This window comes from Microbacterium sp. TWP3-1-2b2, assembly GCF_049896145.1.
In the GTDB taxonomy this organism is placed as follows: domain Bacteria; phylum Actinomycetota; class Actinomycetes; order Actinomycetales; family Microbacteriaceae; genus Microbacterium.
Window position 1 is genome coordinate 1,960,077 of record NZ_JAFCTS010000001.1, and the last position, 53,565, is coordinate 2,013,641.

General features: G+C 66.3%; 59 protein-coding genes, 1 tRNA gene and 1 pseudogene (2 of these 61 running past the window's edge). 24 read left to right on the forward strand and 37 right to left on the reverse strand.

The genetic code is table 11. The annotated features are described in order from the left end of the window. The 3 genes in view from ACP7AR_RS09645 to ACP7AR_RS09655 are tightly spaced (at most 2 nt apart) and all read right to left on the reverse strand, a layout consistent with a single transcriptional unit that may run on beyond the window. On the reverse strand, positions 1–119 hold the beginning of the coding sequence (locus ACP7AR_RS09645; RefSeq protein ID WP_426185128.1) for an ABC transporter ATP-binding protein. Its footprint begins 673 nt before the window's first position; only the first 119 of its 792 coding nucleotides appear in the window; its start codon is at positions 117–119; its stop codon lies off the left edge, out of view. Beyond that, positions 116–487, reverse strand: coding sequence for a DUF1048 domain-containing protein (locus ACP7AR_RS09650; protein WP_426185130.1), 372 nt, complete (start codon positions 485–487; stop codon positions 116–118). The genes ACP7AR_RS09645 and ACP7AR_RS09650 overlap by 4 nt, the downstream gene beginning before the upstream one ends. Positions 488–489: 2 nt before the next feature. After that, positions 490–849 carry a PadR family transcriptional regulator gene (locus tag ACP7AR_RS09655; protein ID WP_426185132.1) on the reverse strand — a complete coding sequence of 120 codons (360 nt, stop codon included), beginning with the start codon at positions 847–849 and terminating at the stop codon, positions 490–492. 121 nt (positions 850–970) lie between these two features. Between ACP7AR_RS09655 and ACP7AR_RS09660 the strand changes: the two genes are divergently transcribed. The 3 genes from ACP7AR_RS09660 (at position 971) to ACP7AR_RS09670 (ending at position 4,027) form a co-directional block, all read left to right on the forward strand. After that, positions 971–1,870 carry a TrmH family RNA methyltransferase gene (locus tag ACP7AR_RS09660; RefSeq protein ID WP_426185134.1) on the forward strand — a complete coding sequence of 300 codons (900 nt, stop codon included), beginning with the start codon at positions 971–973 and terminating at the stop codon, positions 1,868–1,870. 153 nt (positions 1,871–2,023) lie between these two features. Further along, a complete protein-coding gene (locus ACP7AR_RS09665) occupies positions 2,024–2,839 on the forward strand; it encodes a phospholipase (RefSeq protein ID WP_426185136.1) in 816 nt (271 codons plus the stop codon). Positions 2,840–2,923: 84 nt separating this feature from the next. Continuing rightward, entirely contained in the window at positions 2,924–4,027 is a 1,104-nt protein-coding gene (locus ACP7AR_RS09670; RefSeq protein ID WP_426185138.1) for a glycosyltransferase, read from the forward strand. Here ACP7AR_RS09670 and ACP7AR_RS09675 read toward each other — a convergent pair. The 6 genes from ACP7AR_RS09675 to ACP7AR_RS09700 form a co-directional block, all read right to left on the reverse strand. Beyond that, positions 3,957–5,033: a DNA polymerase IV gene (locus ACP7AR_RS09675; RefSeq protein WP_426185139.1), complete on the reverse strand. Its 1,077-nt coding sequence runs from the start codon at positions 5,031–5,033 to the stop codon at positions 3,957–3,959. The two genes, ACP7AR_RS09670 and ACP7AR_RS09675, sit on opposite strands and share 71 nt — an antisense overlap. 31 nt (positions 5,034–5,064) lie before the next feature. Further along, entirely contained in the window at positions 5,065–5,745 is a 681-nt protein-coding gene (locus ACP7AR_RS09680) for an alpha/beta fold hydrolase (RefSeq protein ID WP_426185141.1), read from the reverse strand. Between the two features lie 100 nt (positions 5,746–5,845). Next, positions 5,846–6,466: a dihydrofolate reductase family protein gene (locus ACP7AR_RS09685; protein WP_426185143.1), complete on the reverse strand. Its 621-nt coding sequence runs from the start codon at positions 6,464–6,466 to the stop codon at positions 5,846–5,848. Continuing rightward, positions 6,466–6,969: an SRPBCC family protein gene (locus ACP7AR_RS09690; RefSeq protein WP_426185145.1), complete on the reverse strand. Its 504-nt coding sequence runs from the start codon at positions 6,967–6,969 to the stop codon at positions 6,466–6,468. The genes ACP7AR_RS09685 and ACP7AR_RS09690 overlap by 1 nt, the downstream gene beginning before the upstream one ends. A 3-nt stretch (positions 6,970–6,972) precedes the next feature. Continuing rightward, positions 6,973–7,314, reverse strand: a complete 342-nt coding sequence (locus ACP7AR_RS09695; RefSeq protein WP_426185147.1) for an ArsR/SmtB family transcription factor — start codon at positions 7,312–7,314, stop codon at positions 6,973–6,975. A gap of 94 nt (positions 7,315–7,408) precedes the next feature. Then, positions 7,409–7,837 carry a DUF4383 domain-containing protein gene (locus ACP7AR_RS09700; RefSeq protein ID WP_426185149.1) on the reverse strand — a complete coding sequence of 143 codons (429 nt, stop codon included), beginning with the start codon at positions 7,835–7,837 and terminating at the stop codon, positions 7,409–7,411. Positions 7,838–8,046: 209 nt separating this feature from the next. Between ACP7AR_RS09700 and ACP7AR_RS09705 the strand changes: the two genes are divergently transcribed. The 4 genes from ACP7AR_RS09705 (at position 8,047) to ACP7AR_RS09720 (ending at position 10,200) form a co-directional block, all read left to right on the forward strand. Beyond that, complete coding sequence (locus tag ACP7AR_RS09705; protein WP_426185150.1) at positions 8,047–8,847, forward strand: alpha/beta hydrolase family esterase; 801 nt, start codon at positions 8,047–8,049, stop codon at positions 8,845–8,847. A 75-nt stretch (positions 8,848–8,922) separates the two neighbouring features. Continuing rightward, on the forward strand, positions 8,923–9,294 hold the full coding sequence (locus ACP7AR_RS09710) for an ArsR/SmtB family transcription factor (protein ID WP_426185152.1): 372 nt from the start codon (positions 8,923–8,925) through the stop codon (positions 9,292–9,294). Beyond that, positions 9,291–9,758, forward strand: a complete 468-nt coding sequence (locus ACP7AR_RS09715; protein WP_426185154.1) for an SRPBCC family protein — start codon at positions 9,291–9,293, stop codon at positions 9,756–9,758. The genes ACP7AR_RS09710 and ACP7AR_RS09715 overlap by 4 nt, the downstream gene beginning before the upstream one ends. 4 nt (positions 9,759–9,762) lie before the next feature. Continuing rightward, positions 9,763–10,200 carry a VOC family protein gene (locus ACP7AR_RS09720; protein WP_426185156.1) on the forward strand — a complete coding sequence of 146 codons (438 nt, stop codon included), beginning with the start codon at positions 9,763–9,765 and terminating at the stop codon, positions 10,198–10,200. An 11-nt stretch (positions 10,201–10,211) separates the two neighbouring features. Here the strand turns inward: ACP7AR_RS09720 and ACP7AR_RS09725 are convergent, their stop codons facing one another. The 3 genes from ACP7AR_RS09725 to ACP7AR_RS09735 are packed head-to-tail and all read right to left on the reverse strand — an operon-like array spanning position 10,212 to position 12,731. After that, complete coding sequence (locus tag ACP7AR_RS09725) at positions 10,212–10,661, reverse strand: DUF6069 family protein (RefSeq protein ID WP_426185158.1); 450 nt, start codon at positions 10,659–10,661, stop codon at positions 10,212–10,214. A gap of 49 nt (positions 10,662–10,710) precedes the next feature. Beyond that, entirely contained in the window at positions 10,711–12,012 is a 1,302-nt protein-coding gene (locus tag ACP7AR_RS09730; protein ID WP_426185160.1) for an ABC transporter permease, read from the reverse strand. After that, complete coding sequence (locus ACP7AR_RS09735) at positions 12,009–12,731, reverse strand: ABC transporter ATP-binding protein (protein WP_426185162.1); 723 nt, start codon at positions 12,729–12,731, stop codon at positions 12,009–12,011. Before ACP7AR_RS09735 ends, ACP7AR_RS09730 begins: the two co-directional genes overlap by 4 nt. A 153-nt stretch (positions 12,732–12,884) precedes the next feature. Here ACP7AR_RS09735 and ACP7AR_RS09740 point away from each other — a divergent pair, with 153 nt between their 5' ends. Then, the gene (locus ACP7AR_RS09740) at positions 12,885–14,069 is read left to right on the forward strand and encodes a sensor histidine kinase (RefSeq protein WP_426185164.1); all 1,185 of its coding nucleotides are present in this window, start codon (positions 12,885–12,887) and stop codon (positions 14,067–14,069) included. Beyond that, positions 14,066–14,740: a response regulator gene (locus ACP7AR_RS09745; protein WP_426185166.1), complete on the forward strand. Its 675-nt coding sequence runs from the start codon at positions 14,066–14,068 to the stop codon at positions 14,738–14,740. The genes ACP7AR_RS09740 and ACP7AR_RS09745 overlap by 4 nt, the downstream gene beginning before the upstream one ends. A gap of 10 nt (positions 14,741–14,750) precedes the next feature. Here ACP7AR_RS09745 and ACP7AR_RS09750 read toward each other — a convergent pair whose 3' ends face one another. The 4 genes from ACP7AR_RS09750 to ACP7AR_RS09765 all read right to left on the reverse strand — a co-directional run bounded on the left by ACP7AR_RS09750 (position 14,751) and on the right by ACP7AR_RS09765 (position 19,762). Next, the gene (locus ACP7AR_RS09750) at positions 14,751–15,683 is read right to left on the reverse strand and encodes a carbohydrate ABC transporter permease (protein ID WP_426185168.1); all 933 of its coding nucleotides are present in this window, start codon (positions 15,681–15,683) and stop codon (positions 14,751–14,753) included. After that, entirely contained in the window at positions 15,680–16,702 is a 1,023-nt protein-coding gene (locus tag ACP7AR_RS09755) for a carbohydrate ABC transporter permease (RefSeq protein ID WP_426185170.1), read from the reverse strand. The genes ACP7AR_RS09750 and ACP7AR_RS09755 overlap by 4 nt, the downstream gene beginning before the upstream one ends. Positions 16,703–16,799: 97 nt before the next feature. Beyond that, positions 16,800–18,092: an ABC transporter substrate-binding protein gene (locus ACP7AR_RS09760; RefSeq protein ID WP_426185172.1), complete on the reverse strand. Its 1,293-nt coding sequence runs from the start codon at positions 18,090–18,092 to the stop codon at positions 16,800–16,802. A 32-nt stretch (positions 18,093–18,124) separates the two neighbouring features. Next, entirely contained in the window at positions 18,125–19,762 is a 1,638-nt protein-coding gene (locus ACP7AR_RS09765) for a GH39 family glycosyl hydrolase (protein ID WP_426185174.1), read from the reverse strand. 164 nt (positions 19,763–19,926) lie between these two features. Here ACP7AR_RS09765 and ACP7AR_RS09770 point away from each other — a divergent pair, with 164 nt between their 5' ends. Further along, the gene (locus ACP7AR_RS09770; RefSeq protein ID WP_426185176.1) at positions 19,927–20,967 is read left to right on the forward strand and encodes a LacI family DNA-binding transcriptional regulator; all 1,041 of its coding nucleotides are present in this window, start codon (positions 19,927–19,929) and stop codon (positions 20,965–20,967) included. A 1-nt stretch (position 20,968) separates the two neighbouring features. Here the strand turns inward: ACP7AR_RS09770 and ACP7AR_RS09775 are convergent, their stop codons facing one another. Beyond that, positions 20,969–21,691, reverse strand: coding sequence for a hypothetical protein (locus ACP7AR_RS09775; RefSeq protein WP_426185178.1), 723 nt, complete (start codon positions 21,689–21,691; stop codon positions 20,969–20,971). After that, a complete protein-coding gene (locus ACP7AR_RS09780) occupies positions 21,625–21,903 on the reverse strand; it encodes a MerR family transcriptional regulator (RefSeq protein ID WP_426185180.1) in 279 nt (92 codons plus the stop codon). The genes ACP7AR_RS09775 and ACP7AR_RS09780 overlap by 67 nt, the downstream gene beginning before the upstream one ends. Between ACP7AR_RS09780 and ACP7AR_RS09785 the strand changes: the two genes are divergently transcribed. Continuing rightward, a complete protein-coding gene (locus ACP7AR_RS09785) occupies positions 21,871–22,224 on the forward strand; it encodes an HNH endonuclease (RefSeq protein ID WP_426185182.1) in 354 nt (117 codons plus the stop codon). The two genes, ACP7AR_RS09780 and ACP7AR_RS09785, sit on opposite strands and share 33 nt — an antisense overlap. A 61-nt stretch (positions 22,225–22,285) precedes the next feature. Here ACP7AR_RS09785 and ACP7AR_RS09790 read toward each other — a convergent pair whose 3' ends face one another. Continuing rightward, entirely contained in the window at positions 22,286–23,038 is a 753-nt protein-coding gene (locus ACP7AR_RS09790; protein WP_426185184.1) for an SDR family NAD(P)-dependent oxidoreductase, read from the reverse strand. 119 nt (positions 23,039–23,157) lie between these two features. Between ACP7AR_RS09790 and ACP7AR_RS09795 the strand changes: the two genes are divergently transcribed. The 4 genes from ACP7AR_RS09795 to ACP7AR_RS09810 all read left to right on the forward strand — a co-directional run bounded on the left by ACP7AR_RS09795 (position 23,158) and on the right by ACP7AR_RS09810 (position 27,862). After that, the gene (locus ACP7AR_RS09795; protein WP_426185186.1) at positions 23,158–24,132 is read left to right on the forward strand and encodes an AraC family transcriptional regulator; all 975 of its coding nucleotides are present in this window, start codon (positions 23,158–23,160) and stop codon (positions 24,130–24,132) included. 246 nt (positions 24,133–24,378) lie between these two features. Next, on the forward strand, positions 24,379–25,707 hold the full coding sequence (locus tag ACP7AR_RS09800) for a DUF1254 domain-containing protein (protein WP_426185188.1): 1,329 nt from the start codon (positions 24,379–24,381) through the stop codon (positions 25,705–25,707). Between the two features lie 209 nt (positions 25,708–25,916). After that, the gene (locus ACP7AR_RS09805) at positions 25,917–26,891 is read left to right on the forward strand and encodes a GNAT family N-acetyltransferase (protein WP_426185190.1); all 975 of its coding nucleotides are present in this window, start codon (positions 25,917–25,919) and stop codon (positions 26,889–26,891) included. A 380-nt stretch (positions 26,892–27,271) separates the two neighbouring features. Continuing rightward, positions 27,272–27,862 (forward strand): phosphotransferase family protein, encoded by a 591-nt coding sequence (locus ACP7AR_RS09810; protein WP_426185192.1) that lies wholly within the window; start codon positions 27,272–27,274, stop codon positions 27,860–27,862. On the opposite strand, the gene ACP7AR_RS09815 is transcribed toward ACP7AR_RS09810, so the two are convergent. After that, a complete protein-coding gene (locus ACP7AR_RS09815) occupies positions 27,764–28,264 on the reverse strand; it encodes an NUDIX domain-containing protein (RefSeq protein ID WP_426185194.1) in 501 nt (166 codons plus the stop codon). The genes ACP7AR_RS09810 and ACP7AR_RS09815 overlap by 99 nt on opposite strands. Before the next feature lie 336 nt (positions 28,265–28,600). On the opposite strand from ACP7AR_RS09815, the gene ACP7AR_RS09820 reads away from it, so the two are divergent. After that, positions 28,601–29,053 (forward strand): HIT family protein, encoded by a 453-nt coding sequence (locus tag ACP7AR_RS09820; protein ID WP_426185196.1) that lies wholly within the window; start codon positions 28,601–28,603, stop codon positions 29,051–29,053. A 229-nt stretch (positions 29,054–29,282) separates the two neighbouring features. Here ACP7AR_RS09820 and ACP7AR_RS09825 read toward each other — a convergent pair whose 3' ends face one another. Continuing rightward, the gene (locus ACP7AR_RS09825; RefSeq protein WP_426185198.1) at positions 29,283–29,969 is read right to left on the reverse strand and encodes a hypothetical protein; all 687 of its coding nucleotides are present in this window, start codon (positions 29,967–29,969) and stop codon (positions 29,283–29,285) included. 432 nt (positions 29,970–30,401) lie between these two features. After that, positions 30,402–31,286, reverse strand: a complete 885-nt coding sequence (locus ACP7AR_RS09830; RefSeq protein ID WP_426185200.1) for a phosphotransferase — start codon at positions 31,284–31,286, stop codon at positions 30,402–30,404. Positions 31,287–31,500: 214 nt separating this feature from the next. Between ACP7AR_RS09830 and ACP7AR_RS09835 the strand changes: the two genes are divergently transcribed. Both ACP7AR_RS09835 and ACP7AR_RS09840 read left to right on the forward strand, forming a co-directional pair. Then, positions 31,501–31,929 (forward strand): MarR family winged helix-turn-helix transcriptional regulator, encoded by a 429-nt coding sequence (locus ACP7AR_RS09835; protein ID WP_426185202.1) that lies wholly within the window; start codon positions 31,501–31,503, stop codon positions 31,927–31,929. 92 nt (positions 31,930–32,021) lie between these two features. Then, positions 32,022–33,629: an SPFH domain-containing protein gene (locus ACP7AR_RS09840; protein WP_426185204.1), complete on the forward strand. Its 1,608-nt coding sequence runs from the start codon at positions 32,022–32,024 to the stop codon at positions 33,627–33,629. A gap of 86 nt (positions 33,630–33,715) precedes the next feature. Here ACP7AR_RS09840 and ACP7AR_RS09845 read toward each other — a convergent pair whose 3' ends face one another. Genes ACP7AR_RS09845 through ACP7AR_RS09855 form a run of 3 tightly spaced genes read right to left on the reverse strand, consistent with a single transcriptional unit; the run spans position 33,716 to position 35,850 of the window. Further along, on the reverse strand, positions 33,716–34,450 hold the full coding sequence (locus ACP7AR_RS09845; RefSeq protein ID WP_426185206.1) for an ABC transporter permease: 735 nt from the start codon (positions 34,448–34,450) through the stop codon (positions 33,716–33,718). Continuing rightward, positions 34,447–35,211: an ABC transporter ATP-binding protein gene (locus ACP7AR_RS09850; protein WP_426185208.1), complete on the reverse strand. Its 765-nt coding sequence runs from the start codon at positions 35,209–35,211 to the stop codon at positions 34,447–34,449. The genes ACP7AR_RS09845 and ACP7AR_RS09850 overlap by 4 nt, the downstream gene beginning before the upstream one ends. A 51-nt stretch (positions 35,212–35,262) precedes the next feature. Then, entirely contained in the window at positions 35,263–35,850 is a 588-nt protein-coding gene (locus tag ACP7AR_RS09855; RefSeq protein ID WP_426185210.1) for a TetR family transcriptional regulator, read from the reverse strand. Positions 35,851–35,901: 51 nt separating this feature from the next. On the opposite strand from ACP7AR_RS09855, the gene hrpB reads away from it, so the two are divergent. Further along, positions 35,902–38,460 carry an ATP-dependent helicase HrpB gene (gene hrpB / locus ACP7AR_RS09860; RefSeq protein WP_426185214.1) on the forward strand — a complete coding sequence of 853 codons (2,559 nt, stop codon included), beginning with the start codon at positions 35,902–35,904 and terminating at the stop codon, positions 38,458–38,460. A 4-nt stretch (positions 38,461–38,464) separates the two neighbouring features. On the opposite strand, the gene ACP7AR_RS09865 is transcribed toward hrpB, so the two are convergent. Further along, positions 38,465–39,952 carry an L-serine ammonia-lyase, iron-sulfur-dependent, subunit alpha gene (locus ACP7AR_RS09865; RefSeq protein WP_426185216.1) on the reverse strand — a complete coding sequence of 496 codons (1,488 nt, stop codon included), beginning with the start codon at positions 39,950–39,952 and terminating at the stop codon, positions 38,465–38,467. Between the two features lie 58 nt (positions 39,953–40,010). On the opposite strand from ACP7AR_RS09865, the gene ACP7AR_RS09870 reads away from it, so the two are divergent. The 3 genes and pseudogenes from ACP7AR_RS09870 (at position 40,011) to ACP7AR_RS09880 (ending at position 43,954) form a co-directional block, all read left to right on the forward strand. Next, positions 40,011–40,760: a GntR family transcriptional regulator gene (locus ACP7AR_RS09870; protein ID WP_426185218.1), complete on the forward strand. Its 750-nt coding sequence runs from the start codon at positions 40,011–40,013 to the stop codon at positions 40,758–40,760. A gap of 1,233 nt (positions 40,761–41,993) precedes the next feature. Beyond that, positions 41,994–42,812 (forward strand): annotated as a pseudogene (locus ACP7AR_RS09875) (DUF4073 domain-containing protein); the annotation flags it as partial. A 428-nt stretch (positions 42,813–43,240) separates the two neighbouring features. Further along, on the forward strand, positions 43,241–43,954 hold the full coding sequence (locus ACP7AR_RS09880; protein ID WP_426185220.1) for an HAD family hydrolase: 714 nt from the start codon (positions 43,241–43,243) through the stop codon (positions 43,952–43,954). Here the strand turns inward: ACP7AR_RS09880 and ACP7AR_RS09885 are convergent. Further along, positions 43,920–43,992 (reverse strand) — tRNA-Arg (locus ACP7AR_RS09885). The genes ACP7AR_RS09880 and ACP7AR_RS09885 overlap by 35 nt on opposite strands. 75 nt (positions 43,993–44,067) lie before the next feature. Further along, positions 44,068–44,631 carry an asparagine synthase gene (locus tag ACP7AR_RS09890; protein WP_426185222.1) on the reverse strand — a complete coding sequence of 188 codons (564 nt, stop codon included), beginning with the start codon at positions 44,629–44,631 and terminating at the stop codon, positions 44,068–44,070. A 125-nt stretch (positions 44,632–44,756) separates the two neighbouring features. Between ACP7AR_RS09890 and ACP7AR_RS09895 the strand changes: the two genes are divergently transcribed. Then, positions 44,757–45,593 carry an SDR family NAD(P)-dependent oxidoreductase gene (locus tag ACP7AR_RS09895; protein ID WP_426185224.1) on the forward strand — a complete coding sequence of 279 codons (837 nt, stop codon included), beginning with the start codon at positions 44,757–44,759 and terminating at the stop codon, positions 45,591–45,593. 36 nt (positions 45,594–45,629) lie between these two features. On the opposite strand, the gene ACP7AR_RS09900 is transcribed toward ACP7AR_RS09895, so the two are convergent. The 7 genes from ACP7AR_RS09900 to ACP7AR_RS09930 all read right to left on the reverse strand — a co-directional run bounded on the left by ACP7AR_RS09900 (position 45,630) and on the right by ACP7AR_RS09930 (position 50,379). Then, complete coding sequence (locus tag ACP7AR_RS09900; RefSeq protein WP_426185226.1) at positions 45,630–46,286, reverse strand: GntR family transcriptional regulator; 657 nt, start codon at positions 46,284–46,286, stop codon at positions 45,630–45,632. Between the two features lie 73 nt (positions 46,287–46,359). After that, a complete protein-coding gene (locus tag ACP7AR_RS09905) occupies positions 46,360–47,001 on the reverse strand; it encodes an NADPH-dependent F420 reductase (protein WP_426185228.1) in 642 nt (213 codons plus the stop codon). Between the two features lie 61 nt (positions 47,002–47,062). Continuing rightward, positions 47,063–47,932, reverse strand: a complete 870-nt coding sequence (locus ACP7AR_RS09910; protein WP_426185230.1) for a sulfurtransferase — start codon at positions 47,930–47,932, stop codon at positions 47,063–47,065. A gap of 109 nt (positions 47,933–48,041) precedes the next feature. Continuing rightward, positions 48,042–48,485 (reverse strand): Fe-S cluster assembly sulfur transfer protein SufU, encoded by a 444-nt coding sequence (sufU, locus tag ACP7AR_RS09915; RefSeq protein WP_426185232.1) that lies wholly within the window; start codon positions 48,483–48,485, stop codon positions 48,042–48,044. Next, positions 48,482–49,780: an aminotransferase class V-fold PLP-dependent enzyme gene (locus tag ACP7AR_RS09920; RefSeq protein ID WP_426185234.1), complete on the reverse strand. Its 1,299-nt coding sequence runs from the start codon at positions 49,778–49,780 to the stop codon at positions 48,482–48,484. Before ACP7AR_RS09920 ends, sufU begins: the two co-directional genes overlap by 4 nt. Before the next feature lie 42 nt (positions 49,781–49,822). Then, a complete protein-coding gene (locus ACP7AR_RS09925) occupies positions 49,823–49,996 on the reverse strand; it encodes a hypothetical protein (RefSeq protein ID WP_426185236.1) in 174 nt (57 codons plus the stop codon). Between the two features lie 50 nt (positions 49,997–50,046). Next, a complete protein-coding gene (locus tag ACP7AR_RS09930) occupies positions 50,047–50,379 on the reverse strand; it encodes a DUF6804 family protein (RefSeq protein WP_426185238.1) in 333 nt (110 codons plus the stop codon). A 126-nt stretch (positions 50,380–50,505) separates the two neighbouring features. On the opposite strand from ACP7AR_RS09930, the gene helR reads away from it, so the two are divergent. Then, positions 50,506–52,647: an RNA polymerase recycling motor ATPase HelR gene (gene helR / locus ACP7AR_RS09935; RefSeq protein ID WP_426185240.1), complete on the forward strand. Its 2,142-nt coding sequence runs from the start codon at positions 50,506–50,508 to the stop codon at positions 52,645–52,647. 5 nt (positions 52,648–52,652) lie between these two features. Here helR and ACP7AR_RS09940 read toward each other — a convergent pair whose 3' ends face one another. Both ACP7AR_RS09940 and ACP7AR_RS09945 read right to left on the reverse strand, forming a co-directional pair. Continuing rightward, positions 52,653–52,964: a hypothetical protein gene (locus ACP7AR_RS09940; protein WP_426185242.1), complete on the reverse strand. Its 312-nt coding sequence runs from the start codon at positions 52,962–52,964 to the stop codon at positions 52,653–52,655. Further along, positions 52,961–53,565: the 3' portion of an SDR family oxidoreductase gene (locus ACP7AR_RS09945; RefSeq protein ID WP_426185244.1), read on the reverse strand. It continues 274 nt past the right edge of the window; 605 of the gene's 879 nt are visible here — the last part of the coding sequence; its start codon lies beyond the right edge, outside the window; its stop codon occupies positions 52,961–52,963. The genes ACP7AR_RS09940 and ACP7AR_RS09945 overlap by 4 nt, the downstream gene beginning before the upstream one ends.

Genomic DNA, 53,565 nt, shown 5'->3' on the forward strand with positions numbered 1-53,565 from the left:
TTGGAGCCGAGGAGCGCGAAGATGCTCCCTGACCGGACATCGAAGTCGACCCCTCGCAGCACCTCGAGGTCCTTGAAGGACTTGTGGATGCCGCGCACCTGGATGGCTGCGGTGGTCATGAGCGGTTCTCCTTTCCGATGGCGCTGTCGATCGCCTTGGTGAGGCGGGCGCGCTCCTTGTCGATCCATTCCTTGCCCTGATAGGACTTGGCGAACGTCTCGGTGAAGTCCACCGGGTCGTCGCCGACGATGTCCTGCACGGGCGTGCCGTCGACGGCAGCCCGCTCCCACAGGTCGACGAGATCCGTGAACATCTGTGCCAGAGTGTCGCCGCTGGTGATGCCGCCGTAGTACATGAAGTACCGGTTCATCGCCGTGGCTGCGGTCCGATACGGCTCCGGAAGAGCCTCCATGCGGGCTTTGTCCTGCTTGTACTGCTTCTTCTGCTCGAGCGATCCGGTGACCACTTCGATCCACTTGCTTGCCATGTTCAGTTCCCTTCGGTGGTCGTGCTGTCGATGATGTTGTCGGTGTGCCTCAGGTGTTCGATGCGTTCGGCGAGGAAGCTCCATGTGCCCCAGAACTCGACGAGCTGTTCTCGCCCCTGCGGGTTGATGGAGTACACCTTGCGCGGCGGCCCCTTCTCGGACGGGACCTTCTCCACGTCCACGAGACCTCTCTGCTCGATCCTGACGAGCAGCGCATACACGGTGCCCTCAGCGATCTCGGCGAACCCTTCGTCGCGCAGCCGAGCCGTGATCTCGTACCCATATGCGGGCTGTGCGGACAGGATCGCGAGCACGATGCCCTCGAGCGTGCCCTTGAGCATCTCGGTCATCTGATTGCCCATCGGATCACTTCCTTCCTCTACTCAGTGATGTTGACTACCAGTAGACGGTAACACTAAGTACCAGTAGCTAGCAACAGTGAGTACTGAAATTCTTCTGAGGGTGCCAGGTACGCTCGAACCCATGCCGCAGGAACCTCGCCCGCACCGCACCCGACCGGCCTCAAGCACCAAGCCGGCCTCGAACGCCAAGGCGGTCTCCACCCGCAACGCGACGTTCCAGTACTGGGAGACGCTTCTCGGCAATCGCACCAAACGCAATCGCGCGGGCGAGATGGTCGTGCAGGGCGTGCGCCCGATCAACCTCGTCCTCGAATCAGACCTTGAGGTGCGGGCGGTGCTCATCACACACGCGCACGGCCGTTCCACGTGGGCATCCGAGACGATAGCGGCCGCGCAGGCGGCGGGTGCCGCATCATGGCTGGTCGCGCCCGAATTGATGGTCGAGCTGGGCGAGAAAGAGGAAGAGCCGCCCGAGCTGCTGCTGATCGTCGCCATCCCCGCCGACGACCTGTCCCGCCTTCCGGTCTCGTCCGATGCGCTCTTCGTCGCCCTGGACCGCCCCGCCTCCCCCGGCAACATCGGCTCGATCGTGCGGTCGGTCGACGCTCTCGGCGGCCACGGCATCATCGTGACCGGCCACGCCGCCGACCCATACGACCCGAGAGCCCTGCGTGCGTCGACGGGGTCGGCGATCATGACGCCGACCGTTCGGCTTCCCAGCATCCGTCCCGCTCTCGAGTGGATCGAGCAGCTGCGCGCCGACGGTGTCGACATCCAGATCGTCGGGACGGACGAAGACGGCACTCACGACGTGTGGGATGTCGATCTCACCAAGCCGACCCTGCTCGTGACCGGGAACGAGCATTCCGGCATGTCTGCGGCCTGGAAGGAAGCGTGCGACGTGCTGACGCGCATTCCGATGACCGGTCACGCCTCCTCACTCAACGCCGCGAATGCGACCGCGGCGATCCTCTACGAGGCGACCAGGCAACGGCGAACCGCGGGCCACTCAGGCGACTGACGAGAGCAAGGCTCACACCGCGCATCCAGGCGACGCGGAGGTTCTGCACAGAACGAATGATGCAGAATCGTTGCTTTGCGCGCCAGACCCGAGGTGCGCGTGCCGCCCCGAAGCGGCGCACTTACCCTAAGGCTAAGGATCGTTACGTTCGTCATGCTCAAGAACCAGTCGCACGCCCCTGTCCATCGACGCAGAATCGGCATCACGCTCGCCATCGGCGTTCTCGTCGCCTCCGCAATCGCGGTGGCCACACCCGCAGTCGCCGCGATGGCTGCCGAACAGTCCAGCCTCGACGCTGCGCCCTCGAGCGTCGAGACCGCTGCGGCGGCCGAGGCTGTCACCGCAGGTCGCACTGCGCTGACCGATGCCGCGACTGCCGTCGTCGCTGCGGAGAGCAGCGGACTCGATCTCGGCGATGCGAGCACGGCTGTCGACACGTCCGGCCTGTTGGACGCGATGGACGAACTCGATGACGTCGATTCCCTCACGGCATTGGAGCTGCCTGTCGTGCGCGTGCAGGCCACTGCTGAGATCACCGCGGTGACCACGCAGACGGCCGAACTGCACGCACGCCAGGACGCCGCCGCTGCGGAGAAGCAGGCCGCCGAGGCCGCCGCGGCCGCCGCCGAGGCCGAAGCTGCTGCCCTCGCGAACGCGAACACCCCTGATGGTGCGCGGGCAAGCGCTGCCGCCATCGCTGCGGAGCAGTACGGCTGGGGCGGCGGTGAGTTCGAATGCCTCAACTCGCTGTGGCAGAAGGAGTCGGGCTGGAACTACCAGGCGTACAACGCCGACGGCGGTGCCACCGGCATCCCGCAGGCGCTGCCCGGCAGCAAGATGGCGAGCGCCGGAGCGGACTGGGCGACCAATGCGACCACGCAGATCCGCTGGGGTCTGGACTACATCCAGCGGGCGTACGGCAGCCCGTGCTCCGCGTGGGGTCACTCGCAGTCGGTGAACTGGTACTGATCGACGGCGCACCTCGGCGTCAAGCCCCTGGCTCGCCGACGCACAAGAGGGCATGGTGAACTCACCCTCAGGATCGGAGCGCCCGTGTCACTCACCGTTCCCTCCCCTGCGGAGTCCGCAGCCGCTGTCGCACCGGATGTCGGCCGCTGGGATGCGCACGGAAGAATCATGCACGCGCGCCTTGATGCCGAGTACATCCTGCCTTTGCGCTGGACGGCAGACGACGCACTTGCGGATCTGACCGCATACTTCAGGTCGTTGAGCGAGTGGCTCGACATCACAGTCATCGACGGATCTGACGCGGCACTCTTCGCGGTGCACGCGCGTGCATGGGAGGGCCTGGTTCGCCACCGTCCGGTCACGGTGCTGCGCGGTTCGAACGGGAAGGTGAGAGGTGTGCTCTCGGGGATCGCGATCGCCAGGCACGAGGTGATCGTGATCGCCGATGACGACGTTCGCTATGAATACGACGCCCTCGTGTCCGTCGTCGACGATCTGAGGATTGCCGACCTGGTGAAGCCGCAGAACCGTTTCGATCCCCTCCCCTGGCACTGCGTATGGGACACCGCGCGGACCCTGCTCAACCGCGCAGTATCGTCCGATTACCCGGGCACCTATGGTGTGCGTCGCTCGAGGATCGTGGCGGCAGGAGGGTACGACGCCGATGTCCTCTTCGAGAACCTCGAGCTGGAGCGTACGGTTGTCGCGACCGGCGGCACAGTGAGTACTCGACGCGACATATTCGTCGCCAGACGTCCGCCATCGGTCAGGCACTTCCTCTCGCAGCGCGTGCGTCAGGCCTACGACAGCTTCGCTCAGCCGGGCAGGATGCTGATCGAAGCATCCATACTCCCGACCTTGATCGGCCTCCGGCGTCGACCGGGGGCCCTCGTCGCGCTGTTCGCAATGTTGATCGCCGTCGCAGAGCGCGGCAGAAGGATCGATGGTGGCCGAGCCGTCTTTCCGTTATCAACGGTGCTCTGGGTTCCGCTGTGGGTGATGGAGCGCGGCGTGGCGACCTGGATCGCTGTCGCCCTCCGTCTGCGGGGCGGCGTGCGATACGCCGGGGGCCGGATCACACGTGCGGCGAATTCGTCGCGGGCGCTACGTCGTCGGTTCAGATCCGCCCGCGCACCGGCGTCCGTTCGACCGTGTCGCCGGACTCGGGCATCGCCATCTCGGCTCTGACGCCCAGCAGTCGCACCTCGCGATCGGTGTCGAGCGTTGCGGCGAGGGCCGCGGCGGCCGATACGACCACTTCGCGGTCTGTCGTCGCATCCGTCAGCTTGCGTCCGAACGTCTTGGTCTCGAACGGTGCGTACCGTACTTTCAGATGCACGCGGATGACCGGTCGCCCTTCGGCCGCACAGTCATCGAACGCATGGCCGGCGAGTTCCCGCACGGCAGCTTCGACCTCGGCCGGTGTCGTGAGGTTCTGCTGGTAGGTCGTCTCGCGGCTGTGGCTGCGAGCCACCCATGGCGAGTCGTCCACGATGCTGGGCCCGATTCCGGAGCCGAGCCCGTGATACCAGACGCCCATCTTCGGGCCGAACTCCGCGATCAGCGCTTCATCATCGGCGTCGGCCAACTGACGCACGGTCGTGATCCCGTGCCCGGCGAGCCTTTTGTGCACCTTCGGCCCGACGCCCCACAGTTCGCGCGGGGACTTCTCACCCATCACCTCGAACCAGTTCGTCTCCGTGAGACGGAACATTCCTCGCGGCTTGCCGAACTCGGTCGCGATCTTGGCCCTGATCTTGTTGTCGCCGATGCCGACTGAGCAGTGCAGTCCCGTGGCTGCGAGCACGGCCTGCTGAGCTGTGCGCGCTATGGACTCCGGGTCGTCGGTCTCGACGCCGAGAAAGCACTCGTCCCATCCGATGACCTCGAGCACGACCCCCGGCAGTGCACGCAAGGTGGTCATCACGTCCTCAGATGCCTGCTCGTATGCGGCATGGTCGACCGCGAGGAAGACGGCATCCGGTGGCGCTTTGCGCGCTGCGATCTTCAACGGCATCCCCGATCCGATGCCGAACGCGCGCGCTTCATAGGATGCCGTGGACACCACGGCCCGTTCGGTCGGGTCACCCCGGCCGCCGACGATCACCGGAAGACCCGCGAGTTCGGGACGGCGCAGCACCTCCACCGCGGCGATGAATTGATCCATGTCGACGTGCAGCACCCATGCACTCATGACACGAGTCTGGCGCGCGCTGGTCCGGATGTCACCTACCAGGTGGAACCCCGGGGCGCTCACCGAACTCGCTGGCGAATCCGGTGAGCGCCGCAGCGACCGCGTCGGACTCGGACAGCGTCGCGTAATGGCCACCGGGTATTTCCACCGGAGTGATTCCCAGGCGCTCGCGGATCTGACGTCTCATGAACGGCGCAGGGAAGAACTGGTCATCCGCGCACACGATGGCTCGGGTGGGGACAGCGGGGTGATGCTCGGCGGGCCAGGGGCGTGACATCCAGGTGCCCTGTTGGTCACGCTCGCGTCGCCGCGCCTCGTCGGCGAGGGCCGCGGGCACACCGTTGAAGAAAGACACATCCGGGTCGTCATCGACTGATTCATGGTCATGTCCGGTATTGGCCCACCAGTCCATGAAGGTCTCCCCCGGCATCGGAATCATGCCGGCGAGATAGACGAGCCCATCTGCATCGATGTCCGCAGCGACCAACGGTGCAGTGAAACCGCCGAGCGAGTGACCGACGACGATGACGTGGTCGCGGTCGCCGACCGCGTCGAGCACGGTGCGCACGTAGTCCTCGAGGCCGGCGTCGGAGTCCTCGATGGGCAGATCGACGGCGATGACCTCGTGACCGGCGCGCTCGAGCAGCGGAGTGACGAGATGCCAGTCCCAGGCGGTCGACCCGCCGCCGTGGATCAGTGCGAAGGTTGCCATGGCCCCATCTTCAGGCATCGACGCGGTCAATGCCGAGGTCCGTGCGGCCCGGCGCGAATTCCTCGCGAAGCGCTCGCCATCAGAACACCCGTGACCACGCTCACCTTGGATGCACGGCGTAGTCGAGATGCGTCGCCATCGACGAAGACTCTGACCGAATCAGCTCAAGGGCCACCCGGCTGTCGTCCACGTCCTCGAACAGCCGGATCCCAGAGCCGAACAACACCGGCGATAGAGCGACATGGAATTCGTCGATGAGGCCGGCGTTGAGGTACTGCACGATCGCCTGCGCCCCGCCCGCGATGCGGACGTCTCGGTCACCCGCGGCCGCGCGTGCCTGATCCAGCGCGAGTTCGATTCCGTCGTTCACGAAGTTGAAGGTGGTCCCGCCCGATCGCTCCCACGGATCGCGCTTCTCATGCGTCAGAACGAAGACCGGCGTGTGGAATGGGGGCTCCTCCGGCCACATCTGTTCACCGGCATCGAACATGCGCTTGCCCATGACACTCGCACCGGTGCGCTCGAACGTCTCGCGCAGAATGTCGTTGTCGCGCCCTTCCTCGCCGCCTTCTCCGAGCTTGAGATTCTCGCGGAAGTGCCGTTGTCGGAAGGCCCACCGCTGCAGCTCCATCCACTGCTGCCCCATCAGCTCCTCTGAGGACTCCGGTGCGATGAACCCGTCGAGCGACATCGACACGCTGAAGAACACCTTGCCGGCCATCAGCGCTCGGCCCCGTTGCGCAGACTTTCCATGACGTAGTCGGCCAGGTTGCCCAGCGTCTGCTGCCCGCCCTGGATCGCGCCGAACTTCTCGACAGCCGCATCACGGAGCTCTTTGGTGGGGAACACCGTGACCATCTCGATCACTGTCGTCTCACCGTAGGACGCGAACGTGAGAACCGACTCGAACGCATCAGGATCGTCGCGGTACTCGCCGTGGAGCATAGCGATCCGCTCCGGCGAGACGATCTCGGTCCAGGTGATCCACTCCTGATAGACCGTTTCGTCCGGCCCCCTCATCACGAAGTCCCACGCTCCTCCGACCTGGAACTCGAAGGCGCGCGTGGTGGTGGTGAACCCATTCGGCCCCCACCACCGCGACAGGTGCCGCACCTCCGTGAACGCTTCGAAGACCAGCTCTCGCGGGGCGTCGATGCGGCGAGAGATCACGATCTCGCGGTCGGACCGGCCCGTCCGTGAGGTTCCAGGTGCCGTCGAAACCATCAGCTACTCCTTGTTCGTCTCTTGTTTGAGTTCTTGCATGTACACTTCGAGCCTGTCGAAGCTCTCGTTCCAGAACTGCTCGAAGCCACCGGCCCACTCGTGAACGTGCCGCAGTCCCCGAGCGTCAAGCGCGTACAGCCGCTGCTTGCCCACCCGATGGTCCTGCACCAACCCGACTTCGCGGAGCACCCGCAGGTGCTTCGACGCTCCGGGCTGCGACATGCCCAGTTCTTCGGCGACTTCTGTCACCGGTCGCTCACCCGCCCTCAGCAGCACGAGGATGTTCCTGCGCTGCGGCTCGGCGATGGCGTTGAAGACGTCGGAAGTCGTCGCTGCTCGTGCCATGACCGTTAACGTATACCCATATCGGCAAGTGTTCAAGTGGCCTATGTCAGCCGAGCGGCGCGATCACTGCGCCGTCCGTCCCGGCGAGACGGGTTCAGCGGCGGATGTCCGCGGTGCGCGGAAGCCTCGGTGCGCCGTTGACGAAGATTCCGAGAAGCAGCATGCCCAGCGCGAGAGCGAGGTGCAGCCAGTTGTCTGCATCGTTCACCGGCAGGACATTGAGCTGGTCGTTCGTCACCGCGAACAGCCCGTACAGCCACACGACGAAGTACACCAGGCCACCCCAGATCAGATACATGCGGGCCACCGCCGCACGAGCGACGACAAGAACACCGACCACGCCGAACGCGAGATGCACGAGATTGTGCAGCACCGAGACCTGGAAGACACCCAGCAGCTGCGCCTCCGAGTGAGCTCCGGCGCCCGCCAGATGCTCCGCCGAGTGAGTGAGGCCGGGGATGAACCCCGCGACGCCGACCAGCAGGAACACGATCCCGAAGACGAGCGCGATCTTCTGAACCACAGTTGCCGCGTATACCGTCGAATCCCCGGGTCGGGTTGCGTGCGGAGTATCCATCTTCGTCCTCTTTCCAGCGTGGGATGCTGACGCTAGCGCCCGGGAACGCGGGCCGAAGAGGGGATTGACGCGCCCAGGATCACGACAGTAGGAATTGCGATGCGCCACGATGTTCCAATGCAGCGGGAGCCGTCGGATCAGAGGAGGCTGGCATCATGACCAACCCACGCACAGCGTTCATCGACGTGGCCGGTCGACGACGCAGCTATCTCCACATCGCCCCCGCCTCACCTCGATCAGGCGCTCCCCTGCTGCTCGCCCTGCACGGCTCGTCCCAGCAGGGCCGGACGATGCGGAGCTTCAGCGGTCGCACGCTCGACGCCCTGGCCGAGCGCATCGGTGCCGACCTCGTGTATCTGAACGGCCATGGTCGGGCCTGGAACGACGCCAGACGGCAGAAACTCTCGCGCGCGCAGAAGGCCGACGTCGACGATGTCTCGTTCGTGAGCACTGTCATCGATCGCTTCGACCGCCCCACGATCGCGGTCGGTTACTCCAACGGAGGCCAGCTCCTGCACCGCATCCTGAGGGAGAAACCCGCACTGCTCGCCGGTGCGGTGATCATTGCCGCAGGGCTTCCCATCGACGACGATTTCACGCTCGTCGATGTCGACCCGGGCTCGACGCCGGTCCTGCTCCTGCACGGCACCGACGACCCGATCGTGCCGTACCACGGCGGCATGCCCCGGATGCTCGGCCGCGCCACTCGCGGAGCAGTGCAGTCCGCTTGGGCGACCGCTCGCAGTTACGCCCCGGCCGCAGAACCCGTGACCAGGCGCGAAGGAGATGTCGAGCGTGCCGACTGGGACGGCGTGCGCCTGATCACCCAACTCGGCACCGGCCACGTGATCCCGAATCGCACGACCTCTCCCGCCCGGCTCGTCGTCGGCCCTTCCCATCACGACATCGACCTGGGTGAAGAGATCGAGAGCTTCTTCACACTCGCGTCGCATTGACACCGCACTCGCCCTTGACGCCACAGGCAGTCGTGGCGTACAAATAAAGCGTTACCTTAATTAAGGAAAGTTCTAATGACAGTTGCCGACCCGCTGAGCCTCGTGTTCGCCGCGCTCGCGGACCCGACGAGGCGCGAGATCCTCTCCCGGCTTTCCCGGGGATCCGCGACAGTCGGTGAGGTCGCCGCCCCGTTCGCGATGAGCGCCCCCGCGATCTCACAGCATCTGAAGGTGCTCGAGCGTGCGGGACTCGTGACCCGCACGACGCACGCGCAGTGGCGCACGCTGTCGATGCAGACGGATGCCCTGGACGAGGCCTCGGCCTGGGTCGAGAAGCATCGCCGCGAGTGGAACATGCGCCTCGACGCTCTCGATACTCACCTCAAAGCCATGAAGTCCACATCGAAACGCACGACCGCACAGAAAGCCGAGGTAGCAGAATCATGAACATCACCGCAGGACTGGATGAGAGTCGTCAGTTCTCCATCACCCGTACCTTCGACGCTCCCCGCGAGCTCGTGTGGAAAGCGTGGACCGACGAAGCAGAGCTGGCGCAGTGGCTGCACCCTTTCGGCGTCACCACCGACAGCGTGTCGTTCGATGTCCGCGTTGGCGGCCGCTATCGGTACACGATGACGAACGACGAGACGGGTGAGGAGTTCCCGACCGGCGGCGAGTACATCGAAGTCGAGCCGATCGATCGACTCGTGTTCACGTGGGGTGATCCCGACGCAGCCGTTGATGCGTCACCGGTCATCACACTGACTTTCATCGCGCGAGAAGAGCAGACGGATCTCGTGTTCCACATGCTCGGACACGAAGGCAAGCCAGGAGACGGCTTCATCTACGACGGCTGGGATGAGGCCCTGACGAACTTCGGTCGGCACCTCGCCGGTGAGCTGCAGGGCTGAGCAGATGGCCATCACGCTGGACAATGTCGGCATCGTCGTCGAAGACCTCACCGCGGCGATCGACTTCTTCACCGAACTCGGTCTCGAACTCGAAGGCCGAGCCATGGCGGAGGGCGAATGGGCGGGCCGCGTCACCGGCCTCGGCGATCAGAGCGTCGAGGTCGCCATGATGCGCACGCCGGACGGCCATGGCCGCCTCGAGCTCTCGCGCTTCCTGAGGCCGGATGTCATCGCTGACAACCGGACGGCTCCCGTGAACGCACTGGGCTATCTCCGAGTCATGTTCGAAGTGGACGACCTCGATGACACCCTCGAGCGCCTCTTTCAGCGCGGTGCAGAACTCGTCAGCGACGAGGTCGTGCAGTATCAGGACGTGTACCGGCTCTGCTACATCCGCGGCGTCGAGGGCATACTCATAGGCCTCGCGCAGAGTCTTCGCTGACGATCGGTGGGTCAGCTCTTTCCCGATCGCAACGGCATGAGCCGCCGGTAGGTCACCACGGCGATCGAGATCGTCGCGACGTGCATGAGCATGAGCGATCCGGCGACGAGCCAGCCCATCGTGACGCCCACAGCGATGTCCGGGATGAATGACACCGCGAGAAACGCGGGTGCGAGCCACCGCATGATGTTCGCAGGGCGTCGCGCGTACCGGTTGATGATGTTCGCAGGGCGTCGCGCGTACCGGTTGATGATGTGCCAGCCCGCCGCACCGGCGATCGCGGCGATGACGGTGAAGGTGAGGTAGGCGACCGGCTGCAGTCCGCCGGCGACTTCGGCGCCGAGGGCCACGGCTCCGAGGGCTATCAAGGCGTTGACGATGCCGGCGGCGATCGCCACGATCGTTGCACTGAGCATGATCGCAGTCCGGGCGCGATAGTCCGGCTTGGTGATGGTGGTCATGTTCTTCCTCCTGGATTCACTGGATTCGGGGTCATCGACGAGCGCGGCGTCATTCGTAGCGGAGTGCCTCCACGGGGTCCTTGCGTGCGGCCCGCGCGGCGGGGAGGGTCCCGGCGAGGAAGGCGACACCCATGATCAGCAGGATGGTCAGCCCCACTGTGAGCGGATCGAAGGCGACGATGGTCAGTCCGGGGAGGTCTGAAAGCAGAGCGCTTCCGAGGAAGGTGCTCGCAGCGGTGCCGACGATCATCGCGATGGCGACGCCGATGGCACTGCCGAGGAACCCGATGAAGACCGCCTCGGTGCTGAACAGCGCGAACACGCGCCCGCTGCCCATCCCCATGGCCTTCATGAGCCCGATCTCACGCGTGCGCTCCTGCACGGACATCAGCAGGGTGTTGACGATGCCGAATGCGGCCGCCAGCAGCGCGATCGCAGCGAACACGTTCAGCACGAGAACGATCGTGTCGATCACCGTGGTGAACGCGCCGAGCTGGTCGGCAGTGGTGGTGCCGCTGAATCCTGCGTCGGCGAGCCGTTCTTTCAGTTGGTCGATCTGAGTGACGGTGAGGTCTTCATCGAACCAGGCCGTCACCTGCGTCCAACGATCGAGTTGATCGGCCGGCAGGCCTGTGCTCTGGAGTTGGTACAGGTCGTCTTCGAGCGCGTGGTTGGCGACGAGCCCCGTGCCGCTGGTGGCGGCGAGCGCTTCCTCTGCCACGCCGACGATCGTGACCTCCGTGCTGTGCTGACTGAACGCGCCGTCAGTGAGCGCGAGAGTCAGTGGCTGGCCGATCGCGGCGCCGGCGTCGGCGAATCCGAGCGGCTCGACGTAGCTCACCGGGATCGTGACCTGCAGGGCGGTGCTGTCGTCATCGGGCTCCGCACCGGCTGCGAGCTGCACGCTCTGTCCGGCGACCAGCGCCCCGAGAGTCGCGACGTACGGGGTTCCGTCGTCGTGCTGGACGTAGTCGAGCTGCACTGCTTTGACCGGCTCGACCGCGAGGATGCCGTCGACATCGCCGATCGCCTCGATGTCAGCGTCCGTCATCAAGGTGACGGAACTCTGCGCCGGCCCGTTGCCGGTGAGAACCGAGTCGGGGTCGTACTCCCGCGGCCCCGTGTCGGTCTGATCCGTGGCGGTGTCGCCGGTCTTGGTGACGGTCATCACGTCGTCGGCGCCGATGCCGGCGACGGTGTCGTCGATGTACCGGTTGATGCCGGTGCCGAGTCCGCTGGTGAGGGTGAGCGTGAACGCACCGACGAAGATCGCCAGCACCGTGAGGGTCGTTCGCGCTCTGGAGCGGAACGTGTTCGCGATCGCCGTCCCGATCAGGTCGCCGGCGTTCATGCCGCCACCTGCTCGCCGTCGACGATGACACCGTCGCGGATGTGGATGCGCCGATCGCAGCGAGCGGCGAGCTCCTCGTCGTGCGTGACGATGACGAGGGTGATGCCCTGCTCGCGGTTGAGGGTGAACAGGATGTCTTCGACCACCCGACCGGTGGTGCTGTCGAGGTTTCCGGTGGGCTCGTCCGCGAAGATGATCCGCGGGTCGTTGACCAGTGCCCTCGCGATCACCACCCGCTGCTTCTGTCCGCCGGAGAGATCGATGGCCTTGTTCTTCGCCTTGTCGCCGAGCTCGAGCTGCTCGAGGGCGCTCATGGCACGATAGCGACGAGCGCGCCGCCCGACGCCTGCGATCTTCAAAGGCAGCGTCACGTTCTCGAGCGCCGTCTGACTTCCGGTGAGGAAGAACTGCTGGAACACGAAGCCGAAGGTCTTGTTCCTGGCCAGGTTCAGCCGCGCGCCTCTCAGCTGGCGAGTGTCCTGGCCGTCAAGCAGCATGGTGCCCTGGCTGGGCTGATCGAGAAGCGCGAGCACGTGCATCAGGGTGGACTTGCCCGATCCGCTCTTGCCGACGATCGCGATGCTCTCGCCGTCGCGGATGTCGAGACTGACGCCGCGCAGTGCGTCGAACCGGCTGGGGCCGCGCCCGTATGTCTTGTGCAGGTCGCGCACGGAGAGGACGGGGGCGCTGCGGTCTGCTGCCGTCGGCGGATGAGTCATTGTCGTCTCCTCATGGTTGGGGGGGGGTGCAACCAGATTCCCTCGGGCCGGGGCATGTCCGCGTCGCCTCAGCGAGGCAACCGCGTACCCCCGTCGGGGTATCTGCAGACAGAATCCGGAAGATCGGCACACACCGGTTCGATAATGGGGAGCATGCGCAGCGCACAGAGCCCGGTGACGTCCGCCTCTGTGCGCGCCAGGCCACCGGGGTGGATGAGAGACCTGCTCGCAGCCGTCACTGTTCTCATCGCGTCGTTCGGACCGCTGTTCCGGTTCACAGACGTGATCCCGCCGATCGGCTACATCATCGCCGGACTCCCGGTCCTGCTCATGTTCGTGCGACGACGGTATCCGTGGGTCGTTCTCGCCGGGTGCGTCGCCTGCTTCGTCGGAGCATCTCTCCTGCTCGATCTCACGCCGTTCTCCGCACTCCCCACCGGCATCGCGGTGTTCACCCTCGCCACCCGCACCACGAGGAGGACGGTGATCATCGCCGTGCTCTGCGTGCTGGTGGTCATGATTCCGGCATCCGTCTTCCATGAGTGGGCGTCCCTGCACCCGCTGACGATCCTCGTGCTGGTGATGGTGGGCTTCTTCGCCGCCGCCGGCGACGCGATCAGATCCCGCCGCGCGTACATCGAGCAGATCACCCAACGAGCGGTGCAGGCCGAGCAGACGCGCGAGGCCGAAGCATCCAGGCGCGTCGCCGAGGACCGACTCCGGATCGCGCGGGATCTGCACGATGCGGTCGCCCATCAGATCTCGGTGATCAATCTGCACGCGGGTGTCGCCAGTCGCGCCATCGACGAGGACCCCGACGCAGCCAGAGCGGCGCTCACGACCGTCAGCACCGCGGCCCGGCGCGTCCTCGGCGAGATCGGCGACCTGCTCTCCACTCTGCGCGCCCCCGATGAGGCGCAACCGCTGGCGGCAGCGCCCGGCCTACGTCAGATGAACGAGCTCATCGACGAGTTCGAGGCATCCGGGCTGCAGGTCACATCGCGACTGGACGGCATGCTCGACGACCTGCCGGCATCCATCGACCTCGCCGGATACCGCCTGATCCATGAGGCGCTCACCAACGCACAGAAGCACGGGTCCGAGCTGCGGGCCCACGTCTGGATCGAACGGAGCGAGAGACGCCTCCGCATCCTCGTCACGAACCCCGCCTCTGATCGCGCCGAGTCTGCTGTTCCTGCGGGGCATGGGCTGCTCGGAATCCGCGAACGCGTGACCGCCGCCGGCGGCGAACTCCACGCCGGACGCGAAGGGGCCACTTTCCGGATCGACGCCGTGTTCCCGCTCCGCGCCGACGCAGACGGCGACTCGACAACATGATCCGTGTGGCCATCGTCGACGATCAGCCCCTGATCCGCACGGCCGTCGGGCAGCTCCTCCGCTCTGAAGCTGACATCGAGGTCGTGGGAGAGGCCGATGACGGCGCGACAGCCGTCGACCTCGCTCTCGCGCAGTCCCCCGATGTCGTTCTGATGGACATCCGCATGCCGAGAATGGACGGCATCGAGGCCACCGAGAGGATCTGCGCGGATCCGGCGCTGACCTCCACCCGCGTGCTCATCCTCACCACATTCGAAGAGGACGAGTACGTCGTATCCGCGCTCCGCGCCGGCGCCAGCGGGTTCATCGGCAAGGGCGCCGATCCCGACGAGATCGCCCGTGCGGTGCGCGCCGTCCACGCCGGCGACGCGCTGCTGTCACCCGCGGCCACGCGGAGCCTGATCGGCAGGTACCTCGACTCGACGCCCGTGCACGCTCGGCGCCGAACAAGCGCCGATCCCGGCATCCTCACGCCGCGCGAGACGGAGATCCTCCTCCTCGTCGCACGCGGCCTCTCCAACGACGAGATCGCCGCCGCCCTCTACATCTCCGCCCACACGGCGAAGACCCACGTGAAGCGGATCATGGCGAAGATCGGCGCGCACGACCGCGCCCAGTGCGTCATCTACGCCTACGAGCGGCGGCTGCTCAGCCCGGCCGATGAGACGTAGGCACGGCGGATCAGCCCTTCACGGCACCCGCCATGACGCCGGCCACCAGCTGCTTGCCGAGGAAGACGAACGCGACCAGCAGCGGCAGTGCGATGAGGAACACCCCGGACATGATCAGGGCGTGATCAGCGGTGAACGCGCCACTCAACTGCGGGATGACCAGCGGAAGGGTCTTCTGACTGCGCAGCACCACGGACGGCCAGAAGAACTCGTTCCACGAGCCGACGAACGTGAACAGAGCGAGCGTGGCCGCCGCGGGCCTGGCCGCAGGAAGGGCGATCGACCAGAAGGTGCGCAGCACGCTCGCCCCGTCGACGCGCGCCGCTTCGATCAGCTCATAGGGCAGCGCCTCTTTGAGGTACTGCGTCATCCAGAACACGCCGAAGGCTCCGACGAGGCTGGGCACGATGAGGGCGGCGAGCGAGTCGATCCAGCCGAACTCGTTCATCATGATGAACATCGGCACGGTGCCCAGTTGCATGGGGATCACCAGGGTGGCGATCACGAAGACGTACAGGCCGTTCTTGCCGCGGAATCCGAGCTTGGCGAACGAGAAACCCGCGAGCGTCGAGAAGAACACCGTCGCGGCGGAGACCACCACCGCGACGACGACCGAGTTCAGCGCGGACATCCAGAAGTCGATCTGGTGGTTCGAGACGATCGCGATGATGTTGTCCAGCAGGTTGGGCCCTGGGAAGAGTCGGGGCAGCGCGCTCTGCGCGATCTCGACCCGGGTGGACGAGCCGAGGATCGCGGTGTAGTACAGCGGGAACACCGAGGCAATGAGCACGATCGACAGCAGGGCGTAGGTCACCCAGCCAGGTCGGGGACCGACCGAGTCCTCCCGCGGTTTGAACCTGATCGGCTTGCCCTTGGCGGCCCGCCGCTGCGCGTACTTCTTCGCAGCCGGTCCGGAGATGTTCTCGATCAGCGGGGTGCTCATCGCGTGCGGCCTTTCTCGCTGAGGCGCTTCGCTGCGAGGCGGGAGGCGCGGGTCGGCTTGGATGTGCTGGTGGATATCGCTCGGGTGAGGAAGAAGTTCAGCAGTGTGAAGAAGATGATCACTGCCGCGAAGAGCCAGGCGACGGCCGCGGCCTGCCCCATGCGATCCTGCCAATCGCCGAAGCCCAGGTTGAACAGGTAGAGCACGGTGGTCAACCACTGGTTGTCCGCGCCGCCCTGGCCGGTGCCCCCGCTTCCGGTGCCGTCGAAGACTCGTGCTTCGTCGAACACCTGCAGGCCACCGATCGTCATCGTGAGCACGACGAAGATCATTGTCGGCCGGATGCTGGGGATCGTGATGGAGAAGAACTGACGCGCGCGCCCCGCACCGTCGATCGTCGCGGCCTCGTACATCTCGCGAGGCACCGTCTGCATGGCTGCGAGGAAGATCAGGGCGTTGTAGCCGGTCCACCGGAAGATGATCATCGTCGCGATGGCGACGTGCGAGAGGAACCGGTTGTGGAAGAACGGCGAATCGACGTCGCTGAACCAGCCGAGCTCGTGCATGAACGGCGTCACCAGCCCGAACTGGCCGAACACCTGCGAGAAGATCATCGCCGAGGCGACGGGCATGACCACGAAGGGCACCAGAACACCCATTCGCCAGAACGTCTTGGTCCTCAGGTTCTGGTCGAGGATCGCTGCGATCATCAGCGCGAGGACGAGCTGCGGCACAAGCGACAGCACGAAGATCGAGAAGGTGTTCTGCAGCGACGTCCAGAACGCCGGCTGGTTCAGCACCCACGTGAAGTTGTCGAACCCGACGAAGTCGCCCTGACCGAGGCGGCGATCCCAATCGTGCATCGCCACCCAGATGTTGAAGACGATCGGGAACAGCCCGAAGATCGCGAAGCTCAGGAAGAACGGCGAGATGTAGAGGTAGGGCGAGACTTTGATGTCCCACCTGGACAGGTTCCGGGAGAACCCGATTCGGCGCGTAGCAGCGGTCTGCGATGTCATGTCTCTGCCTGTTCCACCTTCATTGTGAACGGGTGTGCGCCGTGGCCCGCCCTGGACGGAACGGGCCACGGCACTGCGTGCTCAGTCGATCAGTCGGTCAGTCGGTCAGCCCGAGCGCGTCGAACTCGGCGACCGACGAGGTCCAGGCCGCCCCCGCATCCTCACTGCCCGATTCGATGCGTCGGATGCCGTCCATCACGAGCGTCTGGATTCCGGCGAAGTTCACACCGCGGTATCCGCCGGCAGCCTTGTCGCCGGCCGACTCCGCAAGGCCGGCATAGATGGCTCCGGTCTCCTGTCCGCCGAAGAACTCGTTCGCGGTCTCTGCGACGGCGGGATCCTGCATCGCGTCGAGCTGCGACGGGAACTGACCGTTCAGCAGGAACATCGAGACGGCGGCCTCCGGTGAGGTGAGGAAGTCCGCGAGCTCGACGGCCGCGTCGGTGTGCTCGCCTGCGGCCGGAACGGCGAAGAACGAGCCGCCCCAGTTTCCGCCGCCGTCCGGGAAGGCATCCGCGATCCGCCAGCCCTCGAGACCCGCGGCGTTCTCCGCGATAATGCCCGTCGCCCATGCCGGCGTGATGACCGTGGCCCACCGGCGCGCCTGGAATCCGGCGCCCCAGTCGGCGTGACCGATCCCGACTCCGGCGGAGACGCCCTCCTCGGCCGCGTCGCCGAACATCGTGAAGAGCTCCTCCACGTCGTCGTTGTCCGCCAGGGGAAGCGCATCGCCGCTGTCAGGGTCCTCGAAAGCGGCAGGGAGCTGGTTGATCGCCGCTTGGATCGCGGTGCTCGTCGAATCGATCCACGCGGCATCCGATGCCTCGATGAACTGGCGGCCGGCGTCGAGGAACGACTCCCACGTGGCGTCCTCGCCGCCGATGAACTCGGTGAATCCCTCCGGGTCGGAGGGGAGGCCGGCGGCTTCCATCAGCGTGGAGTCGTAGGCGATCGCGAGCGGGCCGATGTCCATCCCGTAGCCCTTGATCTCATCACCGACCGAGCCCTGAGTGACCTTCCAGTCGACCCATCGGTCCTCGACGGCAGGCAGGGTGACCCAGTCCTCAGGCAGAGCCATCATCTCGGTCCACCAGTCGAGCTCGACGAGGTGAAGGTCCGACAGGCCGGCACCGTTGGAGGCCAGTCCGTTGCGCAGCACCGTCTGCGCAGAGGCACCGTCGGCGAAGGAGTTCACCTCGACCTTGATGCCGGTCTCCTCGGTGAACTGCTCGAGCAGCTCCGGCGGGATGTCCACCCAGGTCGCGACCGTGAGAGTCTCGGGTGTCTCTCCGCCACCGCCTTGGCCGCCACCTCCGCTGCATCCGGAGAGAATGAGTGCGGTCGATGCGGCGATCGCCGTGAATGCGATGGCATTCCGTGTGGTCCTCATCTTCGAGTCCTTTCGTGTTTCGGATCGTGGATCTAGTGGGTCTGTGGAGCGATCGAGGCGACCGCCCACGCGGGGAGTTCGAAGTCGATGTGCAGCGCACCGGCGTCGCTGACCGTGAGCGTGCTCCGCTGCAGCCGGTCCGCCGTCTCGCGAAGCTCTGCGGTCTGGTCGCGGCTGAGGTTGAGCGGAGCACCCATCTGGTGCCACGCCTCCGCGACGTTCCCATGCTCCCAATCGAGGATCTCGAGGGTGAACACGGCGCCGGGAGTCAGGCCTTCGACCGTATGCCGGATGCCGCGGGCGGACCCGATGTGCGCCAGCTCGCGGGTACTGCGGTAGGTGGAACGCGATTCCAGGCCCGCGTTCCCCATCTCATCCGGGTAGTTGTAGAAGATCGCCGAGACGTCGCCGGTCGCCGAGGAGCGGGTGATCGCACCATCCGCCAGATCGAGCACGAGACGGTCACCCAGCCTGTTGAGCATGGCCATGGCGTGGAACGTCGGCTTGTGCAGACCCTGCTCGTTCACGAACCCGAAGCCGCCGTGGAAGGGGCCGATGCCGCCGCCACCCTCCTCGAAGACGTCGGTGAAGGTCCAGTACGAGATCGACTCCGCGAGGGATTCGCCCTTGAGGAACGCGCGCACGATATACGGTGCTGCGAACAGCGTGTCATGAATCGCGTCGCGACTGGAGGGTGACGTCGACCACTCGGTGATATGCAGCTCGAGGTCGGGGTAAGGGCTGCCCTCGATGATCTCCCGCATGAGCTCCAGGTCGCGCCGGGTCGCGTCCGCGTGGCGGGTGATCGCCTTACCGCGTCCGGTCGAATCGGCGGCGTAGTCGGTCGGGTAGAGGTGTGTGGAGAGGAAGTCGAGGGGCACGTCGCGCTCGACGCAGTACGCGAGGAACTCGTGAATCCACACCGGCTGCCAGTCCAGGCTGTCGGGATCGGCCGTCTCGGCGGTCTCGACCTCCAGAGCGGGGTCGTGATATTCGCCGGCGTATCGCGCATCGGGGACGAAGACGCTCGTGGACGGACCGCCCACTCGGATGCGGGGGTCGATCGCCTTGACTGCCCTCGCGCTGGCCTCGTAGAGTTCGAAGTACTCCGTGCGTGTGCCGGTCCAGAAGTGGGGCACGAGATTGGGCTCGTTCCACACCTCGAACGGCCATTGCCTGACCTCGTCGATGCCGTACCGGTCGATCCAGTGCTGGACCGTGGTCGTGACGAGTTCGACCCAGCGGTCCATGTCCTTGGGTGGGCTGCAGTGCGCCTTCCACCAGAACAGTGTCTCGGTCTGCGTCGCCAGTGCACGCGGCATGAATCCGAGTTCGACGAACGGTCGCGCACCCGCATCGAGGATCGCGTCGAAGACCTTGTCGACGTACGCGAAGGTGTACACCGGCTCCGGGAGCGGAGAGTACGGGCCGAAGCCGCCGCCGTTCTCGGTGCGGTACACGAACATGTCATCGTGGAAGAGCCCGTGGAAGCGTACGTGCCTGACGCCCAGGACCTCGACGGCCTCGCGGAAGTGCGCCTGCCAATCAGCCCGCAGCGCTTCGTTCGCCCTTCCCGCGCCGACGCACTCGTTCCAGACGTGCCGCAGCACCCGCTCGGTCGCGGGTTCCCTGTCTGCCAGTACGGTAGACACCGACACATCAAGAACCATCGAGAATCTCCTTTGATCGAGCGAATGTCCAGCATTTACGAAACTGTTTCGCTATGATTGGGTGCAGGTTCACGGTAGCGTGCCCCGCCATTCAGTGTCGAGTGCGGAATATCACGGTTTGATAACGGCGCCGGAAGACCGAAACAGTTTCGGAAAGGATGAGGATGAGCTCCAGCTCAGCCACGCCACGCAAGGCGACGCTCTCCGACGTGGCCGCCGCGTCCGGTGTATCCAAGGCAACGGTGTCCAAGGCCCTCAACGGTCGCGACGACGTGTCGGCGGAGACCAGGGAGCGCGTCCTCGCCGCAGTGGCCGAACTCGACTACCGGCCGACGACGTCGCCCGCGACTGACGGGCGTCGCGCGATCGCTGTCGCGTTCGACATCCCCGCCTCGCCCTACATCCTGAACGTCCTCCAGGGAGTACTCGCTTCGGCGACCGAGGACCGTCTGGACCTGTTGACACGCCTCGCGCCTGATCGCACGGTGCGCACTCAGCGGGCTGTCGCGCATGCGTGGATCGCCGAGCAGCGTGCCGCCGGCGTCATCGGGGTCGTCGGTCTGACCCTGTCCAGACCGGATGCTCTGCTCGATGCCGCCGCCGAGGCGAAGCTGCCGTTCGTGATGGTCGACCCGGTCGACACCGCGCATCGCCGGCTGGTGAGCATCGCGTCCAGCAACTGGGCCGGCGCGCGAGCCGCAGCGGACTACCTGATCACTCTCGGCCACCGGCGGATCGCGTGGATCGGTGGACCGGAATCGTCCGTCGCCGCCCGCGATCGTTTGTACGGCTACCGCGCCGCGCTCGATGCCGCGGATCTGAAGCCCGATCCTGCCCTTGCCGTGTCGGACCAGTTCGACGTGGCAGCCGGCGCTCGGCACGCCCGCGAGATGCTGACGGCACCCCACCCGCCGACGGCGATCATGGCTGCCGATGACGAGATCGCCGTCGGCGTTCTCGCGACCGCGCGCGAGCTCGGTATCCGCGTGCCGGAAGACCTCAGCGTCATCGGATTCGACGACACCCCGCAGGCCCCGTGGACGACGCCGCCGCTGACCACCGTGCGGCAGCATCTCGAGGACATGGGTCGCATGGCGGTGCAGACCGTCGAATCTCTGGCCGCTGGACAGCCGCCCGTGTCACGTCATGTCGAGCTGGCGACGACCCTGACGATCCGCGAGACGGTGGCGCCGCCGGCGCGATAGATCACCGCGCAGCGAGAATCGCGTCAGACAACCACTGACCGAAGTCTCGGAAACCAGGCCCGTCACCGTCGCTCCGCTCTCGGCGAGCGCTGTCGAGGAGGGCAGCATCCGGATGGGGCTGATCATTGATGATCGAGACCAGCTCGAGGTAGCGCCCCTCGGTCGCGTTGTACTCCGTGTCTTGAAGCGCCGCGAGCGTGAGGCTGTCGAGGTCGCGATAGCGGGCTGCGAGGCGTAGCCGAAGGTCGTCATCGGCCGCGACCGCGAAGGTCTGTGCGAGCTGCTCGACCAGCTGTGCGGCGAGTGCGACCGCCTGCGCATCATCAGCGGCGAATCCCGCGTGGTGAGCAGCAATCAGTTTCGGCATCAGGTCGGCGCCCGCCGAGTTGTTGAACTCCTGCACATGAGGTGCGGACATCTCCGAACCGGGGAACTCCGCATATGTCGCGTGCAGATAGGAACGAGTCGCCTCACGGAACCGGTCATCTCGCAGCAGCTCAGCCAAGCTGACCCACGCATCGAGCTGTTCCGGGGCGGGGTCGGGCAGCAGCACGGGGAACACTTCACGGATCCGTCCGATCGCCGACTCAGGAAGCCCCGCGGAGACGTCATTCAGGAAGTCATCGACCAGTCGATGACGCTCGGCGTCCGACATCGTCACCAGCTTGCGCAGCAGGTTCGCTCGTTCCGCCGTGCCATCCTGCCGCACGAGAGCGCGGAGCACGGCACGCTTCGCCTGCGTATCGGTCGTCCGCTCTCGATCACATCGAGATGCTCGGCGAGGACGTCGCGCAGCGAGGACGTGCCGGCGAGGACGCGGCGCACGTGATCCAGGCCGGTCTCGAGGTCGCGCAGCGTGCGAACGAACTCGAGCCTGGCGATCGCATCCACATCGTAAAGTCGATGGCCGCCATCTGTCGCGTCTGTGGGGTGCACAAGCCCCTCATCGGCGTAGTAACGGAGCGCCTGGCACGCGTGGACAACGATCTCACACCAGACCAATGGGCCAGCATCCGCGACGCGTGGGGCGGCTGCGCGTACTGCCAAGTGACGGACGTTGCCGTGCAACGCGACTGCATCCTTCCGATTTCTCGCGGTGGCCGATACACCTTGGAGAACGTGGTTCCGGCCTGCGCCTCGTGCAATGCGAGCAAGCACAATGGCGAGGTCACTGCGTGGCTTCGTCGAAAGAAGCTGGACGAGCGAACCTTCCTCGTCCGGCATGCAACGATCCTGAAGGCACTCCTTCCGGTATGACTCCCCGAGAACCGCGCATCGCGGCGACACGGTCGGTCCATGCTGATCGGCCGCCGATGTTTCAGACTTGATTCGTACCTCCGTCGACGTAGATGTTCGAACCGACGACGTAGCTGCTCTGCTCGGAGGCCAGGAACGCCACGACAGCTGCTGCTTCTTCCGGTCGCCCCATACGCCCCTTGGGTACGGTCGCGGCGACCGTCTCCTTGACCGCTCGAGCCGTCTCTTCGTCGTTGAACGCAGCGGTCCCCCCAGGGGTCTCGATCCATGCCGGAGAGACCACGTTCACTCGGATTCCACGGCCCTTGAGTTCCGTGGACCACGTGCGCGCAAACGACCGGACGGCCGCCTTCGAGGCCGCGTAGGCGCCGAACGCCTCCATTCCGCGATCAGCGGCAGTGGAGCCGATCAGGACGATAGACCCGCCGTCATGTATCAACGGCAACGCCTTCTGCACCGTGAACAGCGTCCCCTTGACGTTGACCGCGAAGGTCTGGTCGATGTGCTCCTGCGTGGTCTGGTCCAAGGGGACGAAGGAACCGACAGCAGCGTTCGCCACCAGGATGTCCAACCCCTTGCCCCGTGCTCGGACCGCGTCGTAGAGCCGGTCAAGGTCCCGCAGCTGTGAGATATCTCCGGCGATCGCGGTCGAACGATCAGCCCCGACGATCTCCACCGCGGCATGGAGTTCGGCTTCACGCCTGCCGGTGATGAACACGTGGGCACCTTCATCCGCCAGCCGCACCGCCGTGGCGAGCCCGATCCCGCTGCTTCCCCCGGTGATCACGGCTGTCTTACCTGCGAACTGTTCCACGAGAGTTCCTCCGTACGTTTCTTTGCCGAATGTGGTCGTCATCCATCCTTTCGGGCCTTCAAAGTAAGATGGATCAACAAGAATCCGAGATTGTTTACACATCGTCCAGGGGGTGCATCATGCTCGGATTTCGAGATCCGGTGGCCGATGCGATCGGATTGCTTCGGCCCACCACCGTGGTCGGGCCCAGCCTCAGTGCCGCAGGCGAGTGGGCGCTGCAGTTCGATCCGTTCCCCCACGTGCGAACCGGCGGCGTCGTCCGCGGCCGATGCTGGCTGATCCTGGAAGGACACGAGCCCGTACTCCTGCAGGCCGGCGACACCTTCCTGCTGGGCAATCCGCCGCCGTATGTGCTGGCCAGCACGCGCGAGGCGACGCCACGTCCCGCTGCGCCGGTCTTCGAGAAGGCCGAACACGGACTCGTCCAGATCGGCCCTGAGTCCGAAGAGGACGTTTATCTCTGCGTCGGGCACATCGCGTTCGATGAGAGAAACGCTGCCCTCCTGACCGACCTTCTCCCCCCGCTCTTGGTCGTCCGGGTGAACGATCCTGAAGGCGCACGGTTGGCGCAGCTGATCGAACTCCTGGCCAGCGAGGTGGGTCTCGCTGCCCCTGGCAGCGCGTTGGTGGAGAACCACCTCGCTCAGATCCTACTCGTGCACATGCTGCGCGCCCACGCCCTTCGAGCAGACCGGCCGACAGGTTGGCTCGGCGCCCTGAACGATGACGCCATCGGCGCCGCTCTTCGAGCCGTGCACGCGAACGTATCCCACTCGTGGAGTCTGGAGGAGCTGGCCGAGATCAGCCACATGTCCCGCTCCGCATTTGCTCAGTCCTTCAAGCGTCACGTCGGCACCCCTCCATTGGAGTACGTGATCCAGTGGCGCATGAGCCTCGCCCGCGACGCACTCGCCCGCGACACGCTGTCGATCTCCGAGCTCGCACGAGAATCGGGTTACCTGTCCGAGAGCGCGTTCAGCACGGCCTTCCGACGCGTGGTCGGCTCATCCCCCGCGCAGTTCCGAAACCACGCGCGGCGGCCACTGTCCGCGAGACGGGACATTCCCGATTCCACGAACGTCGGCAGTCGATGAGACGAGCCGTTTCTCCATAGCGCCACTCATGCGGTGAGGTGAAGATCTGGTCTCGCGAGCGTGTCGATAGTTGCGTCCGGCCAGGCGTCTCGACGCGCTGCCGGAAACGATCGATTCCGGCAGACCAGGTGCGCATCTCTCTGACACCGGTGGTAGCGGAGTGCGTCCTTTGGAATCTCTGGCCTCTGGGGCGCGGTTCGCCCTAGGCTTCGAGGAATCAGGCGAGACTCCAGGGGGAGATACACGATGTCGCAGTTCGATCTCAACAAGGTTGGCGTCGATGCGTACCTGTACGCGTACCCGCTCGTGACGATGGAGTTCACACGGCGCCAGATGACGAACGTCCCAGACGCGAATACTGCGTTGCTGCGGGCACCGGCGAACCAATTCGCACACGCCCGGCAATATCCCGCAGCGGACTCCAAGGACGTCGTTCGTTTCAACTTCGACACGCTCTATTCGTTCGCATGGCTCGATCTCCGAGAAGGACCTGTGGTCCTCCATACCCCCGACGCTCCTGATCGGTACTACCTCACGCCCCTGCTCGACATGTGGACGGACATCTTCGCCGTTCCCGGCAGTCGAAACACTCTCGGCGAAGCTCGCGATTTCCTCATCGCGCCGCCCGTGTGGAGCGGCGAGGTCCCCAGCGGACTCGACCTGATCGTCGCCCCGACGCCGCATGTCTGGGTCATGGGTCGCACGCAGAGCAACGGCCCCGACGATTTCGCGGAAGTGCACCGCATCCAAGACCAGTACCGCATCACCCGCTTGGACGCGTGGGGCGGAGAATCCAGCCCGCCTCCTGTTGCACCCGTCGACCCGAGCGTGGATGATGTGGCGCCGCCACTGGAACAGGTTAACGCGCTCACCAGCATCGAGTTCTTCACACTCTTCGCCGAGTTGCTGAAAGAGAACCCGCCGCACGCTAACGACTACCCGATCCTGCACCGAATGCGCGCCATCGGAATCGTGCCAGGCGAGGACTTCAATCCTGCGGCGCTGGACGATGCAGCCACCGCCGCCATCTCGGCAGCCCGAGACACGGCCCTGCAGGATCTCGTGAAAGCGATGACCGAAGCCAGCATCGGCGTCGTGCGAAACGGGTGGAACTGGGAGCAGTCGTTTGGAACGTACGGCACCTCGTACCGCGTGCGCGCCCTTGTCGCAATGGCCGGCCTCGGAGCAAACCTCCCCGAGGACGCTATCTACCCCAACGCCTTCGTCGACGCCGATGGTCAACCATTCACCGGAGCGCACGACTACGTGCTGCACTTCGACGCCGGTCAGCAACCGGGCGTAGATGCCTTCTGGTCCATCACGATGTACGACAGCGACGGGTTCCAGGTCCCGAACGCCCTCAACCGTTTCGTGATCCGGGATCGGGACCCTCTGACCGTGAACCCCGACGGCTCGCTCGACATCTACATCCAGCACATCTCCCCGGGGACCGAGCGCGAAGCGAACTGGCTACCCGCCCCGCAGGGAGCGTTCGCCCCGATGCTCCGGCTCTACTCGCCCACCACCGAAACTCTTGCCGGCGACTTCATCCCGCCGAGGATCATCAAGAGATAGGTCAAACCCAAGGACAGTCCGGCGCTGCGCCAAAGCCTATCCACGAACCGACCGAAACCCCGCCATGCGGGTGTTCTGGTGAACGCCAGCGGACACCCGTTCCAGGGCGCGAGACCGGACCGCCCTTGGACGATCGGTTTCGGCAGGGATAGATCCGCAGCGCGCCACGGTTCGGGATCATGGTCCGCCGTGATAGTAGGCTCACGCCGATGACAAACGCCGATGTAGTACGAGCCGCCGAAAGCTGGACCTCTCCTCAGATCAAGGAATGGTCCACTGAGTGGCGGACCAACCTGGCTCAATGGCTTGAGCCCAGCCTTGCGCTCGTGGGCGATGCTGAGTGGGGCGCTCAATTCCGCGACATGGTTCAGCTCCCCGTCCAGGACCCCTTGGCATGGGCTAACCAGCGGATCAAGCTATCGGATGGTCACTGGGCTATCGCAGGCATCCGATTCCGGGGTCAAGACGTCGAGAAGCCGTTCGTGGACGTGATCGCCACTTCGCTCCCTCCCGTGCCCTCAGGCCTTGCCGCTCTCGGCGAGGTGTTGACGCACTTCAGCGCGTTCTCGCCACTATGCCTGCGGGTCAACATGCCCGCCCCGGAAAAGGGGCCTCAGGCGCTTACTGCTTCGAACGTGGCTGCCGGACGAGCCACCCCAGATCTGCTTATCGTGGCGCGTCCGGTGGCTGAGATGCTTGAGCAGTCGGCGGCAGGCCGATACGACGAAGTTTCGCTCGCCCCTTGCGACTCTGCCGCGGCTGAAGCACGTGTCGCAGCCATCTATGACGAACTGAAGCCCGCGCGGCCACAACTCGGGCAGTGGGCCACCCCGGCGGACGCAGATGCGCTTGAGGGTGCCGCCGACGAGGGTCTTCTTTTCGACATTCGAGTCAACGGCACTTCAGCAGGGGTCGTGGCGGCTGAGCGTGACAACGCGTACGGCTTCACCGGCTTCTGCATGCAGGAGATCGTTCTCGACTCAGCCCACCGTGGACAACAGATCGGCGTCGCAGCGTTGCAGCGGCTGTGCCGAGAATTGCCCTCGGCTCCTCAAGACGTGCTCTGGGGACATATCCATCCCGGGAACGTCCCCTCGCTGCGCAATGCGCAGGAGAGCGGGCGCAAGGTGATCACCGCCCACGTATGGCTGACGCCCCCCGGCTACGACGGCATGCCCGAATAGGAAGCTGCACCCTGAGCTCAAGGCGCTCACCCCGGATCCGGCCCACCGTTCCGCCGTCGCCGGAGACCCGCCCCGCTCGCCGGCTGAGTCGAACAAGTGCGCGGCCCCTCGGATAGCCTTCACACATGGTCGAGGAAGTCTTGACGGGAGGCAACGTCAGCGGTGCGGTGGTCCGCGTAGGCGCAACGGTTCGGAAGCCGTGGATGCCTTCGACACCGAGCGTGACTCGGTTCGTTGAAACGATCCGAGCGGTCGGCGTGGATGCACCCACGCCCTTGGGCCGTGATGACGTCGGCCGGCAGGTTCTCGAGTTCGTGCCTGGCGAGTTAGCGATGAACGGCCCTCGTCTCTCGTCTTCTCAGCTCCGCAGAGTCGGCTCGATGGTGCGGGCCATCCACGATGCGGGCGCGGGATTCCACCGCGATGCCGAAGACGTCTGGGAGACGGCTATCGCGGCACCTGGCGACGAACTCATCTGCCACAACGATCTCGCGCCGTGGAACCTCATCGTCGGCGATCGATGGATGTTCATCGACTGGGACGCAGCAGCTCCGAGCACGCGACTTTGGGACTTGGCCTACGCGGCGCAGGCCTTCGCCCTGTCCGACCCAACTCGGTCGGTGCAGGAGTCAGCGACGGACCTCGCAGCCTTCGTGTCGGGGTACGACGCAGACGCCGCCATGCGAGCGGAATTGCCGGCCGCGATGGCTGCACGCACAGAAGCGATGTACGCCCTGCTGCACTCATCGCACGATGCCGGCATTGAACCGTGGGCGTCGATGTTCGTCAGCGGGCATGGTGACCACTGGCGAAACGCGACGCACTACGTGAAGTCGCACCGAGACGAGTGGGCTGCAGCGATCGCCTCCTCCTCAGATTGTGATGCCAGCGTCAGCCAGGATGCGCGGCACGTAAGGCTGAGTGTCCAGTCGCGATATGTCGGCGGGTGTGAACCAGGCAACCTCGCGTAGCTCATCTTCCTCGAGTGTGAACGCGTCGGACAGGAGCCGGCATGCGTACGCTGTCGTCACATAGGCACAGCGGTCGCCGTTCGGGTAAGTGATGAACATGCCTGCACCCCCGTACGCACCGATGATCTGCTCAACCTCCGCTTCAACGCCGAGCTCCTCGCGAATCTCGCGGGCGATCGCGGAGATCGGCTCTTCGCCAGGCTCAAGGCCGCCTCCGATGAGCCCCCACTGATCGTCACCATGCGACAGCGCGAGAAGAACGTCTCCGACGTCGTTGCAGATCACCGCTGACACGGCGGGAAGGAGGAGCAAGTCGCTGCCGACTCGCTCGCGCAACGACTTGAGGTATGGCGAGACCGGCATGTGTTCCAGCGTACGATCCTGCGCGATTTTCGACGTCATCTTAGACACCGAGAGCAGTCGACGAGCGGGACACCATGTGGGAAAGCGCGACACTCAACCTGCGCGTCTTTGCGAGGCTCCCGAATGGAGTGCTCGAAGCCTTTGACATCGATAGCGTCACCCTTGCATCAGCGAGAGATTGGGCAGCTTCGTATGCCGCGGGTAAAGGGGCAGTGACCTCGATCGCGCTCAGGAGTGTTGACTCATCCGGGCGACCCGGCTTGCACTGGCTCGAGGTGCCCGCCCGAGGGCTCTGAATGACTGCTGGGGACGTCCGCCACCAGAGCTAAGTGACAAGGAGCCCGCCTACCCGCACATGTAAGGCATCATGAGGCCATGAATCACAGCGCGACCGGGGATGCCGTCGACGAAACATGCGTATTCTGCGAGATCGTCGCTGGGCGGATGCCGTGCGACAGAGTTGCCGAGGATGCGACGACGCTGGCGTTCATGGACACCGATCCCGGATCGGACGGACACTTGCTCGTCATTCCCAAGCAACACAGCGCCGACCTTCTCAGCGTCCCGGCCGAAGATCTGGTGGCGACCACGCTCGCCGCCCAGCGCATCGCGAAGGTTCTATTCGCCCAGCTGGGGGCTGAGGGCGTGAACCTGCTCAACTGTTGCGGACCCGCTGGCTGGCAGACCGTCTTTCATTTCCACCTTCACGTGATCCCTCGGTACGGCGACAAGAGCAAGGATCGATTGAAATTGCCGTTCGAACCGGGCATGCCGTCTGACGCCGACGCGAGAGCGCAGTACGCGCGACTCCTCTCGACAGCTTTGTAGACGCCACGCCTGGTGGCTGCCGCACACCTCCGTGCGCGTGTCTGGAATGCGCGCCGTCGCGCTCGCCATCACTTCGCCGCGACAGTGATCCTGATCGCCGCTTTGGTGCCCCGCTGGGTCTGATTCGTCCAGTTACTCACTCAGGCAACTCGTGCCGACCGCGTCCGTTGTCACCCGCGGGGCAGCCTCCTGGCAGCCTCAGATGGGGGCGCCTAGCCCGTCGCCTGCGTCAGGAGAAGAGCTGGCGAAGCGCGTCGAGCTCGCCGGAGTCGACGACCTTCTGGACCGCGTCGATGGTGTCCTGGTTCACAAACATGCCCTTGAGCGTGTCGTTCCAAATCGCCCGCACCCTGTCCACGTCACCGGCATCAACCGCCGCGCCTGCAGACTCGATTGCCTGCTGGTACGGAATCTGCTGGAACCCAGCAGGCGCGTCATGAGGGCTGTAGTACGGCACCCAGGGAGTGTCGGGGTCTGGGTTGAGCCAGAGCACCTGGCCCGGGTGGATCGTGCGTACGTGGTTCATTGAGCCGAGGCCCGGGTACGCGCACAGCCGTTCAGCGATCACAGCCTCGACGTCGCCGGGCTCAACGGTATAGGTCAAGGGAGTGCCGTCGTCATCGAATGCCACCTTGCCCCACGCGAACTCTCGTGCGCCTAGATCCCGGAGAGTCCCCTGTCGCTCCCAATACAAACCACCGCCGTCGCCGTAGACCTCCGACAGGCCGGCGCAAGTTTCCGACTCGGTCGATTGCGGCGTCTGTGTAGCCTCAATCACCGGCTCGGCGACAGTCGTGGGAGCGGATGCCTTGGACGTTTGACCTGCCGCCGGTGCTGTGGCGGTGCACCCGGCCAGCGCGGCAGCCGTCAAGGCGAGTGCGGCGAGTACAGGGGCGAGCTTGTGTGTGCCGGACATGACGCCATACTGGCAGAGCGGTTCCAACCTCTCGACGTCAGCCAGGCGGGCACGCGTCGGTGCGGCTGGTTCTCAAGCGCAACAACTCATCGTGAACCCACTGATCGGAATCACCGACGCAGCCGTTGGAGCGGGGCCGCAGCGAGCGACTCGCACCCACTGTCTCGCGAGGTTCCGACGCCTGCGCGATCTCACGAGAGCTGTCGGTTGGTGAGACAGAACATCCTTGGAAAGACAGGTGTCACGAATCGTAGCGGTATTCGTATTTCCCCCTCCCCCTGCCGAAAACCTCGGGCGCATAGTTTCGGCGCAGCAGGTTCCGAAAGGGGTTTTGGCAGGTGCGCGATCGGCGTGTGATGCGGTCGGCCCGCGGCCCCGGCGCGCCTGCCGAATACGATCGTTGGTGGGAGCCACGGGAAGAGAACGTCGTTCTTATCCCGTCGTCAGGTCGGCCACGTCGCTCAGCACGGCATCACGTGAGCGCCCGTATTTCGTAAGCACCTCTTCGGGAGAACTGATGAGGGCCTTCCACAGCGCCCAGGCAGCCCCTCGTAACCATGCATCCTCCGGTAGTTCTAGCCGGTCGCGCAGTCGATCACGTTCGCGAGAACTGCAACTCAACCATGCGAAGGCCAGGTCACAGGCGGGATCACCAACGCACGTCTGTCCGAAGTCGATAAGCGCCGCCAATTGGCCGCTGCCATCGAACAACATGTTGCCTGGCGCGACATCGCCATGGACCCACACCGGCGGCTCGGTCCACACTGTGGCCACGGCCGCATCCCAGAGTGCCCGACATCCCTCAGCTTGGCGTCTGGCCAGGAGGGGGAGGCGGCCCTGTATCTCCTCGCCAACCGCGCTGATGTGACAGCCGCGGTAAGCAGATGCGCTCCCCGCCCATGGGCCTCCGACCGTGTCGCAGGCCTGCAACTCCCTCAGGGCGTCGCCCAAGCTGCTGATGGCGCTCTCTCGCTCGCGCGATTCAACCGCGGTTAACGTGTGCCCCTCAATCCACTCGCGAACGGACCAAGGTCGGTTGAATGCCGCCGAGGGGGCCCCGGTCGCTACTACGCGGGGGATCGCGACGCGAAAGCTGGAGCCGAGGATCGCGAGGGTTTGCTCCTCTCGGACTAGGCCGGCGACGTAGCCGTCAGCGCTCGGGAGGCGGACAGTCATCCGGTCACCAAGCCGGAAGGTGCGGTTGTCCCACCCCTGAACTTCCACCGGGCGGATCGGCAACTCCGACCATTGAGGGAACTGCTCCGCCACGAGGGAGCGAACCAACGAAGAAGTGATCTCGTCGGAAGCGGCAGCCATCGCGCCAGCTTAGGGGTGATGGCCCTGGAGCCGCGCAAAACTTTCCGTGACCAAACCGTTGCATTCGTTACCGCCCCGTTATACAGTAATCACACGGTGAATGTTTGCTGTGGCATCCACCGAATGTGATTGCAGGACACTCTTGGTGCAAGGGACAAGGGCCGGTCGGGAGCCTCTCCGACCGGCCCTTCACCATTCCTACTAATCTGTATGCATGACGGATCGGAAGCTCGCCCTCGAGACCTGGGAGAGCCTGTTTCGCGCCCAGCACGAGCTCTTCGCGGCAATGGCCGCTGACTTCGACGGCACTGCCATCACCCAGGCGGAGTACGACGTCCTGCTCACGGTCGTCCGCTCCCCGGAGATGACTGCGCGCCTTCGCGACGTGACGACCAACATGCTCATCAGCCAGCCGAGCGTCTCCCGACTCGTCGACCGCATGGTCGCGCGCGGCCTGATCCAGAAATGCCCCGACCCTGACGATGGCCGCGGCGCGTTGATCCGGGCGACCGAAGAGGGTGCCCGTGCATTCCGCGCCGTAGCGACGGTTCACGGACGTTCGATCGCGCAGCGGATGTCGAAACTCGACGACGACGAACTGCGCACGCTGCACGAGCTCACCCAAAAACTGCGCGGCGCATAGCGGGCATCCCTCCCCATCGGTGACGCACCGATCTCTGACATAGTCGATGCAGAAGCAGTCTTCGCAGACGCGGAGGCAGGGAGGGAACTTTCATGGAGATCGCCGGAGCTGTCGGCATTCTGATTCTCGTCGGCATCGCCGTCGTCGTCCTGATCGTGGTCGGGCTGATCGTGCTGTTGTTCGCGCGCAGCTGGATCAAGGTCGCTCGCGCGGATGAGGCGCTCGTCATCTCGGGCCGCAAGCAGAGGGTGCAACGCGCCATCCTCGCCGCCGACGGCACCAGCAGCTCTGAGAGCGTCGACTCCCCCGTCACGGTGATCGTCAACGGCAAATCGCTCGTCAACCCGATCACGCAGCGCCACGAGATCATCTCGCTGCGCTCGCGTCAGGTCTCGCTGAACGCCGAAGCGCAGTCGCTCGACAGCGTCACGCTGAACGTCGACGGCGTCGCGATCGTGAAGATCGGCTCCGACCCGCTCTACGTGCGCCGCGCGGCCGAGCGATTCGCTTCGCAGGATGCCGCGATCGAACAGTTCACCACCGAGCAGCTCGAGGGTGCGCTCCGCGGCATCGTCGCGACCCTCTCCGTCGTCGAGCTCATGCGCGAACGGAAGAAGTTCTCCGACCAGATCGCCGCCGACGTCTCGCAGGAGCTCGCCGAGCAGGGCCTGATCCTCGACTCCTTCCAGATCAAGGGCATCACCGACAAAGTCGGCTACATCCAGTCGCTCGGCGCCCCCGAGATCCAGGCCAAACGTCAGTCCGCCGAGATCTCGCAGACGAACGCCGACCGCGCGATCAACCAGAAGAACATCGCCAACAAGGAAGCCAACCTGATCGAGCAGACCGCGCTCGACACGAACACGGCGAACTCGAACGCGGGCATCGGCCGCGCCCGCGCAGAGGCGGAGCAGGCCGAGAATCTCGCCCGCGAACAGGCCCAGCAGGCCGTGCTGCAGCAGCAGGCCGAGAACCGCCAGGCGCAGCTGGATGCCGACGTCAAGCGCGTCGCCGACGCCCAGCGATACGAGGCCGAGACCCGCGCCCAGGCCGAGCTGTACACCCGCGAGCGTGCGGCGGAGGCCGGCGCGATCGAGCAGGTCAAGCAGGCAGAGGCACGCACGCGTATCGCCGAGCAGCAGGCAGAGGCCGACAAGGCACGCGCGGCGGGTGAGGCCACAGCCGCAGAGGCGAAGGCCACGGGTGAGGCCAATGCCCTCCGCGCTCTCGCCGAAGCAGAGGCGGAAGCGCGCCGCCTGCGCGCGAACGCCGAGGCCGACGCGATCCGCGCCGAGGGTGAAGCACGAGCCGCCGCACTCGAGGCAGAGGCGAAGGCGATCGCATCCAACCAGGAGGCCTTCCTCTCGCAGCGCGTTCTCGACGTGCTTCCGAACATCATGAGCGAGTTCGCCAAGGGCTACGCCACGATCGGAAGCGTCTCGATCATCGGCAGCTCCGGCGAAGACGGCGCCTCGGGAGTGGTCGGCGCCGACAGCGCGAAGGCGCTGAAGTCAGTGTTCGACAGTGTGAGCTCGGCCACCGGCCTCGACCTCGCCGCCATCATCCAGGGCCAGGCCGTCGGCCGCGGCATCGGCGACGGCATCGCGAATGCTCAGGCGCCTGCCCCGGCGAAGAAACCGAAGGCGAAGGCCGCCGAGTCGGCTGCCGCTCCCCCGCCACCTCCTGCATCGGCCGAGTAGTCCGAAGACCGAGTAGCCAGAAGAACAGAGAGCGGATGCCGCGTGCCACATCGGCCGCGGCATCCGCTCTTTCGGTTGACTCTCGCCTACGGCGTGCGCCGACGCAGGGTGAGCGACGCCAGCACCAGCGCGCCCAGCATGAAGGCGACGACGATCAGCAGCGGTCCGAACACATCCCACCCCTCTTCCCCTGCGGAGACGGCGTTGATCGTGTCGATCGCATAGCTCAGCGGCAACCAGTCCGAGATCGCGCGCAACACGTCGGGCATCTGGTCGCGAGGCATGAAGAGGCCGCCGAGGATGATCTGCGGGAACACGAGCAGCGGCATGAACTGCACGGCCTGGAACTCGGTCTGCGCGAACGCGCTGGCCAGCAGCCCGAGCGCGGTACCGAGCAGCGCGTCGACGATGGCGACGAGCCCCAGCTGCCACAGCGGGCCGTCCGTCTCCAGCCCGCAGACCCACACCGCGAACGAGACCGTGATCACGGCCTGCAGCAGCGCCATCAGTCCGAACGCCAGCGCGTAGCCGAGAATGAAGTCGCTCTTCGCCAGCGGCGTCGTCATCAGTCGTTCCAGCGTTCCCGAACGACGCTCACGCAGCGTGGTGATCGACGTGATCAGGAACATCACGATGAACGGGAACAGCGCGAGGATCGGTCCGCCGAACTGGTCGAAGACGCCCTCCTGGTCGCTGAACAGCCACGCGAACAACCCGACCAGCAGACTCGGCGCGATGAGCATCAGCGCGATCGAGCGAGGGTCGTGCCGCAGCTGCGAGAGCACGCGACCCGCGGTGGCGAAGAGCCGGATGCCGTTCATTCTCCCGACTCCGCCCGACGTGACTTGCGCGTGTCCAAGTGGTGCTGCTGATCTCTTTCGATCAGGGCGAGGAACGCAGCATCCGGATCCTCCGCTCCCGTGTCCGCGAGAAGCCCCTTCGGCGTCGTGTCGGCGATGATGCGCCCTGCGCGCATGAGCAGCAGGCGGTCGCAGCGCAGCGCCTCGTCCATGACGTGACTCGAGACGATCAGGGTCACGCCGCGCTCGGCCAGGCCCCGGAACTGACCCCATAGCTCGGCGCGCAGCACAGGGTCGAGTCCGACGGTCGGTTCGTCGAGCACGACGAGCTCGGGAGATCCGACCAGCGCCATGGCGAGCGAAACACGGCTGCCCTCGCCGCCGCTGAGCGAAGAGACGAGCTGATCGGCCTGTGCCGTGAGCCCGACGTCGGCGATCACGCGGTCGACGGCATCGCGAGGCGCGCCCAGGAGCGCCCCGACGTAGCGCAGGTTCTGCCGGATGGTCAGGTCATCGTATGCGGAAGCATCCTGTGTGCCGTAGGCGACGCGATGTCGCAGCGCACGCGATCCCGCCGGCTCACCGAGCACCGTGACCGTGCCCGATTCGACGCGCTGCACCCCGACGATCGAGCGCATCAGCGTGGTCTTGCCGCACCCTGACGGACCGAGCAGTCCGGTGATCTGCCCGCGCGGGATGGACACGTCGACACCGTCGAAGACGCGCACCTTTCCACGCCGCACACGCAGTTGCGCCACCTCCACGCTCGAGATATTCATCATGTGATGAATTGTGCGCTTCGGATGCTGCGTCGTCAAGACCCGCAACGGCGATCAATCGAACAGATACCTCTGCACTGTGGGCCCGATCCGCGTCACGAGTTCGTCGACTCCAGCCTCAGCGATCGGCGGCAGTTTCAGCACATAGCGCGCCATCAACAGCCCCGCGATCTGCGACGCCGCGAGCGTCGAACGCAGCGCCGCGTCATCAGCGTCGAGCGCGCGTGCGATGCGCCCGAGCAGTTCGCGCGATAGGAATCCCGCCAGCACAGGAGTCGTGAGCTTGCTGCCGATCGCGGCCCGCATCAGTGCGACCCCGCGGCGGCGCACTTCGGGCTGTTCGAACGCCTGCAGAACGAAGCGCACCACTCGTTCGCCGACCTCGTCACGGGGGCCCGACAGAATCTCGGGGATCGCGAGATCCGGCCTGATCGGCATGCCCATGGCCGCCGCGAACAGATCGGCCTTGGTGCCGAAATAATGATGGACGAGAGCGCTGTCGACGCCTGCTCTGGTCGCGATCGCACGGATCGTCGATCCGTCATAGCCGTGCTCGCCGAACTCGTCGACGGCGGCGGAGATGATCCGTTCGCGGGAATCCGTCTCTCCGCGCGGACGTCCGCGTCGCCTCACCGTGGCCATGTCGCTCAGCCTACGCGCCGGTGCATCCGCGGAACGCGAGAGACTGGGGGCGTGACCACTGCGGCGTTCGACCTGTCGAGGATCGGTCGCGGGCTCGCGTTCGCGTCGGCCGTCGATGATCTGCACGCGGCACTCGATCGGAGCGCCTCTGTCGTCGTCAGCTCGCCACCGGGAACAGGAAAGACCACACTCGTCCCGCCGGTCATCGCCGGTCGAGTACCTGGCCGCGTGATCGTCACCCAGCCCCGCCGGGTCGCCGCCCGCGCGGCCGCACGAAGACTCGCGCACCTGGACGGCTCGCCCCTCGGCACCCGCGTGGGATTCACGGTCCGCGGCGAGCGCAAGGTGGAGCGCTCCGCGGTGATCGAGTTCGTCACCGCGGGTGTGCTGCTGCGCCGGCTGCTCGATGATCCTGGCCTCGACGGGATCGGTGCGGTCGTGATCGACGAGGTGCACGAACGCGCTCTCGAGACCGATCTGCTGATCGGCCTGCTCGGCGAGGTGCGCGAGTTGCGCGAAGACCTCATCGTGGTCGCCATGTCGGCGACGCTCGATGCCGAGCGGTTCGCGACGGTCCTCGGCACCGATGCCTCCCCCGCCCCGGTCGTGACCCAGACCGTCCCTGCACATCCGCTCGATGTTCGCTGGGCACCGAGCCCTTCTCCTCGATTGGATGAGCGTGGTGTGACTCGGTCGTTCCTCGATCACGTCGCGCGCACAGCGGTCGACGCGCACCGCGGTATGGCACGCACCGATCCGACCGCCGACGCCCTCGTCTTCGCTCCTGGTGCGCGCGAGGTCGCAGAGGTGGCCCGTCGCATCCGAAGTATCGCCGCCGAGTTCGACGTCCGTGAGCTGCACGGCCAGATCTCCGCCGGGGAGCAGGATGCCGTGATCAGCGGACGCGATACCGGCGAGGCTGCGCGAATCATCATCAGCACCTCACTCGCGGAGTCATCGTTGACTGTGCCAGGCGTACGGCTCGTCGTCGACACGTGCCTCTCCCGCGCCCCGCAACGCGACGCGGCAAGGGGAATGAGCGGTCTGGTCACCGGTCCGACCTCCCGCGCCTCTGCCATCCAGCGCGCAGGGCGTGCCACCCGCGAAGGCCCGGGTGTCGTGGTGCGCTGCGTCGATGAGCGCACCTTCTCCGCGGCCCCGGCCCGACCGGCCCCTGAGATCGTGACGAGCGATCTGACGGATGCCGCACTGCTCCTCGCCTGCTGGGGCGCACCAGGCGGAGCGGGTCTTCGTCTGGTCGATCCCCTCCCCGCCGAGAGCCTGAAGGATGCTGTCGCCGTGCTGCGCGCACTCGGCGCGATCGGCGCAGACGGACGCGCCACCGATGAAGGACGACAGCTCGCCCGCATCCCGACCGATCCTCGTCTTGCTCGGGCGCTCCGTGACGGCAGCACGGCGGTCGGCGCCCGTGCGGCTGCCGAGGTCGTCGCATTGCTGAGCAGCGATCTTCGTGTCGTGGACGCAGACATCACGACGACCCTCACCGCACTGCGCAACAGACGACGCCCCGATGCACGGCGCTGGGAGCAGGAGGTGCGCCGTCTCATACAGTTCACGGAGCGCGGAAGTGAGGGGCGAGCAGAAGTGGATCAGACCGGCTTTCTCATCGCACTCGCGTTCCCCGAGCGGATCGCCCGCCGCGTCGATCATTCGGCCGACGGCGCCACCTTCCTCCTCGCCTCGGGCACACGTGCCGGGATCACCGGTCCACTCGCCAGCGCCGAGTGGGTGGCCGTGGCTGAAGTCGCTCGCGCTCAGGGTCGCGCTGCCGCCGGAACCGGGGCGATCATCCGCGCCGCCGCGGCCATCTCGGAGATCGAGGCAGAACGGGCCGCAGCTCACCTGGTCACCGATCGGGTCGAGGCGCAGTTCGCGGAAGGCCGCGTCATCGCCCGCCGCGAGCGCCGGATCGGTGCGATCGTGCGCTCTTCCGTCCCGGTGCGCGTCCAGGCGGACGACGGAGGCCGGGATGCCGCGCGTCGGGCGGTGGAGGAACAGGGGCTCGGAGTGTTCACCTGGTCGGAGGCGGCCGATGGCCTACGTCGACGCCTCGCACTGCTTCATCGCGAGAACGGGTCTCCCTGGCCGGATGTGTCGGATGCCGCACTCCTCAGCACCCTCGATTCCTGGCTCGGCCCGGAGCTGTCGGCGCTGGCCACCGGCACTCCGGCCGCGCGGATCGACCTGACCTCGCCGCTCAGGCGGGTGCTGCCGTGGCCGGCAGCAGCAGAGCTGGACACTCTGGCTCCCGAACGCCTCGAGGTGCCGAGCGGGTCACGGATCCGCCTCACCTACCCTCCCGTCGATGATCCCTCCGTGCGCCCGGTCGTGGCCGTGAAGCTGCAGGAGTGCTTCGGATGGGCCGAGACCCCGCGCCTTGTCGGAGGGCGGGTGCCCGTGCTCTTCCACCTGCTCTCCCCCGGTGGGCGCCCTCTGGCGGTGACCGATGACCTCGCGTCGTTCTGGGCCGGTCCCTATTCGCAGGTGCGGGCGGAGATGCGCGGCCGGTACCCGAAGCATCCATGGCCCGAGGATCCCTGGTCGGCCACACCCACCCGTCACACGAAGCGCCGCGCGGCGGAGAGCTAGAGACTCAGCATTCGATGACGTTGACCGCGAGGCCGCCCTCGCTCGTCTCCTTGTACTTGGTCGACATGTCGGCTCCGGTCTGCCGCATCGTCTCGACGACGGCATCAAGGGAGACGTAGTGCTGTCCGTCGCCGCGCAGTGCGAGCCGCGCGGCGGTGACCGCAGTGGATGCCGCGATAGCGTTCCGCTCTATGCACGGGATCTGCACGAGCCCGCCGATCGGGTCGCAGGTGAGACCGAGATGGTGCTCCATGGCGATCTCAGCCGCGTTCTCGATCTGCCGATTGGTGCCGCCCATGACCGCTGTCAGCCCACCGGCCGCCATCGCGCAGGCGGATCCGACCTCGGCCTGACATCCGCCCTCGGCTCCGGAGATCGACGCATTCGCCTTGAACAGCGACCCGAGCGCTGTGGCAGTGAGCAGGAATCGGCGGATGCCGCGTCTGCGATTGGCCTCAGCGCGGGCGTCGTCGTCAGCATCCACAACGCTCGTCGGCTCCCCGCCGAAGCCCAGCAGCGCGCTTCCGACCAGCTCGCCGTATGGTGTGACGGCGTTACCGGAGCCCAACCCTGAGTCGGCGAGGAATCGCCACCAGTACATCGCGACGGCGGGAAGGATGCCGGCGGCACCGTTGGTGGGGGCGGTGACGACCCGTCCGCCGGCAGCGTTCTCCTCGTTGACCGCGAGGGCGAAGGCGCCGAGCCATTCCCCCGGGATCTCACGTCCACCTTCGGCTTCGACGCTCTCCAACTGTCCACGAATCACTCCGGCGCGGCGTCTGACTTTGAGGATGCCTGGCAACACACCATCCGCGTGCAGCCCTGCCTCCACGCATCCGGCCATCGCATCCCAGATGGCGTCGAGTCCCGCTGCGAGCTGTTCTTCCGAGCGCAGCGCCAGCTCGTTGTAGCGCGCGACATCGGCGATCGAAAGGCCGTGCTCATCGCAGAGCGCGAGCAGGGAGGCGGCGTCGGAGTATCCGAACGGCAGCGACCCGGTGCTGACCTGCGCGTCCTCGCCTTCGCGCCGGATGAACCCGCCGCCGACGGAGTAATAGGTTTCTTCGGCCAGCGCCGTTGCGTCGGCTCCAAACGCAGTGAGCGTCATGGCGTTCGGATGCCCCGGCAACCGGGTGCGCGGAGCGAACTCGATGTCGCCCTTGTCGAACTCGACCGCACGCGTCCCATCGATGACAAGTACTTCACCGGCAGGGAAGTCCGTCCATGCTGAACGCACATCGGCAGGATCACAGGTCTCGGGGGCCAGGCCGCGCAGACCGGCGACCACGGCATCCGGCGTGCCGTGCCCGATCCCTGTCGCGCCGAGCGAGCCGTACAGCGTGCATGTCACGCGGGTCACCCCGGTGAGCGTGCCGCTCTCACTGAGGCGGCGGGCGAAGTCCAGCGCTGCACGCATCGGACCGACGGTATGGGAGCTCGACGGGCCTACTCCGATGGAGAAGAAGTCGAATGCCGAGACGTACGCTGTCACTCCTCCAGGCTACGCTCCGGAACCGGCGCCCCACCCCGTTGTGGGCCAGACTGATGGCGTGACCACCGACGCGCCGCTGTATCGCCACGTCGCCGATCGTCTTGCACGGCGGATCGCCGATGGGGAGTTTCCCGTCGGCACCCTGCTCCCCGGCGAGCAGGCGCTGGCCGCAGAACATCGTGTCGCGCGCGGCACCGTACGCAGCGCCCTGGCGCTGCTGGCGAGACGCGGCGTCGTCTCACCGCGTTCCGGAGCCGGGTGGATCGTGCAATCGGCGACGCATACGCAAGGTCTCGCCGCATTCGGATCATTCGCCCAGTGGGCGCACAACCGCGGCCTCACGCCCGGCGGTCTCGTCATAAGCCAGGAGGAAGGTGCAGCAACCGCCGACGAGGCCCGGCTGCTGCGGATCGCGCAGGATTCGCCCGTTCTGCGGTTCACGCGGCTGCGCAGCCTGGACGGGCATGTGGTGATGGTGGAGCGGCCCGTGTATCCGGGATGGCTGGCTCACGTTCTCCGTGGGCTGCCCCCTGATACCCCCTCGCATGCCGCGGTGCTCGATGCCGCCGGTTTCGGCGAGTCATTCGGGTCGCACCGGATCGACGCCGTCGCCGCCTCGAGCGAGGACGTGCGTCTGCTCGGAGTACGCCGGTCGAGTCCGCTGCTGCGCGTCCGGCGTCAGGCCTTCGCTCGCGATGGGCGCCCGATCGATCTCACAGAGGACCGCTATCTGCCCGACTCTGTGTCATTCGAGGCCTCGTCGACCTCCGACGCTCGCCCCGGAGGGTGGACCCGCACCCTCTCCTGACCGCCGTGGCTGGACAGCTGCGCACAGTCGTCCCTGTTATCCGCGCGTTCGGGCGCCCGGTTCGCGCCCCGTTGGCGGGGTGTTCATCGAGCGTTCGAGATCGGTGTCGAGACTCGAGGCAGCGTCAGCCCGGCGCACACCGAAAGGATCACGATGCCTTCCCCTCACCGCTCCCGCCCGCGTCTGCGGCGCGCGATCGTCGCCGCTGCGACGGTCGGCCTCATCGCCATTCCCTCCGTCCCCGCCGTCGCGTCAGACAGCTTCGGTGCGACCGGCACGTCGGCCGTCACCGCTCAGACCGAATCGACTCTGACCGCCGAGAACGTGGAACTCCTCGAGGGCGACGCCGTCGCGCTCTCGTGGACGACCGACGCGCCCCACGCCAAGAACTGGGTCGGCGTCTACCCCAAGTCAGTCGCGCCCGGTTCGACCGCATCGACCCAGTGGGCGTACACGCCTGCCGAGTCCGGCACGGTCAGCTTCTCGGGACTTCACGCCGGTGTATGGGAGATCTACCTGCTCGCGCAGGACGGATACGACGTGCTGTCCGGTCCGGTGACCGTGACGATCACGGGCGATCCAGACCGACCCCAGCCCGGCGATCCGGATGCCGCCGTCGAGATCGACCCGATCGTGACGAGCAACGACACCGACGAGGTCATCGCCCGCGAAGCGTTCGGTGCCGAAGGGGCCGACGGATGGTCGGTCAGCTTCGATGAGTCGATGGCCGACACCGGGTCCGACGACTACCGCGGCTGGCAATTCACCACGCGCGAAGAATGGACCGGCGAGGTCGACGAGATGCGCACGCGCTTCGGCCGGACGCACGACACGATCGTGGTGGCCGATGCCCAACAGTTCGCCGATCAGCCGTTCGACGCGACACTGACCGGTGCCCCCATATCGGTCGAGGGACTCGGCGCGGTGCGCCTCACCTTCGACAGCCACTATCGCGGTGCTGTCGGACAGGTCGGCACGGTCGAGGTGAGCTTCGACGGCGGCGAACCGACGGAGATCCTGCGACTCGATTCGGAGTCTGTCGCTGACGGTTACGACGCCGGCCAGATGAACTACGCGCAGGATGTCACGGTCGATGTTCCGGCCGGAGCCGAGAACGCGGTCTTCAACTGGAATCTGTCCGGTTACGTCGGCGCCCGATACTGGGCGATCGATTCGGTCACCGCGCACGAGGCGCTCGCCGCTCCGACCGGCGACGCCACTCGTGCGTGGGTCATGAGCGACATCCAGGGTCACCCGCAAGACCTTCAGCACGCACTCACCGACTACGCGGAGCTCCTGCCCGGTGCGGACGGGATGCTGATGGTCGGCGACATCGTGAACAGCGGTTCGGACGCGGAGTGGAACGAGATCTACGACGTGATGGACGCCACGGCCGACATCCGTCCGCGTCAGACCATCGCATCGATGGGCAACCACGAGCGCTACGCCGCGGGCGGCTTCGACGCCAACCGGGACCGTTTCCTCGACTTCGCACAGCGCGACCGCGTGTGGGACGAGTACGTCATCGAAGGCCCCTCGGGTGATCTGCCGGTGATCGTTCTCGGTCAGGAGTTCGCAGGGCCGACCGACGTCGCCATGAGCGATGCGCAGGTCGAATTCCTCGAAGAACGTCTCGCTCACTGGACCGCTCTCGACAAGCAGGTCGCCGTCATGACGCACTTCCCGCTCGGGGACACGGTGTCTGCCTCGTGGATCCCCGGATACCACGGTCACCACCAGATGAACGATCGCCTGACCAGCATCCTGGGCAACTACCCGAACGCGATCGTGTTCTCGGGCCACACGCACTACCCCGCCGAGCTCGGTGACTGGGCAGTGCAGCGACGCACGGCTGATGGGCACGCCGACGGGTTCTGGGCTGTGAACACGGTTGCCATGCATGTCGAATGGGATGCACGCGGCGAGAACACCGCCGGCATCAGTGAGATCGTGACGCGCGACATCAACCAGGGGCTGACGCTCGAAGCCTACGGCGACCGGGTCGTGGTGAAGGCGTACGACTTCGCGGGCGACAGCTGGCTGCGCGAAGTCGTGATCCCGAACCCGCTGGTCGCGAGCGCGACTGTGGAGGGCATCGTCGCCGGCACTCCGGAGATCGTCTCGACGCACCACCTCGGCATCAAGCCGGGTGCGAAACTCACGGTCGAAGAGGGCGAGTGGACGGAAGGCGCGGAGTTCTCGTACCAGTGGCTGGCCGATGGCGAGCTGATCGAGGGTGCCACGACCGATCGATTCCACCTGACCGGCGCATGGAAGGGTCACGAGATCACCGTGCGGGTGACCGGGACCGTCGAAGGGCTCGCCCCGGCCCCCCCCGACCCCGCGCGTCTCCGCCGCTCGGGCCCACCCCCGCGGGGCCCCGCCCCCCCCCGGCGGGGGGGGCACGGCTGCATCACCCAGGAGTTGGAATGCTTCACCCCCGTGCACATACCCGTCTGCCTGCCGCGGTCCTGTGGGACATGGACGGCACGATCGTCGACACCGAAGGCCACTGGATCGCTGCGGCCGAGCAGATACTGGCGGAATCCGGTGCGACAGCGCCGACGAGAGCGCTCGCCCGGCTGGTCGGGCTCGCTCTGCCCGACGGAGCGCATGTCATTCGCGAACTCGGAGGGTCGGGTTCCTCCGACGCGCTCCTCAAGCGATGGATGGAGCTGGCGACGCAGCACACCATGGCCGAGGGAATCGGCTGGCGGCCGGGCGCGCGAAGCCTGCTGGCAACGCTCAGCGCCGCTGGCGTGCCCCTCGCACTGGTCACGATGTCGTACCGCGACTACGCGGCGGAGATCATCCGGGCGCTGCCTCCTGGAACGTTCGACGTCACCGTCACCGGCGACGAGGTCTCACGAGGCAAGCCGTTCCCCGACGCGTACCTGCGCGCTGCCGAGCTGCTGGGGGTGAACCCGGCGGACTGCGTCGCGATCGAAGATTCCCCGGTCGGCCTGGCCGCAGCCCGTGCCGCAGGTGCAGTCACGGTCGGCGTCCCGCATGATGTGCCGCTCACCGACGGCATCGCCGACGCGCTCTGGCCGACGCTGCATGGGCGCGGCCTGCACGATCTCCGGCTGCCCTTGCGCAGAGAAGGCGCCGGGAACGACGAATCCCCCACCGCATCTGCGGCAGGGGATTCACACTCTGTGCGCCCGAAGGGACTCGAACCCCTAACCTTCTGATCCGTAGTCAGATGCTCTATCCATTGAGCTACGGGCGCATATCTCGGCCCACATCTCTCGAAGTGGGCCTCAGCAAGAATACATGACGAAGCACCCCAACGCGAAACCGGGCGTCAGGCGTCCTGCTCCCGCTTGCGCCGCGCCCGCTGCTCGGACGACAACGCCTGCAGATCGACGAGGCGCAACGCCTGCATCCGCGCCTCGCGCATGACTGCGTAGTCGGGATCCTGATCGGGACGCATGCCCTCGACGTGGAGCCGGCGATCCAGGTTGCCGCGCACATCTGCCCACGCCGCCTCGCGCGCGCCTTCCACGAGCGCGCCGAGCTGCTCGGGATCATCGGCGATCGCCCTCAGCTTCTCTGCGACTCCTGCGGACTGCTTGGCGCGGCGGCGGAGGTTGCGCACGTCTCGGTCACGATAGTCGTGCGTGCTCGAGGGGTCGGAGTGCCGCCCTCGCGCGCGCTTGCGCCATGTGGTCACGCGTTCGGCGGCCTGTTCGGATTCATCGGCCATCGCCAGCAGCGCCTCACGAGCATCGCCGAGATAGCGAGCCGCGTCGAACACCCCACCCTGGGCGATCGTGCCCACGAGAATGCGATTCTTCACCATCAGGCGCGCCGCGGCCGTCCCGATGGCGACGCCTTCGGCCACGGCATCCGCAGTTCGTCCCAACACAACCTCCTTCGGAAATCGTACCGTCACCAACCGACGCCGAAAGGGCCAGAATAGAACCCGACAGGTTCTCCCCACCTGCGATGAAGCGACTGGCACGCACCCGAAGCGTGTCAGGAGGAGGATGCATGAGACGGCTGACCCTTGCCGGGAACACCACTGTGATCACCGGCGCTGCCAGCGGCATGGGGGCGGAGATCGCCCGGCAGCTCGCTGCCTCAGGAGCCCACCTCGCACTCCTGGACCACAACGCGCAGGCGCTCGCATCGGTCGCGACGGACCTCCCTGGCACCGTCACCACCCACGTCGTCGACCTCCGAGACGACGACGCCGTCGCCGCGGCCGCTGCCGCGGTGACCGCAGCGCACCCGAGGATCAACGCATTGATCACGTGCGCGGGATCATCCATGCTCGGCAGTCTCGACCAGCTCACGATGGAGGAGATGCGCTGGCTGGTCGACGTCAATCTCTGGGGCACCGTCTCGATCACCAAGGCGATGCTGCCCGCATTGCGCTCCCGACCGGCCGCGCACATCACGCACCTCGCGAGCGTCTACGCCCTCGCCGCCCCGGCAGGGCGCATACCGTATTCGATGAGCAAGTTCGCCGTACGGGGATTCTCCGAAGCGCTGCGCCATGAGCTGGAGGGCAGCACAGTCACCGTGGGTGCGGTCTACCCGGCCGGCGTGCGGACCGGCATCATCCTGCACGGCCGGTACGCTGCCGCGATCGACCCCGCCGTCGCCGCGCGTGCCGCGTCAGCGCAGGCTGCGATGTACCACACCGAACCAACGGATGCCGCGGCCCGCATCATCCGTGCCACTGAGCGGCGCAGCATCCGCGCGATGGTCGGACGCGAAGCACGCCTGATCGATGTACTGACGCGCGTGGCGCCGAACCGGTACTGGCGAGTGATGCGCGGAGCGCTGCGACAGGCGACCGATACGACGACCCCGACGGGTTGACGAGACGAGACCCTGCAACCCGTCAGACCGCGCGGGTCACCTCGTCCACACCGCGCCCGCGCCGAGCTTCTTCACTGCGGCGGCGGCACCCTGCTCGAGATGTCGAGCCACCAGGCGCTTGACCACGTCCACGTCTCGGGAGCGGAGCGCGTCGTGCAGCCGCCGATGCTCCGCAGCCATCGCCTCCACATCGCCGTGCTGACCGAACACCCACTTCAGACGGGTGGCGAAGATACCGGCGAGCTCGTTGAGCATCTCGTTGCCCGCCAGCACCGCCACATACTCGTGGAACGCGCCGGAGAGCAGCCTGGACTCATCCAGATCGCCCGCGCGTGCGGCGCTCTCTTCGCGCTCGACGAGTCGCAGCAGCTGTTCGATTCCCGCGTCGTCATGGCGTTCAGCGGCAAGGATGAACATCTGCGTCTCGATCGCCTCACGGACCTCCGCGAAGTCCTGCACGTCTCGCAACGTGTATTCGCGCACCGTCGCCCAACTGCGCGGCCGCGCGACGACGATGCCTTCGCTCACGAGAGCGCGGATGGCCTCGCGTACGGGCAGACGCGATACATTCAGCTCGGCCGCGATGTCGCGTTCCACCAGACGTGAGCCCGGCAGGCGCCGACCGAGCACGATGTCGTCGCGCAGCATCCGCGTCACGCGCGACGATTCGAGCTCCCGGTTTTCCGCTCTCATTTGCGCATTCTCTCACTCATAGGTGGATTGCGCCAGATTTGGTATCCCGGATTCCGGCTTGCGCCGGACGCGCTCAGGGCAGCCGGTTGGCCTCGGACAGGTTCGCCCGTAGCTCCGGCTCCGTCTGGCGCACGACGTACGCCGGACGATCGCGCTCGACCCGCCAAGACTCGCTCAACGGGCTGACGTCGACCGTGTCGAACCCGATCTGGTCGTACAGCCTCGTCACGAACTCGACAGCATCGGGGAAGTCGCTCGAGGTCGCCAGCGCGCGACGGTCAGGCGATCCCGCAGGCGCCCCATCGACCGTGATGTCGCCGGAGCGGATATGGTTGAACGCCTTGACGACCTTCGACGTGGGCAGGTGCTCCTGCAGCAGCTCCGAGACGGTGGTCTCGCCCTTGTCCAGGGCCTCGATCTGACCATCCCGCTCGAAGTAGTAGTTGTTGGTGTCGAGCACGATCTTCCCCGCCAGGGGCTCCACCGGGACCTTCGACAGCGCGTGCAGCGGCACCGTGACCACGACGACATCACCGGCGGCTCCGGCTCCCTCCGCGGTCGCCGCGCTCGCCTTCGGTCCGAGTTCCGCGACCAGGTCCGAGAGAGTCTCGGGTCCGCGCGAGTTCGAGATCACGACGTCGTATCCGGCCGTGATCGCCGCACGTGCGACCTGGCTGCCGATGTGCCCTGCACCGATGATTCCTAGAGTTGTCATGTCAGAGGCAACAGGTCGTGCCCACCGCTATTCCTGTATGACCCTAGATGACACGCGCACCTCATACGTGCGTCAGGCGCCCCTCGGGGAGGATACCGACCGCGACCGGCTGACCTCGGGTGTTCGACCATTGGCTCCATGATCCCGGATAGACGAGCGCGCGGATTCCGGACTGTTCCAGAGCCAGCGCCGTGTGCATCGCCGCCACTCCTGAGCCGCAGTAGACGGCGACGTCGGTGCCGGCATCCACACCCGCAGGGGCGAAGATCCGGCGCAGCGCGTCTGGTCGCTGCAGGCGACCGTCGCCTGCGACGGTCGCCATCGCGGGAAGATTCACCGCACCGGGGATGTGGCCACCGACCGGGTCCGTCGCGGTATGCACGCCGCTGTACTGCTCGGGCGTGCGCACATCGAGCAGCACACCTCCGTCGCGGAACGCCTCGACCTGCTCGAGCAGGATCACTCCCCCCGCGTCACCTGCGAGCGTGATCCCGCCTGGCTCAGGAAGCACGTCGCCGCGTTCGAGCGGCATCCCTTCGCCCGCCCAGGCACGGATGCCGCCGTCGAGCACCCTCACATCCACGCCGAACCGGCGCAGCAGCCACCAGAGGCGGGCAGCAGGCACGCTGCGATTGTCGTCGTACGCCACGACGACGTCTCCGTCGTTCACCCCCCATCCGCGCGCGGCGCGTTGCAGGTCGCCGGAATCGGGAAGCGGATGCCGGCCCTCCGCCGGCTCACCGCGACGGGCGAGCTCATGCTCCAGGTCGACGTACACCGCGCCAGGAAGATGCGCCCGCAGGTATTCGGGCCTGCCTTCAGGCCGATCGAGTCGCCAGCGCACGTCGAGCAGTCGCACGGCGGGTCCGGTGCCGTGCTCTTCGGCGCGCTGCAGATGGATCAGCTGCGCCACGCTGACGAGGTGGCTCATGTCCCCAGCATCCGCATGATGCGCCCTGCAGTCACGCGACGATGACACGCTCGTTCATGTGACGACACACGCCGTCACACGCGCATGACCGCGACCGGAGCGCCGCGATTCAGGGCAGCTTGCGAATGGCGTCCTCTGCGGCCACCCAACCGAGCATCGCGCACTTCACGCGGGCGACGTAGCGGGAGACGCTGCCGAGTGCCGCGGCATCGCCGAGCAGCTCTTCATCAGGTTCGGTCTTCCCGCGCGAACGCATGGCCTCGCGGAACGCATCGATGCGCGCGGAGACCTCAGGCACGGTCATGCCCTCGACGAGCTCGGCGAACAGTGACGCCGAGGCCTGCGAGATCGCGCAGCCGTGGCCTTCCCAGGCGATCGCCTCGATCGTGCCGTCGGATGCCGTATGCACCTGCAGCGTGATCTCATCACCGCACGTCGGATTCAGCTGATGCGACTGCGCCTTCACCTCGTCGCGCAGGCCGAAGCCGTGCGGGGTGCGGGAATGATCGAGGATCAGCTCCTGGTACAGGTTCTGCAGGTCGCTGGAGGTCATGAGCGCACCCCGAAGAAGCTGATGGTGGCTGCGACGCCTTCGAGGAAGAGATCGACCTCGGATTCGGTCGAGTACAGGTACGTGCTGGCGCGTGTCGATGACGTCACGCCGAGCCTGCGGTGCAGCGGCTGCGCACAGTGGTGCCCGACGCGCACGGCGATCCCCTTGTCATCGAGGAACTGTCCGACGTCATGCGAATGGATGCCTGGCACGTCGAAGCTCGCAAGTCCCACCCGCGGCAGATCGATTCCGGCGCCGAGCACGCGGACGCCGTCGATCGCGGAGAGTCCGTCGAGGAGACGTCGTCCGAGAGCGGCCTCGTGCGCGGCGATCCTCGGCATCCCGATCTCCGAGAGGTAGTCGACCGCTGCGGCGAGCGCGATCGCCTGCGACACCCGCTGGGTGCCGGCCTCGAAGCGCTGCGGTGGGGGCAGATACTCGGCCGACGTCGTCGTGACGGTCGTGATCATGGAGCCGCCGGTGAGGAACGGCGGCATGACCTCGAGCAGTTCACGACGCCCGTAGAGCGCGCCGATGCCGGTCGGCCCGAGCATCTTGTGACCGGAGAACACGGCGAAGTCGACGCCGAGCGCCTTCACGTCGAGCGGCAGATGCGGCGCCGACTGGCACGCGTCGAGCAGCACGAGCGCGCCCGCCTCGTGAGCCGCGGCGATCAACTGCTCGATCGGGTTGATGACGCCGAGCACGTTGGAGACGTGGGTGACGGCGACGATCTTGGTGCGTGGGCCGATCAGACCGGCGGCCTCGTCGAGGCGGAGAGCACCTTCGTCGTCGAGGGGGATGACCCGCAGAGTCGCGCCGGTGCGGGCGGCGAGCTCCTGCCAGGGGATGAGATTGGCATGGTGCTCCATCTCTGTGGTGACGATCTCGTCGCCCTCGCCCAGCCTGAACCTCTCGGCAGTCGCGCCGCCGCGACCGACGGACGCGTTCGAGAATGCATAGGCGACGAGGTTGATCGCCTCGGTGGCGTTCGATGTCCAGACGATCTCGTCGTCGTCGGCGCCGACGAAACGTGCCACAGTGGCGCGGGCGTCTTCGAAGAGTTCGGTCGCTTCAGCGGCGAGGGTATGCGCCCCGCGGTGCACGGCGGAGTTGAGCGTGGTCAGGAACTCGCGTTCCGCGTCAAGGACCGACTGCGGACGCTGTGCGGTCGCGCCGGAATCGAGATAGACGAGCGGATGCCCGTTCACCTGCGTCCGCAGGATCGGAAAATCCTCACGGAGGCGGTGGATCTCGGCGTCCGCCAGTGAGGTGACATCAAGGGAAGTGCTCATCCTTCAAGTTTCTCACCCGTCAGCGCCGCCAGGGCCCCGGACTCAGGCTGGTGAGTCGTCCGGGTTCAGCGACTTCAGAGTGTCTTCCTCGACCGCGTTGTCGGCGTCGAGCTGCTCCTCAGTGGATTCATCGCCGCCCAGGGACGCGCCTTCGTCGTGCGCAGCGAGGTTCTCGGGGTGGCGTTCTTCAGCGGGGTCGGGTCGGTGATCGTCCATATCGAGCACGCTACGCCTGATCGAGTGGCCGCACCATCATGGATGCAGCGTCACGGCGTCGTCCGCTCGTTCTTGATCAGGGCGCCGGCGGCGATGAACGTGACGGCCGCGACGATCTGCGCCGCGATCCAGACGGGACCGCTGAACCCGAACGGGAAGATCGGATTCCAGACCACGGCGACGCCGACGAAGACCACCGTCCACCACCACTGCCGTGCCTGCCAAGCGAACCAGGCGACGATCAGCGCGAGGATCGCGACGACGAAGAGGATGATGGTCGCGCCGAGCCCCTCGGTGAACAGGGGCGAGACGAAGAGGGCGATCGCCGCGAGCAGGCCCGGTGCGAGTGCGTTGCGCTGCGTCTGCGGGGCGGAGGAGGTCATGTCATCCATCTTCCCGCACTTCCAGTTTACCGGTGAGGTGGGGGCTTGCGGCAAGGGCCCCTCGGGGGCGCATACTGGTCGATCGTGCGCACCGATGTCCGGCGGCACGATCGATTCGGAGTCGTAATGAATCTCTCCACCACCAGCGCTTTCCATCTCCCCGACCGTCTCGTCGCCAAAGCCGATCCCGCCCTCATCTCGTCCGACGAGGCGCACTTCGCCGCCATCGCCGAGACCGTCCGCGACAGCATCGCCGACGCATCCGCTCGCCTCGATCGTGCCCTCAGCGCGCCGAGCGGTGTGGGCGGCGCAGCAGTGGAACGCGATCTGGAGATCCACCGCCTCAACGCGCGTCTCGCCATGTTCCGTCGTTACGGGATCGACATGTGCCTGGGGCGCATGGTCACCGCCGAGGGCGCGCACATCTACATCGGCCGACTCGGTCTCACGGGCTCCGACGGACGTCAGCTGCTCGTCGACTGGCGCGCGCCTGCAGCAGAGGCGTTCTTCGGAGCCACGCTCGCCGATCCGATGGGTCTTGTCACCCGCCGCCGGTATCGCTGGAGCGGGGGTCGCATCAGCGATTACTGGGACGAGGCCTTCACTCCCGAAGCACTGGCGGCCGGAGGCGCGCTGGACGATCAGTCATCCTTCATCGCGAGCCTTGGCAGCTCTCGTTCAGCGCGCATGCGTGACGTGCTCGCGACCATCCAGGCCGATCAGGATGCCATCATCCGCGCCGGCTCGACGGGAGCTCTCGTCGTGGACGGCGGCCCCGGTACCGGCAAGACGGTCGTCGCGCTGCACCGCGCGGCGTATCTGCTGTACTCCGACACCCGCATCTCGCGCGGCAGCGGAGGCGGTGTGCTCGTGGTCGGCCCGCATCAGCCCTACCTCGCGTACGTCGATGATGTGCTGCCCAGTCTCGGCGAAGATCGCGTGCAGACCTGCACCCTGCGCGATCTCGTCCCCGGCACAGCAGACGCTCCCCAAGAGGCCGACCCTTCCGTGGCTGCGGCGAAAGCCGATGGCCGTCTCATCGATGCGGTCGAGGCCGCTGTGCGCCTGTACGAGCAGCCACCGCAGCGGGCGACGATCGCCGAGACTCCCTGGGCCGATCTGCATGTGCGGGCGCTCGACTGGGAAGAGGCGTTCGACATCGACACGGATGCTCCGCACAACGAAGCACGTGACGAGGTGTGGGATGCGGTGCTGAACATCGTTGTCGACAGGTTCGCAGAGCAGATCCCGCGTGCGCAGCTGAAACGGGTGCTCGCACAGGATGAGGCGCTGACCCAGACGTTCAATCGCGCGTGGCCACTGCTGGACCCGGCGGGTCTCGTCGCCGCGTTGTGGACCAGCCCCGGCTTCCTCGGGCGATGCGCGCCCTGGATGACCGACGCCGAGATCAGGCTGCTGCAGCGCGAGGATGCCCGCGCGTGGACCGCATCCGACCTTCCGCTGCTCGACGCCGCAAGACGCCGGGTGGGCGACCCCGATTCAGGGCGGAGGCGCCGCGAACGCGAACGCGCGAGGGCAGCGGAGAGGGAGTACCGTGCGAGCGTCGCCGATTACCTGATGGAATCCTCCGACGACGATCTCGGCCTCATGTCGATGCTGCGCGGAGAAGATGTGCAGAACAGCCTCGACGACGATGACGCCCTTACGCGCACGAGCGCCGACCCCTTGTCCGGGCCGTTCGCGCACATCATCGTCGACGAGGCCCAGGAGCTGACGGATGCCGAGTGGCGGATGCTGTTGAGCCGATGCCCTTCACGCAGCTTCACGGTCGTCGGCGATCGCGCGCAGGCACGGCACGGGTTCACCGAGTCGTGGCAGGAGCGGCTCACCCACGCGGGACTCAAGGACGTGCACCTGGCCTCTCTCACTGTGAACTACCGCACACCCGAGGAGATCATGGTCGAGGCGGAGCCGGTGATCCGTGCCGCCCTTCCCGACGCCAATGTCCCGACCTCGGTGCGCGCAAGCGGCATCCCCGTGCGTCGCGCGGGGGTGCGAGAACGCGACGCCATCCTCGATGCATGGATCGTCGAGAACGAGGAGGGAACGGCCTGTGTCATCGGCGATGAGACGTTCAGCGCCACCGAACGGGTACGATCGCTCACGCCGACGCTGTCGAAGGGCCTCGAGTTCGACCTCGTGGTGCTGGTCGAACCCGAGGACTTCGGCGACGGCATCGAAGGCGCGGTCGATCGGTATGTGGCGATGACGCGTTCGACCCGAGAGCTCGTGGTGCTCACGGGATGAACGGGTCACGCGGGTGGGAAGTGAGGGATCTCGTTCGGTCTGGTCGCCCGGGAGGGGTTCATGCCTGCCGCCACTGCGGTGTCGAGATCAGCCAGGAGCTCGTCGAGATCCCGGTACCTGGAGCGAGTCGGGCATGGGCTCCGCAACCAGAGCACCTCGAGGGTGCCGGTCTCGTTGCGGTCGACGTACGCCACGAGGCGTCCCGGATCCGTCTGCTTCCTCGAGCCGTCACTGATCCGCCACGCGCCACGTCCCAGTGGGATGACCTCCCAGGCCGTCGCGTTGGACCTCGGAGGCTCCGGGGCTGCAATTGTCATAGCGGTTTCCCTCCAGTCACCGGCAGAACAGCACCGGATACATACGATGATTCGCCTGAGGCGAGGTACACATAGGCGCCGGCGAGCTCGGCGGGCTGGCCTGCGCGACCCAGCGGGGTATCGGCGCCGAAGCTGCGGATCTTGTCGTCGTCCCACCCGGTCGCGGGGATCAGCGGCGTCCAGATCGGCCCTGGGGCCACCGCGTTCACGCGTACGCCACGCGGCCCTGCCTCTTCGGCGAGCGCTTTCACGAAGGCGACCTGAGCGGCCTTTGTCATCGCGTAGTCGATCAGCCCGTGCGACGGCTCGTACGCCTGAATGGATGCCGTGACGATGATGCTCGAGCCCGGCTGCAGGTTGGGGAACGCCGCACGCGCTGAGAACAGCATTCCGGCGAGGTTCGTGTCGAACACCCGGCGCATCGCCGTGGTGTCCAGATGCGCGAAGCCGGCGACATCGTGCTGGTATCCCGCGTTCAGCACGAGGATGTCGAGATCGCCGAGTGCTCGACGCGCCTCCAGCACGCACTCCGTCGCGAATTCCTCATCGCGCACGTCGCCGGCGATCCCGAGCCCGGTGCGACCGGCTTCGCGAACCAGGC

What these genes read in the sequence shown, in the direction of transcription:
- ACP7AR_RS09650 (WP_426185130.1), bottom strand. Translation starts at nt 487, where the DNA reads ATGGCAAGCAAGTGGATCGAAGTGGTCACCGGATCGCTCGAGCAGAAG.
- ACP7AR_RS09655 (WP_426185132.1), bottom strand. Translation starts at nt 849, where the DNA reads ATGGGCAATCAGATGACCGAGATGCTCAAGGGCACGCTCGAGGGCATC.
- ACP7AR_RS09660 (WP_426185134.1), top strand. Translation starts at nt 971, where the DNA reads ATGCCGCAGGAACCTCGCCCGCACCGCACCCGACCGGCCTCAAGCACC.
- ACP7AR_RS09665 (WP_426185136.1), top strand. Translation starts at nt 2,024, where the DNA reads ATGCTCAAGAACCAGTCGCACGCCCCTGTCCATCGACGCAGAATCGGC.
- ACP7AR_RS09675 (WP_426185139.1), bottom strand. Translation starts at nt 5,033, where the DNA reads ATGAGTGCATGGGTGCTGCACGTCGACATGGATCAATTCATCGCCGCG.
- ACP7AR_RS09680 (WP_426185141.1), bottom strand. Translation starts at nt 5,745, where the DNA reads ATGGCAACCTTCGCACTGATCCACGGCGGCGGGTCGACCGCCTGGGAC.
- ACP7AR_RS09685 (WP_426185143.1), bottom strand. Translation starts at nt 6,466, where the DNA reads ATGGCCGGCAAGGTGTTCTTCAGCGTGTCGATGTCGCTCGACGGGTTC.
- ACP7AR_RS09690 (WP_426185145.1), bottom strand. Translation starts at nt 6,969, where the DNA reads ATGGTTTCGACGGCACCTGGAACCTCACGGACGGGCCGGTCCGACCGC.
- ACP7AR_RS09695 (WP_426185147.1), bottom strand. Translation starts at nt 7,314, where the DNA reads ATGGCACGAGCAGCGACGACTTCCGACGTCTTCAACGCCATCGCCGAG.
- ACP7AR_RS09705 (WP_426185150.1), top strand. Translation starts at nt 8,047, where the DNA reads ATGACCAACCCACGCACAGCGTTCATCGACGTGGCCGGTCGACGACGC.
- ACP7AR_RS09710 (WP_426185152.1), top strand. Translation starts at nt 8,923, where the DNA reads ATGACAGTTGCCGACCCGCTGAGCCTCGTGTTCGCCGCGCTCGCGGAC.
- ACP7AR_RS09715 (WP_426185154.1), top strand. Translation starts at nt 9,291, where the DNA reads ATGAACATCACCGCAGGACTGGATGAGAGTCGTCAGTTCTCCATCACC.
- ACP7AR_RS09720 (WP_426185156.1), top strand. Translation starts at nt 9,763, where the DNA reads ATGGCCATCACGCTGGACAATGTCGGCATCGTCGTCGAAGACCTCACC.
- ACP7AR_RS09725 (WP_426185158.1), bottom strand. Translation starts at nt 10,661, where the DNA reads ATGACCACCATCACCAAGCCGGACTATCGCGCCCGGACTGCGATCATG.
- ACP7AR_RS09730 (WP_426185160.1), bottom strand. Translation starts at nt 12,012, where the DNA reads ATGAACGCCGGCGACCTGATCGGGACGGCGATCGCGAACACGTTCCGC.
- ACP7AR_RS09735 (WP_426185162.1), bottom strand. Translation starts at nt 12,731, where the DNA reads ATGACTCATCCGCCGACGGCAGCAGACCGCAGCGCCCCCGTCCTCTCC.
- ACP7AR_RS09740 (WP_426185164.1), top strand. Translation starts at nt 12,885, where the DNA reads ATGCGCAGCGCACAGAGCCCGGTGACGTCCGCCTCTGTGCGCGCCAGG.
- ACP7AR_RS09745 (WP_426185166.1), top strand. Translation starts at nt 14,066, where the DNA reads ATGATCCGTGTGGCCATCGTCGACGATCAGCCCCTGATCCGCACGGCC.
- ACP7AR_RS09750 (WP_426185168.1), bottom strand. Translation starts at nt 15,683, where the DNA reads ATGAGCACCCCGCTGATCGAGAACATCTCCGGACCGGCTGCGAAGAAG.
- ACP7AR_RS09755 (WP_426185170.1), bottom strand. Translation starts at nt 16,702, where the DNA reads ATGACATCGCAGACCGCTGCTACGCGCCGAATCGGGTTCTCCCGGAAC.
- ACP7AR_RS09760 (WP_426185172.1), bottom strand. Translation starts at nt 18,092, where the DNA reads ATGAGGACCACACGGAATGCCATCGCATTCACGGCGATCGCCGCATCG.
- ACP7AR_RS09765 (WP_426185174.1), bottom strand. Translation starts at nt 19,762, where the DNA reads ATGGTTCTTGATGTGTCGGTGTCTACCGTACTGGCAGACAGGGAACCC.
- ACP7AR_RS09770 (WP_426185176.1), top strand. Translation starts at nt 19,927, where the DNA reads ATGAGCTCCAGCTCAGCCACGCCACGCAAGGCGACGCTCTCCGACGTG.
- ACP7AR_RS09785 (WP_426185182.1), top strand. Translation starts at nt 21,871, where the DNA reads ATGGCCGCCATCTGTCGCGTCTGTGGGGTGCACAAGCCCCTCATCGGC.
- ACP7AR_RS09795 (WP_426185186.1), top strand. Translation starts at nt 23,158, where the DNA reads ATGCTCGGATTTCGAGATCCGGTGGCCGATGCGATCGGATTGCTTCGG.
- ACP7AR_RS09800 (WP_426185188.1), top strand. Translation starts at nt 24,379, where the DNA reads ATGTCGCAGTTCGATCTCAACAAGGTTGGCGTCGATGCGTACCTGTAC.
- ACP7AR_RS09805 (WP_426185190.1), top strand. Translation starts at nt 25,917, where the DNA reads ATGACAAACGCCGATGTAGTACGAGCCGCCGAAAGCTGGACCTCTCCT.
- ACP7AR_RS09810 (WP_426185192.1), top strand. Translation starts at nt 27,272, where the DNA reads ATGGTGCGGGCCATCCACGATGCGGGCGCGGGATTCCACCGCGATGCC.
- ACP7AR_RS09815 (WP_426185194.1), bottom strand. Translation starts at nt 28,264, where the DNA reads ATGACGTCGAAAATCGCGCAGGATCGTACGCTGGAACACATGCCGGTC.
- ACP7AR_RS09820 (WP_426185196.1), top strand. Translation starts at nt 28,601, where the DNA reads ATGAATCACAGCGCGACCGGGGATGCCGTCGACGAAACATGCGTATTC.
- ACP7AR_RS09825 (WP_426185198.1), bottom strand. Translation starts at nt 29,969, where the DNA reads ATGTCCGGCACACACAAGCTCGCCCCTGTACTCGCCGCACTCGCCTTG.
- ACP7AR_RS09830 (WP_426185200.1), bottom strand. Translation starts at nt 31,286, where the DNA reads ATGGCTGCCGCTTCCGACGAGATCACTTCTTCGTTGGTTCGCTCCCTC.
- ACP7AR_RS09835 (WP_426185202.1), top strand. Translation starts at nt 31,501, where the DNA reads ATGACGGATCGGAAGCTCGCCCTCGAGACCTGGGAGAGCCTGTTTCGC.
- ACP7AR_RS09840 (WP_426185204.1), top strand. Translation starts at nt 32,022, where the DNA reads ATGGAGATCGCCGGAGCTGTCGGCATTCTGATTCTCGTCGGCATCGCC.
- ACP7AR_RS09845 (WP_426185206.1), bottom strand. Translation starts at nt 34,450, where the DNA reads ATGAACGGCATCCGGCTCTTCGCCACCGCGGGTCGCGTGCTCTCGCAG.
- ACP7AR_RS09850 (WP_426185208.1), bottom strand. Translation starts at nt 35,211, where the DNA reads ATGATGAATATCTCGAGCGTGGAGGTGGCGCAACTGCGTGTGCGGCGT.
- ACP7AR_RS09855 (WP_426185210.1), bottom strand. Translation starts at nt 35,850, where the DNA reads ATGGCCACGGTGAGGCGACGCGGACGTCCGCGCGGAGAGACGGATTCC.
- ACP7AR_RS09880 (WP_426185220.1), top strand. Translation starts at nt 43,241, where the DNA reads ATGGACGGCACGATCGTCGACACCGAAGGCCACTGGATCGCTGCGGCC.
- ACP7AR_RS09895 (WP_426185224.1), top strand. Translation starts at nt 44,757, where the DNA reads ATGAGACGGCTGACCCTTGCCGGGAACACCACTGTGATCACCGGCGCT.
- ACP7AR_RS09900 (WP_426185226.1), bottom strand. Translation starts at nt 46,286, where the DNA reads ATGAGAGCGGAAAACCGGGAGCTCGAATCGTCGCGCGTGACGCGGATG.
- ACP7AR_RS09905 (WP_426185228.1), bottom strand. Translation starts at nt 47,001, where the DNA reads ATGACAACTCTAGGAATCATCGGTGCAGGGCACATCGGCAGCCAGGTC.
- ACP7AR_RS09910 (WP_426185230.1), bottom strand. Translation starts at nt 47,932, where the DNA reads ATGAGCCACCTCGTCAGCGTGGCGCAGCTGATCCATCTGCAGCGCGCC.
- sufU (WP_426185232.1), bottom strand. Translation starts at nt 48,485, where the DNA reads ATGACCTCCAGCGACCTGCAGAACCTGTACCAGGAGCTGATCCTCGAT.
- ACP7AR_RS09920 (WP_426185234.1), bottom strand. Translation starts at nt 49,780, where the DNA reads ATGAGCACTTCCCTTGATGTCACCTCACTGGCGGACGCCGAGATCCAC.
- ACP7AR_RS09925 (WP_426185236.1), bottom strand. Translation starts at nt 49,996, where the DNA reads ATGGACGATCACCGACCCGACCCCGCTGAAGAACGCCACCCCGAGAAC.
- ACP7AR_RS09930 (WP_426185238.1), bottom strand. Translation starts at nt 50,379, where the DNA reads ATGACCTCCTCCGCCCCGCAGACGCAGCGCAACGCACTCGCACCGGGC.
- helR (WP_426185240.1), top strand. Translation starts at nt 50,506, where the DNA reads ATGAATCTCTCCACCACCAGCGCTTTCCATCTCCCCGACCGTCTCGTC.
- ACP7AR_RS09940 (WP_426185242.1), bottom strand. Translation starts at nt 52,964, where the DNA reads ATGACAATTGCAGCCCCGGAGCCTCCGAGGTCCAACGCGACGGCCTGG.